Annotated in this window: 29 protein-coding genes; 17 read left to right on the top strand and 12 right to left on the bottom strand. The window is 40.9% G+C overall.

The window, feature by feature from the left end:
- The 5 genes from ACT8YW_RS09745 to ACT8YW_RS09725 form a co-directional block, all read right to left on the bottom strand.
- Positions 1 to 1,409: GH35 family beta-galactosidase (locus ACT8YW_RS09745; RefSeq protein WP_444104778.1), on the bottom strand; the 1,409-nt coding region annotated here is incomplete at its 3' end.
- A 195-nt stretch (positions 1,410 to 1,604) separates the two neighbouring features.
- Entirely contained in the window at positions 1,605 to 2,093 is a 489-nt protein-coding gene (locus tag ACT8YW_RS09740; protein ID WP_444104777.1) for a hypothetical protein, read from the bottom strand.
- 1,144 nt (positions 2,094 to 3,237) lie between these two features.
- Positions 3,238 to 4,047 (bottom strand): Fic family protein, encoded by an 810-nt coding sequence (locus tag ACT8YW_RS09735; protein WP_444104776.1) that lies wholly within the window; start codon positions 4,045 to 4,047, stop codon positions 3,238 to 3,240.
- A gap of 211 nt (positions 4,048 to 4,258) precedes the next feature.
- Entirely contained in the window at positions 4,259 to 6,511 is a 2,253-nt protein-coding gene (locus ACT8YW_RS09730; protein WP_008648984.1) for a glycoside hydrolase family 3 C-terminal domain-containing protein, read from the bottom strand.
- A gap of 130 nt (positions 6,512 to 6,641) precedes the next feature.
- Positions 6,642 to 7,127, bottom strand: coding sequence for a hypothetical protein (locus tag ACT8YW_RS09725; RefSeq protein ID WP_444104775.1), 486 nt, complete (start codon positions 7,125 to 7,127; stop codon positions 6,642 to 6,644).
- A gap of 127 nt (positions 7,128 to 7,254) precedes the next feature.
- Here ACT8YW_RS09725 and ACT8YW_RS09720 point away from each other — a divergent pair, with 127 nt between their 5' ends.
- On the top strand, positions 7,255 to 8,043 hold the full coding sequence (locus tag ACT8YW_RS09720) for an aspartate dehydrogenase domain-containing protein (RefSeq protein WP_444104774.1): 789 nt from the start codon (positions 7,255 to 7,257) through the stop codon (positions 8,041 to 8,043).
- On the opposite strand, the gene ACT8YW_RS09715 is transcribed toward ACT8YW_RS09720, so the two are convergent.
- The 4 genes from ACT8YW_RS09715 to ACT8YW_RS09700 form a co-directional block, all read right to left on the bottom strand.
- On the bottom strand, positions 8,026 to 8,910 hold the full coding sequence (locus tag ACT8YW_RS09715) for a D-isomer specific 2-hydroxyacid dehydrogenase family protein (protein WP_444104773.1): 885 nt from the start codon (positions 8,908 to 8,910) through the stop codon (positions 8,026 to 8,028). The genes ACT8YW_RS09720 and ACT8YW_RS09715 overlap by 18 nt on opposite strands.
- A 167-nt stretch (positions 8,911 to 9,077) precedes the next feature.
- On the bottom strand, positions 9,078 to 9,698 hold the full coding sequence (locus ACT8YW_RS09710) for an HU family DNA-binding protein (protein ID WP_444104772.1): 621 nt from the start codon (positions 9,696 to 9,698) through the stop codon (positions 9,078 to 9,080).
- Between the two features lie 252 nt (positions 9,699 to 9,950).
- Positions 9,951 to 11,045 carry an SGNH/GDSL hydrolase family protein gene (locus ACT8YW_RS09705; protein WP_444104771.1) on the bottom strand — a complete coding sequence of 365 codons (1,095 nt, stop codon included), beginning with the start codon at positions 11,043 to 11,045 and terminating at the stop codon, positions 9,951 to 9,953.
- A gap of 57 nt (positions 11,046 to 11,102) precedes the next feature.
- Positions 11,103 to 12,323: a M16 family metallopeptidase gene (locus tag ACT8YW_RS09700; protein ID WP_444104770.1), complete on the bottom strand. Its 1,221-nt coding sequence runs from the start codon at positions 12,321 to 12,323 to the stop codon at positions 11,103 to 11,105.
- 105 nt (positions 12,324 to 12,428) lie between these two features.
- Here ACT8YW_RS09700 and ACT8YW_RS09695 point away from each other — a divergent pair, with 105 nt between their 5' ends.
- The 4 genes from ACT8YW_RS09695 (at position 12,429) to ACT8YW_RS09680 (ending at position 16,271) form a co-directional block, all read left to right on the top strand.
- Positions 12,429 to 12,962 carry an LOG family protein gene (locus ACT8YW_RS09695; protein WP_004311906.1) on the top strand — a complete coding sequence of 178 codons (534 nt, stop codon included), beginning with the start codon at positions 12,429 to 12,431 and terminating at the stop codon, positions 12,960 to 12,962.
- A 6-nt stretch (positions 12,963 to 12,968) separates the two neighbouring features.
- Complete coding sequence (locus ACT8YW_RS09690; RefSeq protein ID WP_004298060.1) at positions 12,969 to 13,574, top strand: SIS domain-containing protein; 606 nt, start codon at positions 12,969 to 12,971, stop codon at positions 13,572 to 13,574.
- Complete coding sequence (locus tag ACT8YW_RS09685; protein ID WP_117933512.1) at positions 13,562 to 14,482, top strand: carbohydrate kinase family protein; 921 nt, start codon at positions 13,562 to 13,564, stop codon at positions 14,480 to 14,482. The genes ACT8YW_RS09690 and ACT8YW_RS09685 overlap by 13 nt, the downstream gene beginning before the upstream one ends.
- A 187-nt stretch (positions 14,483 to 14,669) precedes the next feature.
- On the top strand, positions 14,670 to 16,271 hold the full coding sequence (locus ACT8YW_RS09680) for a DUF6377 domain-containing protein (RefSeq protein ID WP_444104769.1): 1,602 nt from the start codon (positions 14,670 to 14,672) through the stop codon (positions 16,269 to 16,271).
- Positions 16,272 to 16,392: 121 nt separating this feature from the next.
- Here the strand turns inward: ACT8YW_RS09680 and ACT8YW_RS09675 are convergent, their stop codons facing one another.
- Genes ACT8YW_RS09675 through ACT8YW_RS09665 form a run of 3 tightly spaced genes read right to left on the bottom strand, consistent with a single transcriptional unit; the run spans position 16,393 to position 20,711 of the window.
- On the bottom strand, positions 16,393 to 17,922 hold the full coding sequence (locus tag ACT8YW_RS09675) for a sulfatase-like hydrolase/transferase (RefSeq protein WP_444104768.1): 1,530 nt from the start codon (positions 17,920 to 17,922) through the stop codon (positions 16,393 to 16,395).
- A gap of 27 nt (positions 17,923 to 17,949) precedes the next feature.
- On the bottom strand, positions 17,950 to 19,311 hold the full coding sequence (locus ACT8YW_RS09670) for a sulfatase family protein (RefSeq protein WP_444104767.1): 1,362 nt from the start codon (positions 19,309 to 19,311) through the stop codon (positions 17,950 to 17,952).
- A gap of 14 nt (positions 19,312 to 19,325) precedes the next feature.
- Complete coding sequence (locus ACT8YW_RS09665) at positions 19,326 to 20,711, bottom strand: sulfatase-like hydrolase/transferase (RefSeq protein ID WP_444104766.1); 1,386 nt, start codon at positions 20,709 to 20,711, stop codon at positions 19,326 to 19,328.
- Between the two features lie 406 nt (positions 20,712 to 21,117).
- Between ACT8YW_RS09665 and ACT8YW_RS09660 the strand changes: the two genes are divergently transcribed.
- The 12 genes from ACT8YW_RS09660 (at position 21,118) to ACT8YW_RS09605 (ending at position 40,540) form a co-directional block, all read left to right on the top strand.
- Entirely contained in the window at positions 21,118 to 24,273 is a 3,156-nt protein-coding gene (locus ACT8YW_RS09660) for a SusC/RagA family TonB-linked outer membrane protein (RefSeq protein ID WP_444104765.1), read from the top strand.
- A 9-nt stretch (positions 24,274 to 24,282) separates the two neighbouring features.
- Positions 24,283 to 26,148 carry a RagB/SusD family nutrient uptake outer membrane protein gene (locus ACT8YW_RS09655; RefSeq protein WP_444104764.1) on the top strand — a complete coding sequence of 622 codons (1,866 nt, stop codon included), beginning with the start codon at positions 24,283 to 24,285 and terminating at the stop codon, positions 26,146 to 26,148.
- 32 nt (positions 26,149 to 26,180) lie between these two features.
- Positions 26,181 to 27,851 carry a hypothetical protein gene (locus tag ACT8YW_RS09650; protein WP_444104763.1) on the top strand — a complete coding sequence of 557 codons (1,671 nt, stop codon included), beginning with the start codon at positions 26,181 to 26,183 and terminating at the stop codon, positions 27,849 to 27,851.
- Between the two features lie 112 nt (positions 27,852 to 27,963).
- A complete protein-coding gene (locus ACT8YW_RS09645; protein ID WP_444104762.1) occupies positions 27,964 to 29,469 on the top strand; it encodes a sulfatase family protein in 1,506 nt (501 codons plus the stop codon).
- A gap of 45 nt (positions 29,470 to 29,514) precedes the next feature.
- On the top strand, positions 29,515 to 30,903 hold the full coding sequence (locus ACT8YW_RS09640) for a sulfatase-like hydrolase/transferase (protein ID WP_444104761.1): 1,389 nt from the start codon (positions 29,515 to 29,517) through the stop codon (positions 30,901 to 30,903).
- 6 nt (positions 30,904 to 30,909) lie between these two features.
- Positions 30,910 to 32,415 (top strand): sulfatase-like hydrolase/transferase, encoded by a 1,506-nt coding sequence (locus tag ACT8YW_RS09635; RefSeq protein ID WP_444104760.1) that lies wholly within the window; start codon positions 30,910 to 30,912, stop codon positions 32,413 to 32,415.
- Positions 32,416 to 32,437: 22 nt separating this feature from the next.
- Positions 32,438 to 33,601 (top strand): glycoside hydrolase family 76 protein, encoded by a 1,164-nt coding sequence (locus tag ACT8YW_RS09630; protein WP_444104759.1) that lies wholly within the window; start codon positions 32,438 to 32,440, stop codon positions 33,599 to 33,601.
- Positions 33,602 to 33,636: 35 nt separating this feature from the next.
- Positions 33,637 to 35,106: a glycoside hydrolase family 125 protein gene (locus tag ACT8YW_RS09625; RefSeq protein ID WP_444104758.1), complete on the top strand. Its 1,470-nt coding sequence runs from the start codon at positions 33,637 to 33,639 to the stop codon at positions 35,104 to 35,106.
- 163 nt (positions 35,107 to 35,269) lie between these two features.
- Complete coding sequence (locus ACT8YW_RS09620; RefSeq protein ID WP_444104757.1) at positions 35,270 to 36,337, top strand: tyrosine-protein phosphatase; 1,068 nt, start codon at positions 35,270 to 35,272, stop codon at positions 36,335 to 36,337.
- A 115-nt stretch (positions 36,338 to 36,452) separates the two neighbouring features.
- The gene (locus ACT8YW_RS09615) at positions 36,453 to 38,387 is read left to right on the top strand and encodes a DEAD/DEAH box helicase (protein ID WP_444104756.1); all 1,935 of its coding nucleotides are present in this window, start codon (positions 36,453 to 36,455) and stop codon (positions 38,385 to 38,387) included.
- 465 nt (positions 38,388 to 38,852) lie between these two features.
- A complete protein-coding gene (locus ACT8YW_RS09610) occupies positions 38,853 to 40,052 on the top strand; it encodes a glycoside hydrolase family 76 protein (protein ID WP_444104755.1) in 1,200 nt (399 codons plus the stop codon).
- Positions 40,053 to 40,246: 194 nt separating this feature from the next.
- On the top strand, positions 40,247 to 40,540 hold the full coding sequence (locus ACT8YW_RS09605; RefSeq protein ID WP_444104754.1) for a hypothetical protein: 294 nt from the start codon (positions 40,247 to 40,249) through the stop codon (positions 40,538 to 40,540).
- The last annotated feature ends 51 nt before the right edge of the window (positions 40,541 to 40,591 follow it).

Here is a 40,591-nt window from a genome sequence, read left to right as displayed (position 1 = left end):
ACGATATACTCATCTGGAGCCAGACGCAGCAAAACACCTCCCCCTTCAGGCCATACACTGCCATCCCGGGCACGTGGGTCCCATGGCAGAGTGAAGTAATGACGACAGGTAATCTCCAAATCATCGTATGAAAGTATTCGTTCTTTATTCTCTTCATCAAACAAAAGACCGTTCATCACTCCTTTACCCTGATATTTTGTCAATAAAGGCATCAGTTCTTTCAATTTAATATAGCTCTGTACCAAAGGTGCATCTGCTCTATCCGAACCGCTTTCAATAGAGAAAGGACAAAAGCCAATCGCATCATGCTCACCAAACACATAGAAAGCACGTACTCCATCATTCTCTTCCAACCGAATTTCAGGTATAAAGAGAGGATTATTGTGCAGTTTATACTTTGCCACCCAATCAACGAAACCTTTATCATATAAATCCGGAGCCAGAAAATCAATGTTGGGTGCTGCATAATGCCATACATCTATCAAATGAGCCAATGGTCCTGCCGACGGATATTCTCCCGGTTTCCGCCCCCTACTGTTCATTGCTGCATTGACATACAACGGAATATTATAGATAGAACGTGCTAACTTTGCCATTCGTTCTACATACTGCGCATACGACCAGGCCATAAAAATTTCATCCGTATACACGTCTGCACCAAACACTTCCTGCCACGTACCTTTCTTCTTGAATCCCCGGCTCTCCCATTTTGCCAACATTTCGGGATGCAGAGATCTCTTGTTCTTTTGCAAATAGTCGATGAAAAGGGACGGAACTGGTGCATAAAACAGTTTATCCGCTTCTTTGGAATAATCGCGGGCATCTTCCAACATTCCGATTTCGTTTTCTATCTGAATCATGATAACCGTTCCCTCTTCCTTATCCACAGAAGCAATGTGTTTCATCCATTGGGAAAAAGCACGGCTATCCGCCTGAAACACATTATCAGAAAAGGAACTGGCTATTTCGAGGGGCTTCCCTGCTTTCGTATAGGCACGCGGGTATTTCTTATAATCTTCCTTAAACCAGATCGGAGCGTAGCAACTCATTGAGTTTTTCCACGCACCGAACCAAAGGAAAACCACCTTCAAATCATTCGTGCGAGCCTGTTGAATCACTTTATCCGTCAGAGTAAAATCAAATTTACCTTCCTGTGGTTCTGTTAAATCCCAATATGCAGGAACCAGTACCGTATTCAGCCCCATACGTTGCAATTTCGGGAATATACGTTCAATATCTTCAATAGAGGAAGCTGAAGAATTTCCCAATTCACCGCCAATCACCAAGAATGGCTTTCCATCTACCATAAGTTGTGTGGTACTTCCCTGTTTCTGCAAATACGGAAGTTTCTGATGTGCCTGAAGAGGCAAAATAAAAAGGAATAGAATCCCAAAAAGTGTGTTTCTCATAACAATCAGCTTTATCATATTATCTGAAAGCAAAGTTACAACAATATAAAAAAGGAGCACAACGTCTTGTGTTCCTTTTCTATCGGGCAGGTTACAGATGCTTTATGTTACGTTACATTTGCCTTTATCTATACATTATCTCCGATTCTTATACCCTCTATTTGCGTTTCCTAAGTAATTTTTAGAGAAAACTGTTTATATCGCTACTTCTTCACAGTTCTTCTCTTCATTAGATTCTGCCGCATCCAGCCGATTCAACAAATAGCGTACATTTTGAAGATGTATATCATTATTCCGATCCATTTTCTTAAACTGCCAACTGTTTTTAGTGGTATTCAGTATGCAATTCATTAACGTTCCCACGGCATCGGCACTTTGGAAACGATTGGTATTGGAGATTAGCGTATTCATCATGTGCGCCCCGAATCCTCTAATCACCTCTTTCACACTTATCGACTTATAATTACGGATGGCTTCAAAGGCTGCCACATTACTACAAAGCGTACTAGCTAAATCCTCCAGTCTCTTTCGATCTGTTCGTTCCACTAGATAGCTTTCAGGATTCATAAAACGATTGAGAGTCAGATAAAAAGACATCATTTCATCATCGGATGAAAAGATAACGTGCATGAGTTGCGTCACGTCCCCCGGACGAGCCTGCTGGTTGCTTAAAACTTCTTCCATAAGAATTTTAATTAAATGGTGAATAAATTAAGTTCAATGGGGCGATACAGAAGGGTAGTTTTAAGAAATAAAAGAAGCGGTTCCGCCTGTCCCATTGCTCTTCACCATCCACAACAGGCAGTAGGTGCATTAACATCCTACATGGGGGTACGAAACCGCCATATAGAATGATAGGACAAGCATAAAAAAGCCTGCCACATTGATACAGCAGGTTCCCCTGCTGTGGATTTTGATAAAGAGCATTGCAAAGATAGAATATAAAATCAGAAAAGAGAAAAGAAAATCAATATAAATTGAAGTTTACAGCGATCAGTAAAAGACAAAATCTTCTAAAGCTACTTGTAACTATAAGATTCATTTAGGAGGTTCACCGGTTTCACCTTTAGTTGAATGAGTATAAATCAGATGTTTATGGTGAAAGAGATACATAAAATAATAAAGAATTATCCTTCACCTCCTTCACAAAATAAAAGTAAGCGTCTTTTAGTTTTGCACTCGAAAGAGAGACTTCTTATAAGCTTTAAGATTGTTAACGGAGAACTAGTAAGCCCCCAAGTTTAGATAGCTTTTTATCGATATAGCTCCTTAGCAAATATTAACAAGATTGTTTCTCCTTTCTTTCAAATAACCAGACTAAAAGATGCTTATATCGTATAGATTAAGGGTCTATACACCCTATTTGTTGGGCATATAGATCCAATGTATTGGTCATATAGATCTAACACGTTGGATATATATATCGTGCGCCTTGGGTATATATAGCCAACAACTCAAGTATTAATAGCCTAAATACAAAGTATTAATAGTCGATAGCTCAAATGTTAATACTTGATGGAGCGTTTGCTATGAGCTTATTAATTTTAGCTGATAGCATATTTACTTTAGCTTATGGCATATAAAAAGAACAGTGAAGAGTGTGAAGGATGAATATTTCTATATTTTGCGTTTCCTTCCACCATAAACTTCTGATTTATAACTATTCAGCTAACGGTGAAACTGATGAACCTTTATTTAAAACTATTAGAGAATTACATAAGTTCGATATTAATAAATGCAACCGCCGTTACTGTAATGGTGATTTCGTTAATGAAAAACAACACAATATACAATGGGTGGAAGTCTTATCAAAAGAAGCCCTACAAGATTAAAACATAAAACTAAATCCTTTATTGTGAGAAGCTTTATATTTTTGAATTTCCAAAGACAGTGATTTTTTCAATTGCACCGCCATGAAATCCAAAAAAGGCTGGTTGGTTTCATCATCTTGCGCCTGTTGTAAAGAAAGGATATAATCTGCCCTATCCTCCTTAAAAATCTTAGCGGGGAAAAGATGATAGCAGAATTGAATATAGTTCATCAATAAGCGAGCTGCTCTCCCGTTGCCATCCACCCAAGGATGAATAGTCACTAAATTGAGGTGAGCATTAAAACTTAATTCGTATTGTTCACGGAACGTTTCCACATTCTTTTGCCGTTCCTGCAACAAGAAACAAAGTTCTTCTACTTTAACAGGTACTTTTTGATAACCCATATAAGAACGCCCACCTACACCAGCCGTAACGCCATACAAACGGAACTCACCTCTGGAAGAATCGAAAGAGCCGCCTATTGTATTATGCCTTCCCCCTGTTGTCCGCATCAAAGTAGCGTTTAACTTCTGCAAAAAAGCAGGAGTTATAACAGTATTGCGTTGCGCTTCCTTTTTAGCAAGCTCGTATGCTTTCTTCAAGTCCTCATTCATCAGATGATATACCAACGGCTTTCCTTTAGCTGTTACACCTTCATCGAAAAGAAGCTGTGCATCCATTTCGGTTAGTGTAGAACCCTCAATGGCTGTAGAATGGGTAATAAGAGAATAGAGGTAGTACTTCTCATAGTCCACCGACTGACTGATACCGAGTTGCTGAAACTCCTTATACAGTTCCTCTATTTCCAGCCAAATACCTTTTTCCATAATTAGGTTACCTTAATTGTTATTTTTCCCAAAATTACTTCTGATACAACACTTTACCAAGCGAAACGACTACTTTCTTACTATTTTTTTGCAAACGCAGGGAAAATTAGGCAATAAAAAAACGCTAAGTCAATTTGTTGCAATCACTTAGCGTTTTCCGAGTACCCAGACTCTCTGTCATCTCCTTAAAAATCTCTAACCAAACATCTACCTATTTCAACTCAAATGGTACAGTACCTTTAATATCTCTGGATGAACTACCGATGATTGCCTCAAACTTACCCGGTTCGGCCACCCATTCGTGTTTAGCATCATCGAAGAAGCTCAATGCTTTCTTATCAATCGTCAGCGTTACCGCTTTCTCTTCTCCCGGAGCCAGTTTCACTTTTTGGAAACCTTTCAACTCTTTTACCGGACGAGGGAGAGAGGATTTCTTATCACTGATATAAAGCTGAACAACTTCCTGACCTTCACGAGTGCCTGTATTCTTCACATTGACTGTGAAAGAAATGGTATCATCTGCAGTCATTGTTTTCTTGTCGGCCGAGGGTTTTCCATAGGCGAAAGTAGTGTAGCTCAATCCATGTCCGAACGGGAACAGCGGTTTGATTTTCTCTTTATCCGCCCAGCGATAACCTACGAAAATATCCTCCCGATAGATTTCATTAATGGTGTCCCCTCTATGTTTAGACTGTGCCAGTTCTTCTTTATTACCCGGATATTCTCCCAGTTTATGAGCCCCTACATCTTCCAGTTTTGCAGGGAAGGTGAAAGGAAGTTTTCCTGAAGGGTTAGTGTCTCCCACCAATATGGAAGCAAGAGCTGTTCCGGCTTCCGAACCTAAGAACCAACCCTGAACAATAGCAGGCACTTCATTCACCCAAGGCATGGCCACAGCATTGCCGGAGATATTGACCACAATCAGGTTTTTATTCACCTTTGCCAGTTCACTTATCACTCTATCCTGCGCATAGGGTAAACCTAAAGAAGCACGGTCCGAATCTTCACAATCCTGATGATTGCTCTTGTTCAAGCCACCGAAGAAGACTACATAGTCGGCATCTTTAGCCACTTGCAAAGCTTCTGCAAGCAATTCATCTTCCGAACGGTTATCTTTCAAGTCCTGACCGGTTTTCACACCGTTATACTCTCCTGTCGGGTCGCCTACATACCCACGGGCATATACTATTTCTGCTTTTGAGCCCACACGACTTTTCAGTCCATCCAACGGAGAAATTTCATATTTCACTTTCAAAGAAGAGCTACCACCGCCCACAGTCATCATCTTAATGGCATTTTCACCGATAACGGCTATTTTCTTAGCTTTATTCAAATCGATAGGCAATAAGTTACCGTTGTTCTGCAACAGTACAATCCCTTCTTCTCCAATCTGACGTCCGGCTTGCCCGTGTTCGGGAGAACCTAAAGAGCCAAATGGTTTGTGCGGGTCCATTGAAGTACGGAAAATCAGACGAAGGACATTACTAACCTTTTCATCCAATTCTTTTGTTCCTACTTTACCTTCCTTGATTAATTTCAGGTAAGGGAAAGCAAGGAAATAATTATCATAGGCATTTCTCGTTCCGGCAGACAGTCCGTTCGTCCATGAACCAAACTCGAGGTCCATGCCATTGTGAATCGCTTGCTCGGTATTGTGCACACCTCCCCAGTCGGACACTACGACACCGTCAAAGCCCCATTCATCGCGAAGTATATCTTTAAGCAGGCGTTTGTTGTGACAAGCATGCTGTCCCTGATAAAGATTATAAGAGCCCATAATCGACCATGTTCCACCTTCCTGAACAGCCGCTTTAAAAGCAGGCAGGTATATCTCATAAAGAGCACGATCACTTAATTGTACATTGGTGGTATGACGGTTGAATTCCTGATTGTTCAATGCATAATGCTTCACGCAAGCAGCCACTCCATTCTCTTGCACACCTTTGATGTAAGGAACCACCATTGTGGCAGAGAGGTACGGATCTTCTCCCATATATTCGAAGTTACGTCCGTTCAAGGGTGTACGGTAGATATTCACACCGGGGCCCAACAGAATATCTTTTTTGCGATAACGAGCCTCTTCACCGATACTTTTTCCGTAAAGATGAGACATTTCGGGATTCCATGTAGCAGCAAGACACGTCAGTGCCGGATAGGCAATACAAGAGTCGTTTGTCCATCCTGCCTGATCCCATTCGTCCCACAACACTTCCGGACGGATACCGTGAGGACCATCAGTAGCCCATACTTCCGGGATACCAAGACGGGGAACGCCTGCCGAACTAAATTTAGACTGTGCATGAATCATCTTTACCTTTTCTTCAAGGGTCATCCGGTTCAACGCATCTTTCACTCGCTCTTCAATAGGCTTACCTGTGTCCAGATACACCGGTTTCTGCGCAAAAGCAGACAGTGCAGTCATCACAGACAGGCCAAGTAACATTGCTTTGAATTTCATGTTCATTTATGATATAAGAAATAAGTTCATTCTTTATTTATATAGACTCTCAAATGGGGGATATTTCCTAGTTGCGGATGAGTTTATTAATATTTATTATACTTATATCCCTTCCGCAACCGGTAATCCTCTGTTTCTATTCTGTTTTTAATACTACACTGTTCATGCTTTGTGCCAGATTCTCAATCGTTGATTTCGAGCCATCCAACGGAGCATAGATTTCCAGACTGGACTTCAACATTCTTCCGTCACAGAGTTTATCAATTTCTTCCTGGTTCATAGCCGAACGGTAGAAGAATAATTCACTGTATTCTCTGCTGTTCGCAGAAGTATTGTCACCAATCGTAAACTTACCAACAGTCAGTTTTTCACCTAGTTCTCCTGCCAGTGCTTTATCTGTATATAGCAGTGTACGTCCCTGCGCATAATAATGGGTCAAAGAAACAACATGCCACTGGTTATCGGTGACACTCACCGCACCTTTTATTTCACCTGTCAATGGAGAATGATATACTACAACTCCGTCCTGAATCTTCAATGTTCCGGTTGCATTGCTGCCATTCAAAGCTTCGGACATAGAGCAGATACCTACCGGAGGGGATAAGGAGCTTATGAAATACATTGTATTATCGGTCGTGGTTCTCCTTATTATAATAGGCGTTACCATCAGCTACGAGGATATTCTGTCAGACCTTCAGTAATTACAGACCAGCCGAAGCTCTTACCAATAAAAGTATTATCTTTGTTGCATGAAAAAATTAGTCATCGTAGGATGTGGACGACTTGCAGAAATCGTTGCGGATGCAGTTGTCAAAGGCTTATTAGCAGATTATAATCTGGTAGGTGTCTATTCGCGTACGGCATCAAAGGCAGCGCACATCGTAAATAAAATGCAGCAACATGGCAAGCCTTGCATTGCTTGCACCACATTGGAAAAGTTATTGGCATTAAAGCCTGATTATCTGGTAGAATCGGCCTCTCCTGCGGCTATGCGGGAATTGGTTTTACCAGCATTGAGAAACGGAACGTCTGTCATTACCTTGTCTATCGGTGCTTTGGCAGACGAAGCATTCTATCGGGAAGTGACAGAAACCGCCAGGGCAAATGGTACACGGGTCTATATCGCATCCGGAGCTACCGGTGGATTCGACGTTTTAAGAACTGCCTCCCTGATGGGAAATACGACGGCTCGCTTCTTCAATGAAAAAGGTCCTAACGCACTCCAAGGGACGCCCGTTTATGATGATTCTTTGCAAACGGAGCAGCGTACCGTTTTCTCCGGCAGTGCTGCGGAAGCTATTCGCCTCTTTCCAACCAAAGTGAATGTTACAGTTGCCGCCTCACGAGCTTCTGTCGGTCCGGAGAACATGCAGGTATCCATACAATCTACTCCCGGATTTGTGGGAGATACGCAAAGAGTAGAAATAAAAAATGACCAGGTGCATGCCGTAGTAGACATTTATAGTGCTACATCGGATATTGCAGGGTGGTCAGTAGTGAGCACCCTGATTAATATCGCTTCACCCATTGTATTCTGACAGATTGGCCAGTACTTTTGCGCTCAGGCGGTCAAACGCCTGACGCGTGCGGCCAGTAGACACCTGCATACAACGTACATGCGGATGATTGAGCAGCTGCTCACCCCCCAACGCGCCTATCGTGTCACAAAAACAAAGGTTATCACCTTCCAGCCATTCAGCAAAAGCAGCCTCATCCCATGCCGGTGACAAACCGGTATTGAATAAGATCTTCCGGTTACCCATCTGCTTAAATTCCTCTTCATGCAGCAGAACCGTATTTTTATTAAGGCAGCAGCAAATGACTTCACTCTCTGCAAGGAGTTTCCCCAATGGCAAAAAGCGATATCCTTTGGCAGTAGCCGCTTCTTTCTCACTGCGGGCATAATATGAAATATCAGCACCAAAGAATTTCAAGGCATCCGCTATCATGCCACCAGACTTACCAAGTCCGATTATTCCGACTTTCAATCCGGTGATCTCCCGAGGCAACTCTTCCCACGGTTCCTGCTCAAAGCCGTGCAAACAGCGCACCAACTCACTGACTACATATTCCACCACTCCCTCGTCACCATAATCCCGGATACCTGTTACCGTGATACCTCGTTCATTGGCATAACGAATATCAACATTGGCACTCTCGGGAGAATAGAGTGAACAACACATTCCAATGTATTTCACATTCGGACAACATTCAAGTACATATCGGTTGATACGGGAGGTGTAACTCAAAAGCACCGCATCAGCATCTCCGATACGGGCAATTATTTCATCATCATTCGCAGGTATATCAGGATACATCACCACCTGACCGGCAAATGAATACAACGCTTTTTCGGCCGACGGAACCAGACTGACCGGTTCTATAGCTACAAGTTTCTGAAACATCGTTTTTTTATTTTAGAAGTATTATACAAACATATATGGTTACGGGATTAGCAACCCAACATGGGCGCTAAGATACAAATTTCCAGCCATAATATCATTTAAAGATGAATGATTACGGTACGTTTTAGGCACATGAACGCAAGTTAAACAGGTACATTCAGAGTCCACTACTCGCCGTCCGGCTCCTTGGGTGGCGGCGCAATGAAGTGCATCTGATTGCCTCGTCCCTCTCGCTTGATAATGCCCTCGGCTGCAAAGGATTTGAGGTCAGCGAGCGCGGTGTTCTTCAGCCGTCCTGTGAGTTGGGTATACGCTGTCCTTGTAATAAACCCATGTTGCCGGATATATTGCAGTACAATCTGTTTCAGTTTTTCGCTGTCACACTTTCTTGAGGTATTAAAGTCTATGTATTTTCTACGCTCCAGATCGCCCCGAACGCCTGTCCGGAATTCCTTAGAAGCACGGAAGTTCACCCCGTTGAAAGAAACGGAGTTGGAACGCAAGTCTTTCTTGTCTTCCACCAAACGGGATGTCACCTTGGCGGAGAAGAACCCAAACTCTCCCAGTTCTACCCGGAATCCCTCGCCCAGATAGTCGAGTGTTTCGTCCCGCAACTCGGAAAGGATCCCTTCTATCATCCCCTCCTTAAATCCGGTTCTCTTGGCTACTGCCCGAATAAGCTGCTTTGCCGTAATTGTTCCGCTATAAACAATGTCGGCATACATCGTTTCAGTCTCGCCCTCTTTCGTGGTGAGGGACGGTTTCTTCTTTAAATTGTAATAAGCCATCTTTCTTTTCTAACTATGATTAAGAACTTTCAGTGCAGAGATTAATGTATTTTTGTGCAGTCGGGAAGTCGTCACCTTGCAAGGTGACCATTGTTACTTTATAGAAGGACAAATGGCATCTTATAAAGTGATAAATGTCACTCTATAGCGTGACATCCCCTTAGTGAAAGGAGGAAAATCTGTAAAGGTACAAAATTAAGAGGCGAAAAGCAAGAGGGAGAACCTTATTTCTATTATGATACGGTTATACTATTAGTCCTTAAACTTAATCTTCAGAATCTTGCCGATAGCCGGTTTATACTTCTGCAACATTCTGTCAAATCCCAAGTCGTTCGGATGGGTCCCATCTACAGTCCCCTCATGGTCTGTCCCCAAGAATTGGTCTTCTTTTATGAAATACAGTTTTTTGACATTCTTCTTTCGCAATACTTCTACCTGTTCAGCGATGGCTTCGTTCTGCCGTTTCACATTCTCGCGAGCTTTCTGGTTGAAATTACCAGTTTCACGTATCAATGTCTGTATCACAATAATAGGTGTATCCGGATGCTTCTGGCGCAACGTCATTACAAATTCAACAGTCCGGTCGGTTATCTCTTTGGGAGAAGGATTAGGAATACAATCGAGAATGAAAGCATCTGCATCAATATCCGCCAACATCTCGGCAACCTCTTTCTCCATCTTGCCGTTTCCGCTCAATCCTAAATTGATAAAATTATATCCGCTGCTACGGGACAAACGAGCCGGATAAGCCATACCGGGACGACTGGCAGATGCTCCCTGCAAAATACTGGACCCGTATACCACTATCTTTTCTTTGAACGGATTTTCTCCTTTACGTATATGCGCATCAGAAGAAACGCCTATTTCCAGACTTTTCAATTCATCATATAAAGGCAGATACAGCAGGCATTCTTTCTCTTCCGTACCCATATTATCAACAAGCACTTTTTCCGTAGTCACACCACCCGGTATCCCTACTCCGGCAAATTGCCATTTTCCATCCCGTTTGATATACAAATCCAGACCTTTCTGAGCAACTCTGGTCAGATTGGGTAGCTGGTAATTATCAGGAACCGTCCATTTGGCTTTTATGACGGGGCTATTCGTTGTAAAAGAGATAGCCAGACCGGCAGAGTTTGTGAACAATTTCTTCACAGTGGGAGGCATTGTACGATACTTGGCTGTATCTACCCGATGGAAATATTCGCCTTCAGTGGTTGCTTTGCCTACCAGTAAAAGCTCTTGAGCCGGCACATAGGTAAAATTGTTCTTTTGTTGCCCGAATGTTGTAAGGGGAAACATCATCAGACCCAAACAAATACAGACATTACGTGTTAAGTTTCTCATGGTCAGTTTAATATTAACAGTTTATTAATCGTCAGTATATTACAGTAATGTCAAAAACTATTTATAAATCAATGTGGATAAATACTCCTCTGCAAACATCTCATTGGCAACTTCCAACAACATCTCTGCTGTTAGCTCTTCTATACGCTTAAAAACAAGCTCGGATGATTCATACTTATGATAATGCAGGAATGTTTTCGCCATCCCTAACGCATTATTCTCAAAGTTATCGGACGCTACTCCGATTTGTCCGATCAACTGCTTCTTCGCTGCCGCCAACTGGGAGGAAGTCATCTTCGTATCGCGCATCCGCTTCAATTCCTTATAAGTCAAATTCAGGCAAGTATCCATGTCATCCACATCCGTCCCGAAATAAATACAGAAAGCTCCCGTATCCGTATAGGAAGTCAGATTGGATTCGACATTATAGACCAATCCTCTGCGTTCGCGAAGGGACACATTCAGTTTACTATTCATTCCGGGACCTCCAAGGACATTATTCAGCAGATAGAGTGCAGTACGTTTGTCATCATACGCATTATAGCCACGGCTACCGATCATGACATGCGCCTGATGTGTATCTCTGGCCACTGTCAAATGTTCCGGCACATACAGAGGCGGAGGTGTACGGCGATTCTCTACCTTCACATCAGGAATATCCAACAGGTATTTTTCTACCAGACGGATGATTCTCTTGAACTCGTATTGCCCCTGAACAAAAAACACCATATTTCCCGGTTGGTAAAAACGGCGGGTAAACGATAGAACATCTTCCGTGCGAAAACTCCGCAGAAGTTCCGGTTTACCAAGAATGTTTCTTCCCAATGGATGATTGCGGAAGATCATGTCTTCAAAATCATCAAATATCAGTTCCGACGGAGTATCTTCATACGACTGGATTTCATCGATAATGACCTCCGTTTCTTTTTCTATCTCATGTTGAGGAAAGGTTGAATGAAATACAATATCCCCCAACAACTCAAGCGCACGTTCCAGATGTTCTTTCAGGAAAGCGGCATAGACAACAGTTTCTTCCTTATTTGTGTAAGCATTCAAGTCACCACCTACATTCTCCATCCGGTTGAGGATATGCCAGGCTTTCCGCTTCTCCGTTCCCTTAAAAATCAGATGTTCTACAAAATGGGCCATTCCCTGCTCATTCTCCGCCTCATCACGGGTTCCGGCATCAATCGCAAAACCACAATAAGCTACTTTTGAGAGGGTTGGTTCATGGATAATACGCAGGCCATTTGGCAATGTATATTCGTTACCTTGCATCGTTTTATACTTCCTTATTGAATTAATGCCACAAAAATACAATAAAACTTATTGCTGTTTATAGAAAATTGCAGATATTTGTGGACTATAACAGCAACAACGTATATGGAAAAGATAGGAATATTCTGTTCCGCCTCCGATAACATTGACAAAATGTACTTCGAAAGCGCCAGCCAAATAGGCAAATGGATGGGGCAGACAGGCAAAACCTTGATATATGGAGGAGCCAGCCTCGGATTAATGGAATGCATAGCTCGTGCCGTGAAAGAAAATGGCGGTAAGGTTATTGGAGTAGTTCCTGCCAAACTGGAAGAGAATGGCAAGGTAAGCACTCTGTTAGATGAAGAAATTCATACCCGTAACTTGAGTGACCGCAAAGATATCATAACGGAGAAGTCGGAGGTATTGGTTGCACTCCCCGGAGGCGTCGGTACTCTTGATGAGATTTTCCACGTAATAGCCGCTGCCTCTATCGGATATCACCGGAAGAAGGTCATTTTCTACAATGAATATGGTTTTTATGACGAGCTATTAAAAGCGCTCCACACCCTAGAGGACAAAGGTTTTGCACGACAGCCTTTCTCAACCTATTACGAAGTAGCAAACACATTAAATGAATTAAAAGAAAAAATAAACTAATCCTATATGATAGACTCCATCAAACAACTTTTGCAACAGGAAGCACAAGCTGTGCTCAACATCCCCGTAACAGACGCTTATGAAAAAGCGGTGAAACTGATTGTAGAACAAATACATCAGAAAAAGGGAAAACTGGTAACTTCCGGTATGGGAAAAGCCGGGCAGATTGCTATGAACATTGCTACGACTTTCTGTTCCACCGGTATTCCATCCGTCTTTCTGCATCCCAGCGAGGCGCAACACGGGGATTTGGGTATCTTACAAAAAAACGATCTACTCCTGCTGATCTCTAACTCTGGCAAGACACGTGAGATTGTGGAATTAACCCGCCTGGCCCATAATCTGGACCCGGATCTGAAGTTTATCGTTATCACCGGAAATCCGGATAGTCCGCTGGCAAAAGAATCGGATGTCTGTCTAAGTACCGGCAAGCCTGCAGAAGTCTGTGTGTTAGGAATGACTCCTACTACATCCACTACTGCCATGACAGTGATCGGAGATATATTGGTAGTACAAACCATGAAGGAAACTGGATTTACTATCGCTGAATATTCAAAACGTCACCACGGCGGTTATCTGGGAGAAAAATCAAGATCACTATGCGAAAAGTAATCGGTATCGGAGAGACCATCCTCGATATCATCTTTCGAGGTGACCAGCCTTCTGCCGCCGTACCGGGAGGTTCTGTATTCAACGGTATTGTCTCATTGGGACGAATGGGAATAAACGTCGGCTTCATCAGTGAAACCGGGAATGATCGTGTAGGCAATATTATCCTGCAGTTCATGCGTGAGAATCATATCCCAACGGACCATGTGAATGTATTCCCGGATGGAAAATCACCCGTATCTTTAGCCTTCCTGAACGAGCAGAGTGATGCCGAATATATCTTCTACAAAGACTACCCGAAGCAACGTCTGGATGTTTTGTTTCCGAAACTAGAAGAAGACGACATTGTCATGGTGGGTTCTTATTACGCACTGAATCCGGTTCTAAGGGAGAAGATTCTCGAATTACTAGATCAGGCACGTGAAAAGAAAGCCATTATCTATTATGACCCGAATTTCCGTTCTTCACACAAGAACGAGGCCATGAAGCTGGCTCCGATCATTATTGAAAATCTGGAATATGCAGACATTGTACGCGGTTCTTTAGAGGACTTTCTATATATGTATAACATGCAGGATATAGACAAGATTTACAAGGATAAAATCAAATTCTACTGTCCCCGGTTCATCTGTACTGCAGGTGCGGAAAAGGTAGCGTTACGCACTAATCTGGTCAATAAAGATTATCCGATAGAACCATTACAAGCAGTCAGTACTATTGGAGCTGGTGATAACTTCAATGCAGGGCTGATCTACGGATTACTCAAATACGATGTCCGATACCGCGATCTAAATAACTTGAATGAAGAGATCTGGGATAAAATAATCCAATGCGGGAAAGACTTCGCAGCTGAAGTTTGCCGAAGTTTCAGCAATTCGGTTTCGGTGGAGTTTGCACAAAAATACAAATAACAATTATTTCCTAATTTTATATAGGCATTTCTGAAAAAGATTCCATATCAAACCGATATTTACTTTTACGGTTCGGTATGGAATTATAAATCTCAAACATGAGAATTAAATCACAAGCTAGCATTTATCAAATATTATATTTACCTTTATCCCAAATTCAACTTTAGCGATAAAATCTAATATAATCATGAGAAAGTTCATTTTACCTGTATTACTCTGCTTTATTTTTATCAATCCGGCTACAGCTAACGATGAAATCAAGTCATTGCTAAAAACATTAGATAAAGCCCTAAAGTATAAGTTAGATTATGCAGAACAAAAGCAAGAGCAAATAGATAGTCTGAAAATAGAACTGAAGTTACACCATAAAATACGCAAAAAAGTACAAATAGCCGAATTATTATGTTTCTCCTATTCTTCCTTTCAAAAAGATTCCGCTTTAACCTATGCTATTCATATGAATGAGTTGGCTCAAGAAAGTGGAGATGGAGAGCTTATCATAGAAGCCAAGCTAGACTATGCACGTATTTTATCTTCCATGGGATTTTTCAAAGAGGCATTGTCCATCGTCAATCCCATACAACATGAATTATTGTCTCCCAAACTTAAAGTGGAATACTTCCTCGGGCAAGCCACTATCTACAATCACCAGAAGAATTTTGCTTCCAGTGAAATAGAATCACGCAAGAATGATTTGATAGAACAAACTTATCGCGACTCCTTACTCCAATGCGCAGAAGTCCCTTCCAATATACGGGCTTTCACAATTGCTCCTATCCTGCTACACAAAAAGAAATATAATGATGCCATCCATATGCTTGACAGCGCTTATTTAAGCTATCCCCAATATTCGCGGAATGCCGGTATATTAGCATATTCATTAGCCTCCGCCTATCAAGGCAAAGGCGACTCTAAGAATGCGGTCAGATACTTTACCATATCCGCCATATCTGATGTAATAAACGGAACTAGAGAAAACCGTTCTTTGCGAATATTGGCAAAACTTATTTTTGAGAGCGGAGATATAGATCGGGCATACGCATACATGAAAAATGCGATGGAAGATGCGATTTTATGTAATGCAAGAATTAATACTATCGAAGCCTCGGATATGTATCTCTTCATTGACAAGGCTTTTCAAGAGAAAGAAAAACGCAAATTTGTTATTATCAGTAGCCTACTTAGTTCGCTGTGCCTTGTCTGCATCCTATTATTTATACTTTTTACCCAACTAAAGAAGCAAAAGAAAAAAGTGGAACAAGCCAATAAAAGCCTGTCATACCATTTGGATGAAATACAAAACATAAATTCTGCACTGGCTGATAACAATAAGATAAAGGAAGAATATGTGGGATTATATATGGAACAATATACCAACTATATCACTCAAATAGACAGTTTCAAGAAAAGAGCTCTTAAAATAGCAAAGAGTGAAGATATCAGTAAAGTGGTTTCTTTCCTCAAGTCTTCGCTAAACACAGAAGAAGACTTAGCAGAGTTTTATAATAATTTCGACAAAACAATCCTCAACTTATTCCCAAACTTCGTAGCAGACTTTAATGCGCTCTTATCACCAGAGAATGCCATAATACCCGGCACTGGCAAACTGCTAACTCCCGAATTAAGAATCTTCGCACTAATTCGGTTAGGAATCACGGACAGTGTAAAAATAGCCCATTTCTTGCAATATTCGCTGTCTACCATTTACAATTACCGCTCGAAAATGAGAAGCAAAGCTATTGGCGATCGTAACTCTTTCGAAGAAAGAGTGGGACGTATCGGGCAATAAAAGGCTACTCTCACCATGATAAAAAAAACACCCACTGCAATAAGCTGTTTTCTCTCATTACAGTGGGAATAATATTTTCTCATATTGGTACTAAAAAGCCCTTTACACACATCTGCCTACATCAAGGATTGACTTTGACAATCTGTTCCCATTTCAGTTTCGTCGGGTAGCCCCAATCAGGTTTAGTGGGGTCACAGAAATCACCGACAGACGCCATTCGGGCATAAAGTAATTTAGTAAGCTCTTCACGTTTCTTACTATACTTAGGATTATCATAAAGATTATTCATTTCCATTGGGTCGGCCTTAAGGTCGAAAAGCTGCGGATGACGCTGACCGTCTACATTATAAAGTATAAGTTTGAAGCCATCCTTCTTGATGGCTCGTTGAAGGTTGATATATGTTAATAGTATATCCTTGCGCTTTTTCACATTTGGATCCTGTATGGTTTGCGCCAATGAGATTCCCTTAACAGTGGTCGGTACCTTTATATTCGATAAATCACAGAGGGTGGGATAAAGGTCGTACAGATAACAATAGGCATCACTCATCATATTCTTCGGGATATTAGGTCCGCATATCACCAAAGGTACTCTCACCGCCGCTTCATACAGATTCTGCTTACCCAGCAGTCCATGTTCTCCGATACAAAGGCCGTTGTCTGCTGCAAATACGATGATGGTGTTATCGGCCTTGCCGCTTTTTTCAAGCATATCAAGGATATGCCCTATCTGAACATCTACCTCGTTCACCATGCTGTAATAGTTGGCTCTTTCGGCAAGTACCTGTTCCGGTACACGCGGAGTAGGCAACAGTTTTTCATCGCGTTCATTGAGATCACCGTTATCAAACGGATGCTGTGTAATAAAATTCTTTGGCATCGTAATTTCCTTGCTATCATATTTGCGCCCGTAATCAGGTAACACGTTACGCGGGTCGTGCGGTGAAGTAAATGCGACATACATTAGAAACGGGTTATCGTTCGATGCATTTGTTTCAATGAACTTGATGGCGGCATCGGCATACAACTCAGACGAGAAAGTATTGAGTGATGCGCTTACCCATTGACCATTTTTGTATTTCCCTGTCGGGTCGTACTCATGCAGATAAGGGCATCGGTGTCCCTTTTCTTCCTTTTCATTTCCATAGGGATGCATTCCTCCGAAAAAAATGTTCGCACCCGTAGAGAACGAACGGTTGAATGCAGCTTTGTCACTGTGCCATTTGCCGGTTCCAAAGGTTGTATAGCCGTTCTCACGGAACAGCTCGGGAAATGTTTTCTCATTTTTGGGGATGACTTGTCCGTTGCGGTGTACGTCCATCAGACCGCGTCCGGTAAGAAGCATCGCACGACTGGGCTGCGAGATGGCACCGTTGAGTCCACCCATTACATGAGTTTGGGTGAATGACATACCCTGATTGACAAGTCTGTCCATATTCGGAGTCTGAATTTCATTATTACCCCAAGCATGGATAGTGCTGAATGTCTGGTCATCCGTTAGCAATACAAGTACATTGGGGCGTTTCGGGCTATTCTCTTTATTGTCTTTTTCTGAATTTGCTCCGAATGCAGAAGAGCCTCCAAAAGGTATGTTCAACATTGCCGGAAGGCATAGGAATAGGGTCTTGTTTTTCATTTTAAAATTCATCATACTAGTTTTATTTTATGATTTAAGTTTCTATTTAGATGGTGCTTGGCAAGGGACTGCTCCCCAAGCACGATAATGCTTAGTCATTGCATTGTTCAATTTTCGAAACATATCTCCTTGCAAAGGTAGTGGAGTAGTTTCCAAAGAGTCTTCCTCCAAATTAAACATCTGTACTTTTTCAAAGGGAAGATTCTGTAAAAGTTTGTACTCATTATACCTCACCGCACTCTGCGACTTCCCCCCAAATTGCGGACCACCTTCATTTCGAAGCCAGAAAACGAAACGATCTTCTGTATTCTGTTTCTTTCCCTTAATGGCATCCAATACAGAAATACCATCTATCTCATGCCTGACCGGTACATTCACAAAATCACAAATAGTAGGCATAAGGTCCATCATCACAACAAAATGGTTGTCACGTCGACCGCCTTCGAAAACTCCTGGCATATTCAGAGCACAAGGGACATGGATACCTCCCTCAAACATATCGCCTTTGGCACCCCGGGTAGGCCCATTGTTTGCCATACTTCCCCGGTCCCCTCCATTATCAGAAGCAAATATTACCAATGTATTACTCAACTGACCGCTTTCCTCGAGAGCCTGCATCACTTTACCTATATTATCATCCAAATGTTCAATCAGGGCTATCAGCCGTGCACGCTTGACCGGTAACGACTTGTCTCTTTCCTGTACCTTGTTCACCCACTCTACCGGTGGTTGTAAAGGAGAATGGGGGGCATTGTAGGCAAGATAAAGAAAAAAGGGATTCTTCTCTTTTGCCTCTTTCTTAATATAATCCACACTCCATGAAGTAAACAATTCGGTAGCATGACCTTTGGGGGTAATTTCTTTGTCGTTCAGATACATGTAATTTCCTCCCTGCCGCTGATGCGTGTAATAGTCATCCATCATATCTGCAAGGAAACCATGAAAATGCTCGAATCCTCTCTCATTCGGAAGATTCGGACTTTTCCAGCCTAGATGCCATTTGCCAATTAGTGCAGTTCTGTAGCCACCATTTTTAAGTATCTCAGGCATGGTGACGGCAGACGGATCGAAATAACCCCAATTTTGATCGATGGAAGGACGGATGACCCCTGGTACTCCTACCATAGCCGGAAAACGTCCGGTCAACAGTGCGGCACGCGAAGGAGAAGACACGGATGAATTAGCGTAAAAGTTATCCAAACGCACTCCAGTTTCAAAGATGCGATCAATATTTGGAGTACTCAAATCTTTAGCATATTGGCAGGACAAATCGCCCAATCCAAGATCATCTACAAGAATCAGTAAAACATTGGGAGTAGCTTTATCAACCGTATTCGAAGCCAAAGCTGCACCGGAAGTCATAGTAGTTCCCAATGCCAGCAAGGCTATTTTTTCTATCTTCATAGTTACTATGTATATTAAGTGTTATTTTTATTCGTACGTCGTACTTTTCGAGCAAACTGGTCAGGAACTTCTGAATAGACGGACTTGGCCCAGCGAGTAATCTGTTCATCCAGTCTTTTAACTAATTCAGGTTCCTGCTCACTCATATTATTTTCCTCGTATGGATCATTGTCCAGGTCAAACAAATGCAATGTAATTTTTCCCTTTTGGTTGTAACGAACCAGCTTCCATTTGCCATCTCTCACAGAGATAGTCTTATTACCATTTCCCCAAAACAAAAGTCTCTGAGAAAGCTCCTGCCCCTTAAACAAAGGTATCAGAGAAGCTCCATCCAACTTCTTCTTCGAGTCATCATAATGAATGTTCGCCATGTCCAGCATAGTCGGAAAAAGATCGAAACTCATCACGGTCTGTTTGCACATTGTTCCTCCTTTGACAGTTCCAGGCATATAACAAATACCAGGGACACGGTGTCCTCCTTCCCATGGAGCTCCCTTCGCACCTCTATACCCTCCGGTAGAACCTCCATTATTTACCACCGGACCATTATCAGAGAAAAAGACAACGAACGTATTCTTGTCCAATTTATATTTTTTCAACGTTTCCAGAATCCGTCCCACACTCCAATCCAATTCCTCTACCATATCTTTATAAATTTCCTTATTTGGCCTGTCGGAGTTTTTATCCCCTTCCAGAGTAGCCTCTGTACGGATCGCCTTTTCATTAGGTCCCTGCATAGGAGAGTGAGGAGCCGCATGCGCTATATATAGACAAAATGGTTTATCCTTATTTTCTTTTATGTAATCCTCGGAAAGCGTTGTTAGTAAGGTTGTTGTATATCCCGGCATATTTTTCATTTCCAAACCGTCCCACCAGTCCACATCTCCATAACGGTTGCGGTGACTCTGATAGTCGACATTTCCGGATTTAAAACCTACAAATTTCTGAAAGCCAAAGTTCATCGGATGATGTTTCTGCAAGTATCCTAAATGCCATTTACCAATCAAAGCTGTCCGGTATCCATTGTCTCCCAAGATTTTTGCAAAAGTTATTTCTTCTGACGGAAGTCCTACCTCCTTATCTTTATCATCTCGGGGTACCAAAAGAACTTTCTCCAAGCCAGCTCTCTGTTGATAACGCCCAGTTAAAAGCCCACAACGCGTCGGACTACTGACTGAACCATTCGAATGGAAATCTGTGAACATCATCCCCTCCCGGGCCATTTGATCAATATTCGGAGTCTTTATATACTCATTGCCGTATATGCCCACATCACCATACCCCATATCATCTGCAACGATAATGACAAAGTTTGGTTGTTTTTGGGCCATCATTTCAACGGGAGAAAATGCTGCTAAAGCACAAGTAGCGGCTACGAAATGTCTCGAGTGATTCTTCATAATTTTATGCGAATTTGGTTGTTGAAAGGAAAACAATACTTTTATTTCATGCAAATATACGAAATGCTCATTCCATTGAAACCTCCTAGATTTTATTTTGATGAAAAATATAAGTAGCTTAAAAGGTATCATGCTAATAATCAGCAACATAAAATATAATTAAATAGCAATTATGTAGCTACAAAAAGGAAAAGAAAAAAGCACTACCATCTTATATTCAGTACATCCATCAGCATTAAACAATTCACATAGTCATTACATTTTATCATCAAATATTTTAGATAACATACTACTAATAAGCAAGTTAAATATTATCTCTTTTACAAATTCTCCTTTTAGCTTTTACATACCATAGGAGATATACATATTGATTGTATTTTTGTGGCATAACTAAATTTACTACTATATGAGAAATATGATTTCTATCCGCATTCTCTTTTTAACTATTGTATTTTCCATATTTGAAGTTTCTTCATATACAGGTGGAAATACATACGCACAGAATGCCCGAACATTTGCAACAGGAACCGTTGTTGACGAGCAAGGACAACCCATACCAGGTGTGAATGTCCTTTGCCAAAACTCCAATTATGGAACAACCACCACTATCGATGGAACTTTCAAGATTCAAACAAAAGGTAAGAATCCAGTTCTTGAATTTTCGTTCATCGGGTTTCAGAAACAGGAGATCACAATCAAAGACCCCAAAAAGCTTATTAAAGTAGTCATGATTGAAGATGGCTATATGTTGGATGAAACCGTAGTTATCGGCTATGGAACCCAAACAAAGAGAACGATAACATCTGCCATGACTTCCATCAAATCCGAAGAATTATCTGGATATGTAGGCTCTTCTATCGAACAAACCATCTCAGGTTTAGTCCCCGGAGTTCGTATACAGACTTCCGACGCGACTCCTGGTGGTGATATCAATGTAGAAGTCCGCGGTATCGGTACCGTTACTGCAGGCTCGGAACCTTTATATATTGTCGACGGAATACCGATGGAAGGCGGCCTGTCTGCTGTCAATCCTGATGACGTAGCCAATATTCAGATTCTGAAAGATGCCGCTTCAACTGCCGTATATGGCTCACGTGGTGCCAATGGTGTAATACTTATCACTACCAAGCGCGGTGAAAGTACCAAACCGACAGTAACCATCAATGCTTCAACCACCATAGCACAAATACAACATAAATTCGAATTAATGAATACAGCCCAATTATTGGAATATTATAAGGATAAGAATCTGAACGAAAGATTTCGTTACACGACAAACCAAAATCAAGACTATTTCCCTTTCGACGAGAATCTCAACACTGACTGGCAAGATGCCATCTTCCAGAATGCCATTCAGCAGAAATACAATCTGTCTATCGCTGGAGGAGGTAAAAATATGCGTTACCGAATCTCAGGCGAATATTTCGACCAAGAAGGGATCCTGATATGTACCGGAATGAAGCGATTCGCTTTCCGTTCCAACTTCGACATCGAATTAAATAAGTGGGCAAAAGTAACTGTCAACTTTGCTCCTACATTTATCAATCAGAAAAGAACAAGAGAAGGTGGAGAAGGATCAAACAGCGTAATCCGAACTGCAATCTCCATGTATCCCTTTTTCCCGGTCAAACTTCCTAATGGAGATTATTTCTCTACATTAGAGTACAACTTGGCCCCAACTAACATAGCCGATTCAAGAGACCCCGAAACCGGTGCCTTCCCAACGCTTTCCGATTCGCCATTGGCCGACAATCAAGACAATCCAGTCAGAATCGCTCACGAATACAAAAACGAGACGAGTCAGAATCGTATTATCGGTGGGCTTAACTTCGAATTGAAATTGGCTAAAGGGTTAACGTTTAAACCGTCATTGGCCATTGATTTCATGTCATCCGAGAACTCAATATGGTACCCAGCTTCCATTGGCAAAAACCGTACCGACTCTGAGGCTTCCACCACTATGACTCGCAAACTCATGTGGATTAACGAAAATATACTGACCTATCAGAAAGAATTCGGAGATCATAACATCAGTGCTGTAGGAGGTGTCACTATACAAAGTAACCAACTCAACAAGCTTTACACGTCCGCCTACCATTTTGCAACAGAATCTCTCCCTTCCATCAACGGAGGTGTAGTCAACGGAGGTTCTTATGATAAGACTGAAGATCGTATGCTATCCTATATAGCCCGACTGACCTACGACTACAAAAGAAAATATATGATTCAGGGAGTATTTCGTGCAGATGGTTCAAGTCGTTTTGGAAAGAACAACAAATACGGTTATTTCCCCTCCATTTCCGCAGGATGGGCCATGACGGAAGAGAAATTCATGAAGCCACTCAAGAAAGTACTTAGTGAACTGAAATTACGAGGTAGTTTTGGTCTGTCTGGCAACAATGCTATCGGAGACTACAACTATGAGACCAAAATGTCACAGCAATCGTATATAGTCGATGGTTCTGTCGTAAGTGGTTGGGCTCCGTCAAACATTGCGAATCCGGACTTGAAATGGGAAGTGTCCAAACAGACTAATTTAGGTGTAGACATAGGACTTTTCCACAACCGAATATTCATGCAACTTGATTTGTACAAGTCTATCACTTCCGATATGCTTCTGAATACAATCGTTCCAAGCACTTTAGGAGTTTCACGCATGTTACAAAACGTCGGTTCCGTTGAAAACAAAGGTATCGAGTTCAATATTGTATCCCGCAACCTGACCGGCAAATTCAAATGGACAACTACGTTCAACATCTCCGCCAACCGGAACAAAGTATTGGCACTAGGACTTGATTCTGAAGCCATCACTGATGGAGTGGCAGAATCAAACATCACTAAAGTAGGCTATCCGATAGGTATGTTCTACGGAAATGTATTCGGCGGCATTTATCAGTCAATGGAAGAAATTCAAGCATTGCGGAATGACCCTTATTCAGGACTGGCTTTCGACCCGAACGTTCGGCCGGGAGACTGTAAATGGTACGATCTCAACGGCGACGGACTTTATGATGACAATGACCGTACTATTATAGGAAATCCTTACCCGCGTTTCAATGCCGGTATGGTCAACACATTCTCATACAGAAACTTTTCATTTAGTTTTCAGTTGAACGGACAATACGGAAATCAGATTTACAACTATACATTACGTGAGACACTGCGCGGAAACAACAATAACAATCTTTCCATCAAAGTAGTAGATAGATGGCGTTCGCCCGAATCGCCGGGTAACGGCTTAGCAGACCGTACTTACACCTCCAATGATGTACGTCCAACCACGGAAATGAGTAAATTTACCAACCGATATCTTGAAGACGGTTCTTATCTGTCCATCCGTAACATCCAGCTTTCATACACATTCGACAAGAAAACGCTCCGAAAAACCTTTCTGAATGGATTAGTACTAAGTTTCAATATTGACAACTTGCATACTTTCACTAAATATACCGGTATGAACCCTGAAGCCAACACATTCCGTTCGGCTACCGCACCGGGTATCGACCGTACCGGATATCCTTTATCTAGAAATTTCACCATAGGGCTGAAAGCTACATTATAAATCTAAAGCATGAAAAAGAATATGAAGAATCTGAAGAATATATTTACAGTGGCACTGATCGCCACCTGCATGTCCGGTTGTACCGGTTTTCTAGATATTGAGCCGGAAACCACTTTAACGGGTAAAAATTTCTACAAGTCACCTGATGATATACGTTCAGCATTGTACTCAACTTACTCTTCATTGAGAGATAACGGGCTGTATTCGGCCAGCATCTATCTTTTCGGTGATGTGCGTTCGGATGTTGCATTTCCAAATCAAACTAATTACTATGCCAATACTTTCCGACATGAAATTGAAAAATTTACCATATCTGCCAACAATAGTGGAAACCAAAACTATTGGGCTCATCACTACAAAGGAATCATAAGAGCCAATACAGTCATCGAAAAAGGGAAAGAACTCTTCGGGAATGATGAAACCGTTCAGAAATACATTGCAGAGGCCGAAGTACTACGTGCCCTTTTCTATTTCAACTTAGTTCGCGCTTACGGTGGAGTACCCATCATCATGGATATTCCACAAGAATACACCGATTCCAGAGGTCATCTGCGTGCATCTGCAGAAGAGGTCTATATACAGATTCTCACCGATCTGACTTCTGCCATCGAATCGAACAACCTCTATAGATCGACAAACAGCGGAGAAAAAACTCCGACAGGAAGAGTTGACAAATATGTGGCAGAAGCCTTACTGGGAAAAGTACTCCTATCTATGCCAAACGACATCACAGAAGCCGCTTACCCCGATGTAGAAACATGGAAAGATATATCCATTAATCCGAATATTACCGTATTTTATCCGGAAACAACCACTACGCAATATGAAGCTGCCAAGTATTATCTGGAAGATGTGATAAACAATGGAGGATATGAATTATATCCGAATTTCAGCGAATTGTTCAAATCCACCAACAAACATTCATGCGAGTCTATATGGGAAGTGGAATACAAAACCGGTCAAGTGGAAGGATTGGGAAGTCCGTTCTATACTCTTTTCTCACCTGCTTCTTATGCACCTCGTAATAAAGCCAATTCAAACGGATATATCCCGTCTCCCATTTCAAATCAAGGAAACGGTGCATGCTCACCGACCGGATATTTTATGGATATGGCAAAAAAATGGGATTCTATGTATCCCGATTATCAATATGAAGTACGAAAATTTGATGATGTTATCTACACCGATACACGCATTAGCAACGGTAATATCAAATTAGATACGGACGGCATTTCTTATCTCCCGGTTAATGAGAACAAAGATTATCCGCAAGACGTTGCATATCCTTACGATCCTTATACCGGTACCTCTTTCCGGACTTCTGTAAAAGGCTTTAATGCAGATAACCAGTGGATGTGCGGCAAATACATGAGCTCATCAGAGTATAAAGTAAATGATTCTGATGACAATTGGTATATCCTCCGTTTTGCGGACATACTGCTGTTATTGGCAGAAGCAGAAGCGCATATCAGTGACGGGATCCTGTCACAAAGCGTTTTAAATAAAACAATCAACCTTGTACGGGAAAGAGCCGGCATTGTTCCGTATCTTGCGTCTGGAGACCCTAATAAAGAATGGGTCTTAGATACTCCAGAAAAAGTTTATCAAGCAATCTATGACGAACGGGCATTGGAGTTGGCTTTCGAAGGTCACCGCTGGTTTGACCTCGTTCGTTCAGGAAAAGCTGTAGAAGTAATGAATCAACACTTCACCGACTTCTATAATGCCTATACTTCCAACAGTTCTCCTAATGTAAACAACTATTATATGAAGAGTGAAAAATTTGAGATTGATCAATACTGTACCTTATTCCCAATTCCGTCACAGGAAATACGTTCCAATCCCAAACTGACACAGAATTATGGTGCAAGATGACAAATGTTATATAAACGAAAGGAAACATGATTATGAATAAGATTACCACATTACTATCCATATTGTTTATTTCAGGTCTGTTCTGTTCCTGCGAACACCCCGGAATGGAATATATTATACAAGAAAAAGGGTTGAACGTACAAGAATCAACCATTTATGTAGATGGATTCCTTGCTAAAGGTACTCCCGCTTTTGCCGGTGATGAAAATGAACCCGGTGACCGCTTGGGGATTCCGTTCGTCAATGGGTTTGGCCGGAAACTACTCGTCAAGTTTGTTGACCGGTCATCCGAAACCGGATTGAAAATAGAAGACGGAGAAGTACAACTCTCCTTTCAGGGAGACAAACAATATGCTTATTTCCCGATAAGCGGAACCCCAACACAAGACGGATCGGTACCCATCTCATTTGACATTTTTGAAAATGGAGAAAAAATTGGTACTACCATCACTAAAACGATTCCGATTTGGGCTGAGGGCACTCAACGTCCTGCACGCGAATTCATTCCTACCAGTGAAAAACCTTTTGTTCTTCTCGGTGGAGAAATTAACTGGGTAAATCAATCTGCTCCAATAACCGGAGCACAAAACGAACAAATATTTTGGTATGCCCGAATGTCCAGTCCCTCCACAGAAATCAAAACTGCAGGACTTACATACAACTGCGTTGCTAATCTACGTTACAATTCCATTATGATTGCCAATAATGCCATTCGTCCCAGCTTTACCGAAGATAATGGTGTAAAAGCGCTTACCTTATTTACTCCCACCCCAGAAAATATGGAACAATACCCCGAGGCTTTTACATTAAAAGACGGTACTCTAAGTCACGTTTGGGGAGAAAATGATATATTCTTTCATGGAACGAATTCAAAACCAATATCTGTAGGCATGTGGGACGAAAACATACCTGATATACTCTATGGCGGAAACCGCACACGTCCCATGTCATCCGCATCTTGGACTATCAGTGCTTCAACGCCCAAATCTTATATCGAAAAACCAGGTAACTATAAGATATACATCAAGTATACAAATACAGATGCCGGTAATGACATCATACAGTATTTTCCCAAACATCCTGTCACAGGAGAAACAGGATGGGTACCCTTTGAATTTACAATTACAGAAAATCCAGTATCCGGATTTATAGTCAACCCCAACCTTACTACCGATACTCCTGATGTACCGACTTTCAATGAAGATTGGGAACCTACAGAAAGCAATCCCGTAAAAGCAATACGAGGCGAATTGGTACAGAAAAGTAACCAGCAAACGAAAATACTGACCAAAGGGGAGGCACTTGGAGGTAATACTGCTATGCGCATTTGGTTTGCAACATACAAATCAGAAGGGGCTACAGTACCAACAGGTTATAACTTCAAAGCACATGATGATAACAAAAACAATTGGTTCAGAGGATTCTACACACCAGATGTTGTAAAGGTAGCCGGTGACAAGTCCAAAATTGGAGCTGGAACAGCCAACAAGAAAAGTAACGAGATCGTTCATTTCTTTGAAGATTCAAAACTAAATGAAAAGTATTTCATATCGTATGTCGATTTCAATGCGGATGCAGGTACCTTATTGAATAAAGCGGGAACATTCACTTTCATATTCGAGTCACTGCCTAGTTCGGGTACGGCATACCCAAAATTTGAAAATGGATTCACTTGTCCTATAAATGTTATAGTACAAGAATAAATAGCAAACGTGAGTTCAATGATTTTTCATATTGTATCATTCTGAAAGTTCATTGAGCTCACGTTGACCGATTGAAAAGAAAATAAAACTCACAAAAGATTAAACAAAGGTGATGAACAAATTAATAACAATCTCATCTGTACTCCTTACAGCAACTGCCGTAAAGGCACAATCGCCCAATGTGATATTCATATTAGCAGACGATTTAGGCTATGGAGACATTTCAGCATTCAATCCGGAATCCAAAATCCATACCCCAAACATTGATAATTTGACACACTCCGGAATTTCCTTTACGGATGCCCATTCATCTTCCGCGCTCTCTACTCCTTCACGCTATTCCATTATCACTGGAAGGTATCCTTGGAGAACAACTATGAAAAGTGGAGTATTGAACGGATTCTCTCCAGCCATGATTACTCCCAACCGCCGTACAATCGCCCAAATGTTTTCTGAGAACGGCTACAACACTGCTTGTATCGGAAAATGGCATCTTGGCTGGGATTGGGCATATCTTCAAAATGCCAAAAACAAACAGGATGTGGATTTCTCACTCCCTATTAAGAATGGTCCTACGGACAGAGGATTCGATTATTTTTACGGCATACCTGCTTCACTCGGAACAGCTCCACACGTTTATGTAGAAAACGATAAAGTGACAGCTCTTCCCAATCGCACCATTGGTCCGCAAAAGGGAATCAAACTAATACGTAATGGAGTCGCAGGTGCCGATTTTGAGCCACAAGACTGCCTACCCAATATTATACGTCATGGTATAGACTACATTAATAAACAGCGTGACAGTAAAAAGCCGTTCTTCCTATATCTTCCTATCACAGCACCGCATACTCCCGTATTGCCGGCAAAAAAATATCAAGGTCAGACAATCATAGGAGATTATGGAGATTTCGTAGTTATGATAGACGACATGGTACAGCAAATCGTAGAAACATTGAAGAAAAACAATCAACTAGAGAATACCATCATTATTTTCACCTCAGATAACGGATGCGCTCCATACATAGGTGTAGAAGAAATGGAAAATAAAGGGCATCACCCAAGTTACATCTACAGAGGTTATAAAAACGATATTTATGAAGGTGGACACCGTATTCCACTCATCGTTTCCTGGCAAGGAAAATATACGAACGAAACCAACGGTTCATTGGTATCACTCACCGACTTCTATGCCACCTTTGCCCAAATGGTGAACTACCAATTGAAAGATGAAGAAGCAGTGGACAGTTATAGTATATGGCCTATACTAAGTAAAAAGGGAAATTCTGTCCGAAAAGATCTTATCTATGAATCGGGAAAAGGTTATCTATCTCTACGTACGCCTCAGCTAAAATTAGTATTCCACGGTGGTTCAGGAGGATGGGGATACCCTAATAAACCTGCTGATCTAGCCAAACTGCCCAGCATGCAACTCTTTAACCTTAAAGAAGACCCTTCGGAGAAGAAGAATATCATCAGTAACAAACGCTACAAAAAAGATGTGGATAAAATGACACAGATGATCAAAAAGTATGTGGAAGAAGGACGTTCTACCCCAGGAAAGAGGAGTGCGAATGATACTGGTAATAGCTGGAAGCAAATCGAAATATTCATGCAATAAACAAAACCTAGAAGTTAGAATATAAACATCTAAAACTATCAACAAATGAAAGTCATTAATAGCTTCTTATGGGAATGTCTCGCTATAATTCCCTCCGTTTTGATGGCCCAAACAGCTAACAAACAGCCTAATATTGTGTTGATCTTAGCTGATGATATGGGACGTGAATGTTTAGGATGTTATGGCAGTACCTATCAAACACCAAACCTTGACAAACTTTCAGAAATAGGAGTGAGATTCGACAACTGTTTCTCTCAACCCTTAAGCACACCATCGCGCGTACAACTAATGACAGGTAAATACAATAATAAAAATTACTCTTGCTTTGGGCACTTAAATCAAAAGGAGAAAACTTTTGCCCATTTAGCAAAGGACGCCGGATATACCACTATGATAGCTGGCAAATGGCAATTAGGCAGAAACAGAAATCTGCCTAATCATTTTGGTTTCGATCACTATTGCCTTTGGCAGTTAAGCTATGACAGGATGATAAAAGAAAGATATGCCGCTCCACTAATAGAACAAGATGGAAATATAAAGCTTTACTCGAACAATGAATATGGACCGGATATATTCACTCAATATGTGATTGATTTTATTGAAGAGAACAAAACTAAGCCCTTTTTCATATATTATCCTATGGTATTAGTGCATGATCCATTTTACCCCACTCCTCAAAGTGATGTATGGAAAGATCCCTCCATGCGTGAAGTACGCAATACCGCCAATTTCACAAAGATGGTAGAACATGTGGATAAAAACATAAACATGATATTCAACAAGTTAGAAAATTCAAACTTATTGAACAATACCATTATCATTTTTATTGGAGATAACGGAACAAACCGTAACATAAGAACAACCATGAAAGATGGAACAATAGTAAGGGGTGGAAAGGGGCTAACAATTGATACTGGAGTACGTGTACCTATGATAGTTTATTGGGGGAAAAATAACAATACAAAGCACGAATGTGCAGATATGATAGATTTCACCGATTTTATGCCTACTTTTGCAGAAGCTATGAATATTAAAGTGCCTAAACAATGGGATATAGATGGACAAAGCTTTTTACCTCAAATAAAGGGAGAAAAAGGTAAGTCTCGCGAATGGGTATTCTGTCATTATGATTCAAGATTTAACGCGTCCGCGAGTAAAAATGCAAAACAATTTTTTAGAGACATGCGATATAAGCTCTATTCCAATGGTAATTTTTACGATACAATAAAGGATCCTAAAGAAACGAATCCTATTGCAAAGGGTAAAGGAAATGCCGAAGCTGAAAAATCAAGAAGAAAACTAGAAAGACTCTTTGCAAATATACCAGCTTGGAAAGTAGGAGATCCTGCAATACCCATGTGTATACTACCAGAATTTCCTTTATTACAAACCCCTAAAAACATAAGTCTAGAGCAAATATTACACTCATATTAAAAAAACATGCATAAACTAATCACCCTTTCATCCGCATTACTTGCGACAGCAGCCGTAAGAGCACAATCTCCCAATGTAATATTTATATTGGCGGACGATTTAGGATATGGAGACATCTCAGCGTTCAATCCAGAATCTAAGATTCCTACTCCTAACATTGATAATCTAACTCAAGATGGGATTACTTTTACGGATGCCCACTCCTCTTCCGCCTTGTCAACACCGTCACGATATTCCATTCTCACCGGAAGATACCCTTGGCGAACAAAATTAAAAGAAGGTGTACTCGACGGTTACTCGCCTGCTATGATTACACCCGACCGTCGGACAATCGCCCAAATGTTTTCTGAAAATGGCTACAATACCGCCTGTATTGGAAAATGGCATTTAGGCTGGGATTGGGGATATCCTCAAAATGCGAAAAATAAGAAAGATGTAGACTTTTCATTACCTATAAAAAATGGTCCCACAGACCGAGGGTTCGACTATTTTTATGGTATACCTTCTTCTCTTGACATAGCTCCTTATGTTTATGTAGAAAACAATAAAGTAACTGCTCTTCCCGACCATATCATTGAACCGCAGAAGGGACTCGGTTTAATGCACGGAGGAGTGGCAGGAGCCGGCTTTGATCCACAGGATTGTCTACCAAACATAATACGTCATAGTATAGACTATATTGACAAACAGCGTAACAGTAAAAAACCATTCTTCCTATATTTGCCTATTACAGCACCACACACACCAGTGTTGCCGTCAGACAAATATAAAGGTAAAACAACAATAGGAGCCTACGGAGATTTTGTAGTCATGATAGATGATATGGTACAACAAATCGTGGAAACATTGAAGAAAAATAACCAATTGGATAATACTATCATTATTTTTACTTCTGATAATGGCTGTGCTCCTTATATCGGCGTAAAAGAAATGGAAAAGCAAGGTCATTTTCCCAGTTATATTTACAGAGGATATAAAACAGATATTTACGAAGGAGGACACAGAATTCCTCTAATAGTATCTTGGAAAGGGAAGTTCTCGAATAAAATAAGTAATTCCCTTGTTTCTCTTACCGATTTCTATGCGACCTTTGCACAAATGGTCAATCATAAACTAAAAACTGAAGAGGCTGTAGATAGTTACAGTATATGGCCTATATTAAGTAAAGAAGGGGCTTCTACCCGAAAGGACCTTATTTATGAATCAGGGAAAGGATATTTGTCTCTACGCACACCACAACTTAAACTAGTTTTTAATGGAGGTTCAGGCGGATGGGGATACCCCAATAAGCCTGCTGATTTGGCCCAACTACCTCCAATGCAGCTATTTGATCTTGAAAAAGACCCATCAGAGAAAGAAAATATTATCCATGATAAACGCTATGAACAGGAAGTAAAAGAAATGACACGACTCATCAGGAAGTATGTAAAGGAAGGACGTTCCACACCAGGAACAGAAGTAGCGAATGATACTGAAAACAAGTGGAAGCAAGTAAATATTTTTATGCAATAATCATTTATAAAATAATAAAACCATGCATTACTTATTAGTGAATATCATTTGTGCATTAACTTTATCGAATGCCAGTCCCGACGTAGAAAGAGCTCAGCAAACCCTAGATGCTCTTTACCAAAACTATGCAGTACCCAACACGTGTCTGTTACGTGAGAACTATCCTTTTAACCAAGACAATAAGGCAACTTATCTGGCATCAGAAGAACAAGCAAAAAGACGCAATGAGTATTCCTACCTTTGGCCGTATTCGGGCACATTCTCTGCTGTAAATGCATTACTGGAGAGCACTGAAAATAAGAAGTATAAAAAACTTTTGGAAAACAAAGTACTACCTGGATTAGAAGAGTATTTCGACACACGAAGGGAACCATTCGCTTACTCATCTTATATCAGCAGTCAACCTCTCTCCGATCGTTTTTATGATGATAACGTCTGGTTAGGTATCGATTTTACCGATTCTTATCGAATGACAGGAAAACAAGCTTATCTGGAGAAAGCTAAACTAATATGGAAGTTTATCCTTAGTGGTAAAGATGACGTACTCGGGGGAGGAATCTACTGGTGCGAACAAAAGAAGGAATCTAAAAATACTTGTTCTAATGCACCAGGAGCCGTATTCGCTCTCAAACTATTTCAGGCTACTCAAGATGATGCCTATTTAAAAGAAGGAAAAGAGTTATACGAATGGACTAAAAAGAACCTGGAAGATTCAAAAGATCATCTATACTTTGACAACATCTCACTCAACAAGAAAATCGGTCGTGCCAAATTTGCCTATAACAGTGGACAAATGATGCAAGCAGCTGCCCTACTCTATCAAATTACCAAACAGAAAAGTTATCTGGAAGATGCACAAAATATAGCAGAAGCGTGTCACAAGCACTTCTTCACTCAATTCACCTCTCCAGACGGACAAACATTCCAATTACTGAAGAAAGGAAATATTTGGTTCACAGCCGTTATGCTTAGAGGCTTTATTGAACTTTATCAGATAGACCATAACAAGACTTATCTAACCGATTTCCAGAAAAGTCTTGATTACGCATGGCATCATGCCAGAGATGAACGGGGCTTGTTCCAGACAGATTGGAGCGGCACAGATAAAAACGAGAAAAAATGGCTCTTGACACAAGCTGCTTTCATAGAAATGTATGGAAGATTAGGCGGAATCGATTTGCAATAATCACTTTTAATAATCCTCTTAAAAACAATAGAGATATGAAGAAAAGAAATATCGGAATATGTATCATCACGACCACCCTATTAATGGGAGGTCCTGCCAAAGCTACAGAACTTATCCTGGCTAAGGATCATACCAATGTGGTCAATCAAGCAGCTGAAATTGCCGCTTATAAAAGTAATCGTCCACCCGTAAACAAGCGGCTTTTTACATCAAAAGCCGTGGAAGCAGAAATCATCAGGGTGAAAAAGCTACTTACTAATCAAAAATTGGCATGGATGTTCGAGAATTGTTTTCCAAATACCCTTGAGACAACAGTTCATTACCGTACAACAGACGGTAAACCTGATACTTTCGTCTACACAGGAGATATCCATGCCATGTGGTTACGTGACTCAGGAGCACAAGTTTGGCCTTATATACAATTAGCGAATAAAGACCCGGAATTGAAGAAAATGCTCGAAGGAGTGATACGCAGACAGTTTAAATGTATAAATATCGATCCATACGCCAATGCTTTCAATGATGGGGCTGTGGGAGGAGATTGGATGTCCGACCTGACCGATATGAAACCGGAACTGCACGAACGTAAATGGGAAATAGATTCTTTATGTTATCCATTACGTCTGGCCTATCAATATTGGAAAGAAACCGGTGATGCAAGCATCTTTGATAATGAATGGATACAGGCCATCGTCAACATACTGACAACTTTCAAAGAACAACAGCGCAAAGAGGGAGTGGGTCCCTATAAATTCCAGCGTAAGACAGAACGCGCACTCGACACATTAAACAATAACGGTCTAGGTGCTCCTGTAAATCCTGTCGGACTCATTGTTTCAGCTTTCCGTCCGTCTGACGATGCAACCACTTTACAGTTCCTCGTACCGTCTAATTTCTTCGCTGTTTCTTCTCTAAAGAAAGCTGCGGAAATTCTGAATGTTGTAAACAAAAACACCAGTCTGGCGAAACAGTGCATAGATTTGGCACAAGAAGTAGAAACCGCATTAAAAGAATATGCAACTTACAATCATCCTAAATATGGTACAATCTATGCTTTTGAAGTAGACGGATTCGGGAATCATCTCTTAATGGACGATGCCAACGTACCAAGCCTGCTGGCAATGCCTTATCTGGGGGATGTAGACATTAACGATCCTATTTATCAAAACACACGTCGTTTTGTATGGAGCAAAGACAACCCCTACTTCTTCAAAGGAAAGGCAGGAGAAGGTATTGGAGGACCTCACATCGGTTATGATATGATATGGCCTATGAGTATCATGATGAAGGCATTCACCAGTCAGGACGACCAGGAAATTAAGTCTTGTATAAAAACACTGATGGATACAGACGCAGGAACAGGATTCATGCACGAATCTTTCCATAAAGATGACCCTAAAAACTTCACACGCGCCTGGTTTGCATGGCAAAACACCTTATTTGGTGAGCTCATTTTAAAGTTGGTCAACGAAGGAAAAATAGATCTATTGAACAATATTCAATAAAGCAAACTTAGGTTACTTTTCATTCAGGGCGCTCTTCTATAACGAAGAAGCGCCCTTTTTTAACACGTAAATTACTATTAACTTTGGCTAATTATAGCAAAGGAATTACCACATCTTCGGGTAATTCTTATCTTTGCAGTATACGATTCAAGACAAAGAAACTATGTATAGAAACCTGTTAAGCTGGCTTACTGTTTTATTAGTACTCCCATCATGTTCTGGCACATCACCTGCTATATCTGTGGTATGTGAAGAAAATAACGTAGGAAACTGTATTATCAAATGGGAAACAGCACCGATATTAAAAGGACAGGTAAAAGTATACACCTCTACTTCTCCTGAAGCTATTCCGGAAGATTCTCCCATTGCAATGGCAAACATTTCCAGTGGTAAAATGACAATCATAACCAACGATCCGTCTCAACGTTATTACTACTTGATGGTATTTAATAACAAATATCGGGTTAAAGTGGCCACCCGCAACATTAACATCCCCGGTATACAGAATTTCCGCGATTTAGGAGGATACGAATCTGCTGGTACCGGAAAATCTATTCGCTGGGGAATGATATACCGTTCCGCACAAATAGACAGCATTCCTCCCTGCTCACGCCAGGAACTTAAGAATATGGGGATACGGACAATCATAGACTTACGTTCTGAAAATGAACGCCACAACTACCCGCAATTACATGATGATGAATTTAATATCATACATATCCCTATTCTCACAGGGAACATGGAAGAAATTCTGCAAGGAATTCAGGAAGAGAAGATAAAAAGTGACACTATTTATCGTTTGGTAGAACAAATGAATCGGGAGTTAGTTATAAACTACCAAAAGGAATTCAAAAAGCTGTTCACCGTCCTTCTCGACCGTACTCATTATCCGGTTGTGATTCATTGTACATCCGGGAAAGGGCGTACAGGGGTCGTTTCCGCCTTATTGCTTGCCGCTCTTGGAGTCAACGAAGACGTCATTATGGAAGACTATCGTTTGAGTAATGACTATTTTAATATTCCCAAAGCTTCTCAATATGCATATAAGTTATCGGTCAATTCGCAAGAAGCTATTACAACCATCTACTCTGCAAAAGAAGATTTCCTGAACGCTGCCAAAGAACAGATTGAGGCTGAATACGGGAGCGTACAGACCTATCTAAAAAAGGGAATCGGACTTTCTGCAGAAGAAATTGAACAGTTACGCAGCATCTTACTAACTGATAATTAATAGTCGATAAGTGATAAAATAGGGTGGCATCTATAATAATTATCTACTATCAATCATTCATTATCAACTAAATTAACTATCTTTGCAGCCGAAATAAAAGATATACAGAGATTTAATGAAGACATTTGAAGAGCTTGGCGTTTCTCCGGAGATACGTAGAGCAATTGAAGAAATGGGATACGAGAATCCCATGCCGGTACAAGAAGAAGTGATTCCGTACCTTTTAGGAGAAAATAATGATGTAGTAGCTCTTGCACAGACAGGAACAGGTAAAACAGCCGCATTCGGTTTGCCCTTGCTCCAACAAGTTGACGTAAAAAACAGAATTCCACAATCGCTTATCCTCTGCCCTACCCGCGAGCTCTGTCTCCAGATAGCAGGAGATCTGAACGACTATTCCAAATACATTGATGGACTAAAAGTATTACCTGTATATGGTGGTTCTTCCATTGACAGCCAGATACGCAGCCTCAAACGAGGGGTACACATCATTGTAGCTACTCCCGGACGCCTGCTGGACCTGATGGAGCGCAAAACCGTATCTCTATCTACCATCCACAATGTGGTAATGGATGAAGCGGATGAAATGCTTAATATGGGATTCACAGAAAGCATTAACGCCATTCTGGCTGATGTACCACAGGAACGCAACACCCTATTGTTTTCCGCAACAATGAGTCCGGAAATCGCACGCATTTCCAAAAATTACCTGCGCAATGCGAAAGAAATCACTATTGGCCGTAAGAATGAAAGTACCAACAACGTTAAACACGTTGTTTATACCGTACAGGCTAAAGACAAATACGAAGCTTTAAAGCGTATCGTCGATTACTACCCACAAATATACGGTATCATTTTCTGCCGTACCCGTAAAGAGACTCAGGAAATTGCAGACAAATTAATGCAAGAAGGCTACAATGCCGATTCTTTGCATGGTGAGCTTTCTCAAGCACAACGGGATGCTGTTATGCAGAAATTCCGCATCCGCAACTTGCAACTGCTCGTGGCAACTGACGTGGCTGCCCGCGGACTTGATGTAGACGATCTGACGCATGTTATCAATTACGGATTACCAGACGATACAGAGAGTTATACACATCGCAGCGGACGTACAGGACGTGCCGGAAAAACAGGAACTTCCATTGCCATCATCAACCTCCGTGAAAAAGGGAAGATGAGAGAAATCGAACGGATTATCAGCAAAAAATTCATTGTCGGAGAAATGCCAACCGCAGCAGGTATCTGTCAGAAGCAACTGATTAAGGTTATTGATGACCTCGAAAAAGTAAAAGTAAACGAGGAAGAGATTGCTGACTTTATGCCGGAAATCTACCGTAAACTGGAATGGTTGAGCAAAGAGGACCTGATTAAACGAATGGTTTCTCACGAATTCAACCGTTTCGCCGAGTATTATCGCAACCGTGCAGAAATAGAAGTACCGACTGACATCCGCGGAGAACGTACCGGACGGAGTGATCGCAAAGAAGGTGGTTTCGAAAAAAGAAGCCGCCAAGCTGCACCGGGCTTTAACCGCCTGTTTATCAATCTGGGTAAAACAGACAGTTTCTTCCCTAGTGATCTTATCGGACTGTTGAACAGCAATACACGGGGACGTATCGAGTTGGGACGCATTGACCTAATGCAGAACTATTCTTTCTTTGAAGTGCCGGAAAAGGAAGCGACAAATGTAATCAAGGCGCTGAATAGGGCTAAATGGAACGGACGCAAGGTAGTTGTTGAGATTGCCGGCGCCGGTGAAGAAAGCGGAAAAGGACGTGGAAACGGTTCAAGTGAGCGCAAGGGAGGTAAACGATTCGGCGGCAAAAGCGACGAACGTGCACCGCGCTATGAGAATAAGGATAGAAAACCGAAAGATGCTTCTGCAAAAGGCTCAAAGTCAACAAAAAAAGATAAGCCTAGTCGTGCTGATCGGGGATACTCTGATGCTCGCGGTCCGAAAAAGAAAGATGACTGGCAAGAGTTTTTTAAAGACAAAGAGCCGGATTTCAGTGAAGAAGGATGGGCTCGCAGAAAACCTAAGAAGAAATAAAACCTATCACATAAAGAATGAACACCTTTTAGGAGGGTCATTTTAATATAGATGAGATTGTTATAAAAAGTTCCCTCTTGTTACATTTATTTGTAGCAAGGGGGAACTCCTTTATAAAAGCAACTCATGAGAATATTCATTTTAACATACTCCCTCGAGCGTTCATACAAGCACTTTTTATTATGTCTATTTTTGTGACATATATATCATTATTTGCGCCATACATTAACCACAATACATTAATGTCACAAAATTAGATATTACTTTTTAGATCCATCCATAACTTTGTACTCGGAAAATAAAACTCACTCTTAAAAATTAGTATTTCATAGGTAACCCAATATTTAGTAGAAAGATTTCAAGACAGGAAACAGAAGCAGGTAGTTTTAAGTCAATATTACTACCTGTTTTTAAAATGAATAATGAATATACAATATATCTATCTTATAACTTTAATTAAATGCCATGAATTCGAGACAAATACTTTTCTGTTTTCTTATTTGTGTGTTGACAATAACAGGTTGCAATACCAAAAAGCAAGTTATAGTAGGCAATGAACCGGCGTTGACACGAGCCAAGCAAACGCTAGATTCCTTATATTCCTATTATTCCATTCCTGGCACACAGCTACTACGTGAAAATTATCCTTCAAACATAGCCGAGTACACTGCAACATACCTTGCTTCAGAAGAGCAAAAAAATATGCCCAATCAATATTCTTATCTGTGGCCCTATTCTGGAACATTTTCAGCTGTAAATGCTTTATTTGAGGCAACACAAGATACCATATATCAATCATTACTCAATAAAAAAGTTTTGGTAGGATTAGAAGAATATTTCGACACACGAAGAGTTCCTGAAGCTTATGCTTCATATATTAACACTGCACCACAGTCCGACCGTTTCTATGACGATAATATTTGGCTAGGTATCGACTTCACCGATACATATTTGATAACTAAGGAAAACAAGTACTTGCAAAAAGCAGAACTCATCTGGAAATTCATAGAGAGCGGTACTGATAATAAATTGGGCGGAGGAATCTACTGGTGTGAGCAAAAAAAAGCATCTAAGAATACTTGCTCAAATGCTCCTGGGTCAGTCTTTGCTTTAAAACTTTTTCAAGCTACTCAAAACAAAACTTATCTAAACAAAGGAGAACAACTGTATAACTGGACTAAAGCCCAACTACAAGATTCTACTGATTATTTATATTTCGATAATATCGCTTTAGACGGAAAAATAGGAAAAGCCAAATTTGCTTACAACAGTGGACAAATGATGCAATCCGCCTCTCTACTTTATCAACTTACCGGGAAAAAAGAATATCTAACAGATGCCCAAAACATTGCTAAAGGATGCTATAACTACTTCTTTATGAACTATACCCCAGAGAATACAAATGCATTCAAGATGATAAAAAAAGGAGATGTATGGTTCACAGCAGTCATGTTAAGAGGTTTCATCGAACTTTATGAGATAGATCATAATAAAATCTATCTAAACTCTTTCAATAAAAGTCTTGACTACGCTTGGGAACACGCACGAGATGAAAAAGGTTTATTCAATACAGACTTCACCGGAAGCTCCCAAGATAATAGAAAATGGTTATTAACACAGGCTGCTATGATAGAAATGTATGCTCGTCTCGCTACTATCAAATAATAAATTCAAGAAGACACTAACTAATACCCAAAAACATGAAAAGGAAAAATATCAGTCTGTGTACCATTGATCTATTATGTATAGCTAACAATACCGTGTGAACGCAAGACTCTGATGCTCAAGTATAATCATATGTATAAAATAAACCGGAACTACTAATAGCTTCTATAAATCAAATATATACTGAAATCTAAATGAAAAAACTCATCTTTCTATTCATGCTAATTATCGCATGCGAAATACAAGCCCAACGACATGAAAAAATAGTAATGTCCAACCCTTTGAATTTAAGCTACCGATTTCAGACAGACGGTGTTTGTCGCCGTGAAACAGCTGATCCAGTCATTATCTTATTCAAAGACCGTTATTACTTATTTGCTTCTCATTCTTCTGGATATTGGCATTCCTCTAACCTAAAAGATTGGACATATGTGGCAACTAAAACACTAAAAGCAGTAGAAGCATGGGCACCCGCCTTATTAATATAACGTGAGTTCGACATAAAATTAAAAGATAGTAAGTTGCCCGTCATTGATAAA

Origin of the sequence: Bacteroides sp., assembly GCF_052357945.1 — a bacterium.
GTDB lineage: Bacteria > Bacteroidota > Bacteroidia > Bacteroidales > Bacteroidaceae > Bacteroides.
The sequence above is the reverse complement of the archived record's forward strand: the minus strand, read 5'-3'. Positions and strand labels throughout refer to the sequence as shown.

What these genes read in the sequence shown, in the direction of transcription:
- ACT8YW_RS09740 (WP_444104777.1), bottom strand. Translation starts at nt 2,093, where the DNA reads ATGGAAGAAGTTTTAAGCAACCAGCAGGCTCGTCCGGGGGACGTGACG.
- ACT8YW_RS09735 (WP_444104776.1), bottom strand. Translation starts at nt 4,047, where the DNA reads ATGGAAAAAGGTATTTGGCTGGAAATAGAGGAACTGTATAAGGAGTTT.
- ACT8YW_RS09730 (WP_008648984.1), bottom strand. Translation starts at nt 6,511, where the DNA reads ATGAACATGAAATTCAAAGCAATGTTACTTGGCCTGTCTGTGATGACT.
- ACT8YW_RS09725 (WP_444104775.1), bottom strand. Translation starts at nt 7,127, where the DNA reads ATGTATTTCATAAGCTCCTTATCCCCTCCGGTAGGTATCTGCTCTATG.
- ACT8YW_RS09720 (WP_444104774.1), top strand. Translation starts at nt 7,255, where the DNA reads ATGAAAAAATTAGTCATCGTAGGATGTGGACGACTTGCAGAAATCGTT.
- ACT8YW_RS09715 (WP_444104773.1), bottom strand. Translation starts at nt 8,910, where the DNA reads ATGTTTCAGAAACTTGTAGCTATAGAACCGGTCAGTCTGGTTCCGTCG.
- ACT8YW_RS09710 (WP_444104772.1), bottom strand. Translation starts at nt 9,698, where the DNA reads ATGGCTTATTACAATTTAAAGAAGAAACCGTCCCTCACCACGAAAGAG.
- ACT8YW_RS09705 (WP_444104771.1), bottom strand. Translation starts at nt 11,045, where the DNA reads ATGAGAAACTTAACACGTAATGTCTGTATTTGTTTGGGTCTGATGATG.
- ACT8YW_RS09700 (WP_444104770.1), bottom strand. Translation starts at nt 12,323, where the DNA reads ATGCAAGGTAACGAATATACATTGCCAAATGGCCTGCGTATTATCCAT.
- ACT8YW_RS09695 (WP_004311906.1), top strand. Translation starts at nt 12,429, where the DNA reads ATGGAAAAGATAGGAATATTCTGTTCCGCCTCCGATAACATTGACAAA.
- ACT8YW_RS09690 (WP_004298060.1), top strand. Translation starts at nt 12,969, where the DNA reads ATGATAGACTCCATCAAACAACTTTTGCAACAGGAAGCACAAGCTGTG.
- ACT8YW_RS09685 (WP_117933512.1), top strand. Translation starts at nt 13,562, where the DNA reads ATGCGAAAAGTAATCGGTATCGGAGAGACCATCCTCGATATCATCTTT.
- ACT8YW_RS09680 (WP_444104769.1), top strand. Translation starts at nt 14,670, where the DNA reads ATGAGAAAGTTCATTTTACCTGTATTACTCTGCTTTATTTTTATCAAT.
- ACT8YW_RS09675 (WP_444104768.1), bottom strand. Translation starts at nt 17,922, where the DNA reads ATGATGAATTTTAAAATGAAAAACAAGACCCTATTCCTATGCCTTCCG.
- ACT8YW_RS09670 (WP_444104767.1), bottom strand. Translation starts at nt 19,311, where the DNA reads ATGAAGATAGAAAAAATAGCCTTGCTGGCATTGGGAACTACTATGACT.
- ACT8YW_RS09665 (WP_444104766.1), bottom strand. Translation starts at nt 20,711, where the DNA reads ATGAAGAATCACTCGAGACATTTCGTAGCCGCTACTTGTGCTTTAGCA.
- ACT8YW_RS09660 (WP_444104765.1), top strand. Translation starts at nt 21,118, where the DNA reads ATGAGAAATATGATTTCTATCCGCATTCTCTTTTTAACTATTGTATTT.
- ACT8YW_RS09655 (WP_444104764.1), top strand. Translation starts at nt 24,283, where the DNA reads ATGAAAAAGAATATGAAGAATCTGAAGAATATATTTACAGTGGCACTG.
- ACT8YW_RS09650 (WP_444104763.1), top strand. Translation starts at nt 26,181, where the DNA reads ATGAATAAGATTACCACATTACTATCCATATTGTTTATTTCAGGTCTG.
- ACT8YW_RS09645 (WP_444104762.1), top strand. Translation starts at nt 27,964, where the DNA reads ATGAACAAATTAATAACAATCTCATCTGTACTCCTTACAGCAACTGCC.
- ACT8YW_RS09640 (WP_444104761.1), top strand. Translation starts at nt 29,515, where the DNA reads ATGAAAGTCATTAATAGCTTCTTATGGGAATGTCTCGCTATAATTCCC.
- ACT8YW_RS09635 (WP_444104760.1), top strand. Translation starts at nt 30,910, where the DNA reads ATGCATAAACTAATCACCCTTTCATCCGCATTACTTGCGACAGCAGCC.
- ACT8YW_RS09630 (WP_444104759.1), top strand. Translation starts at nt 32,438, where the DNA reads ATGCATTACTTATTAGTGAATATCATTTGTGCATTAACTTTATCGAAT.
- ACT8YW_RS09625 (WP_444104758.1), top strand. Translation starts at nt 33,637, where the DNA reads ATGAAGAAAAGAAATATCGGAATATGTATCATCACGACCACCCTATTA.
- ACT8YW_RS09620 (WP_444104757.1), top strand. Translation starts at nt 35,270, where the DNA reads ATGTATAGAAACCTGTTAAGCTGGCTTACTGTTTTATTAGTACTCCCA.
- ACT8YW_RS09615 (WP_444104756.1), top strand. Translation starts at nt 36,453, where the DNA reads ATGAAGACATTTGAAGAGCTTGGCGTTTCTCCGGAGATACGTAGAGCA.
- ACT8YW_RS09610 (WP_444104755.1), top strand. Translation starts at nt 38,853, where the DNA reads ATGAATTCGAGACAAATACTTTTCTGTTTTCTTATTTGTGTGTTGACA.
- ACT8YW_RS09605 (WP_444104754.1), top strand. Translation starts at nt 40,247, where the DNA reads ATGAAAAAACTCATCTTTCTATTCATGCTAATTATCGCATGCGAAATA.